Source organism: Vulcanococcus limneticus LL (assembly GCF_002252705.1).
Taxonomy (GTDB): domain Bacteria; phylum Cyanobacteriota; class Cyanobacteriia; order PCC-6307; family Cyanobiaceae; genus Vulcanococcus; species Vulcanococcus limneticus.
The window spans coordinates 1-45,961 of sequence record NZ_NQLA01000025.1 but is presented as its reverse complement, the minus strand read 5'-3'; the positions used below and the strand labels follow the sequence as shown (position 1 = coordinate 45,961).

At 67.9% G+C, this 45,961-nt stretch carries 43 protein-coding genes; 15 read left to right on the top strand and 28 right to left on the bottom strand.

The window, feature by feature from the left end; translation table 11 throughout:
- The first annotated feature begins 41 nt into the window (after positions 1–41).
- Positions 42–1,115, top strand: coding sequence for an acetate/propionate family kinase (locus CJZ98_RS10965; RefSeq protein ID WP_094591169.1), 1,074 nt, complete (start codon positions 42–44; stop codon positions 1,113–1,115).
- 44 nt (positions 1,116–1,159) lie between these two features.
- Here the strand turns inward: CJZ98_RS10965 and CJZ98_RS10960 are convergent, their stop codons facing one another.
- The 9 genes from CJZ98_RS10960 to CJZ98_RS10920 all read right to left on the bottom strand — a co-directional run bounded on the left by CJZ98_RS10960 (position 1,160) and on the right by CJZ98_RS10920 (position 12,207).
- Positions 1,160–1,579 carry a tellurite resistance TerB family protein gene (locus CJZ98_RS10960; RefSeq protein WP_094591168.1) on the bottom strand — a complete coding sequence of 140 codons (420 nt, stop codon included), beginning with the start codon at positions 1,577–1,579 and terminating at the stop codon, positions 1,160–1,162.
- Positions 1,580–1,632: 53 nt separating this feature from the next.
- Positions 1,633–1,770, bottom strand: a complete 138-nt coding sequence (locus tag CJZ98_RS19100) for a hypothetical protein (protein ID WP_232756399.1) — start codon at positions 1,768–1,770, stop codon at positions 1,633–1,635.
- A 513-nt stretch (positions 1,771–2,283) separates the two neighbouring features.
- The gene (locus CJZ98_RS10950) at positions 2,284–3,246 is read right to left on the bottom strand and encodes an IS5 family transposase (RefSeq protein ID WP_094591167.1); all 963 of its coding nucleotides are present in this window, start codon (positions 3,244–3,246) and stop codon (positions 2,284–2,286) included.
- 175 nt (positions 3,247–3,421) lie between these two features.
- Positions 3,422–5,371 (bottom strand): NAD-binding protein, encoded by a 1,950-nt coding sequence (locus CJZ98_RS10945; RefSeq protein WP_094591166.1) that lies wholly within the window; start codon positions 5,369–5,371, stop codon positions 3,422–3,424.
- Positions 5,372–5,889: 518 nt separating this feature from the next.
- Positions 5,890–6,510, bottom strand: coding sequence for a Mo-dependent nitrogenase C-terminal domain-containing protein (locus CJZ98_RS10940; RefSeq protein ID WP_094591165.1), 621 nt, complete (start codon positions 6,508–6,510; stop codon positions 5,890–5,892).
- Positions 6,511–6,659: 149 nt separating this feature from the next.
- Positions 6,660–8,831: a PhoX family protein gene (locus tag CJZ98_RS10935; protein ID WP_094591164.1), complete on the bottom strand. Its 2,172-nt coding sequence runs from the start codon at positions 8,829–8,831 to the stop codon at positions 6,660–6,662.
- On the bottom strand, positions 8,831–9,883 hold the full coding sequence (locus CJZ98_RS10930; RefSeq protein ID WP_232756398.1) for an esterase-like activity of phytase family protein: 1,053 nt from the start codon (positions 9,881–9,883) through the stop codon (positions 8,831–8,833). The genes CJZ98_RS10935 and CJZ98_RS10930 overlap by 1 nt, the downstream gene beginning before the upstream one ends.
- A 29-nt stretch (positions 9,884–9,912) precedes the next feature.
- Positions 9,913–11,775, bottom strand: coding sequence for a pyruvate kinase (locus CJZ98_RS10925; protein ID WP_157910959.1), 1,863 nt, complete (start codon positions 11,773–11,775; stop codon positions 9,913–9,915).
- A gap of 177 nt (positions 11,776–11,952) precedes the next feature.
- Positions 11,953–12,207, bottom strand: coding sequence for a hypothetical protein (locus CJZ98_RS10920; protein ID WP_094591161.1), 255 nt, complete (start codon positions 12,205–12,207; stop codon positions 11,953–11,955).
- A gap of 165 nt (positions 12,208–12,372) precedes the next feature.
- Here CJZ98_RS10920 and CJZ98_RS10915 point away from each other — a divergent pair, with 165 nt between their 5' ends.
- From CJZ98_RS10915 to CJZ98_RS10905, 3 genes are all read left to right on the top strand, one after another.
- Positions 12,373–12,945, top strand: coding sequence for a PspA/IM30 family protein (locus CJZ98_RS10915; protein WP_198537702.1), 573 nt, complete (start codon positions 12,373–12,375; stop codon positions 12,943–12,945).
- 148 nt (positions 12,946–13,093) lie between these two features.
- On the top strand, positions 13,094–14,053 hold the full coding sequence (locus CJZ98_RS10910) for a phosphate ABC transporter substrate-binding protein (protein WP_094591160.1): 960 nt from the start codon (positions 13,094–13,096) through the stop codon (positions 14,051–14,053).
- 90 nt (positions 14,054–14,143) lie between these two features.
- The gene (locus CJZ98_RS10905) at positions 14,144–15,409 is read left to right on the top strand and encodes a saccharopine dehydrogenase family protein (protein ID WP_198537700.1); all 1,266 of its coding nucleotides are present in this window, start codon (positions 14,144–14,146) and stop codon (positions 15,407–15,409) included.
- Positions 15,410–15,445: 36 nt separating this feature from the next.
- On the opposite strand, the gene speD is transcribed toward CJZ98_RS10905, so the two are convergent.
- From speD to CJZ98_RS10885, 4 genes are all read right to left on the bottom strand, one after another.
- A complete protein-coding gene (speD, locus tag CJZ98_RS10900; protein WP_094591158.1) occupies positions 15,446–15,925 on the bottom strand; it encodes an adenosylmethionine decarboxylase in 480 nt (159 codons plus the stop codon).
- Positions 15,926–15,980: 55 nt separating this feature from the next.
- On the bottom strand, positions 15,981–17,120 hold the full coding sequence (locus tag CJZ98_RS10895; RefSeq protein WP_094591157.1) for a PP2C family protein-serine/threonine phosphatase: 1,140 nt from the start codon (positions 17,118–17,120) through the stop codon (positions 15,981–15,983).
- A 74-nt stretch (positions 17,121–17,194) separates the two neighbouring features.
- Entirely contained in the window at positions 17,195–17,695 is a 501-nt protein-coding gene (locus tag CJZ98_RS10890) for an ATP-binding protein (RefSeq protein WP_094591156.1), read from the bottom strand.
- Complete coding sequence (locus CJZ98_RS10885) at positions 17,652–18,014, bottom strand: STAS domain-containing protein (RefSeq protein ID WP_157910956.1); 363 nt, start codon at positions 18,012–18,014, stop codon at positions 17,652–17,654. Before CJZ98_RS10885 ends, CJZ98_RS10890 begins: the two co-directional genes overlap by 44 nt.
- Positions 18,015–18,412: 398 nt before the next feature.
- Between CJZ98_RS10885 and CJZ98_RS10880 the strand changes: the two genes are divergently transcribed.
- The gene (locus CJZ98_RS10880; protein ID WP_094591154.1) at positions 18,413–18,937 is read left to right on the top strand and encodes a tellurite resistance TerB family protein; all 525 of its coding nucleotides are present in this window, start codon (positions 18,413–18,415) and stop codon (positions 18,935–18,937) included.
- Between the two features lie 36 nt (positions 18,938–18,973).
- On the opposite strand, the gene recG is transcribed toward CJZ98_RS10880, so the two are convergent.
- The 10 genes from recG to CJZ98_RS10830 form a co-directional block, all read right to left on the bottom strand.
- The gene (gene recG / locus CJZ98_RS10875) at positions 18,974–21,520 is read right to left on the bottom strand and encodes an ATP-dependent DNA helicase RecG (protein WP_094591153.1); all 2,547 of its coding nucleotides are present in this window, start codon (positions 21,518–21,520) and stop codon (positions 18,974–18,976) included.
- Entirely contained in the window at positions 21,484–22,887 is a 1,404-nt protein-coding gene (locus tag CJZ98_RS10870; RefSeq protein ID WP_094591152.1) for a hypothetical protein, read from the bottom strand. Before CJZ98_RS10870 ends, recG begins: the two co-directional genes overlap by 37 nt.
- 2 nt (positions 22,888–22,889) lie before the next feature.
- On the bottom strand, positions 22,890–23,549 hold the full coding sequence (gene tsf, locus CJZ98_RS10865) for a translation elongation factor Ts (RefSeq protein WP_094591151.1): 660 nt from the start codon (positions 23,547–23,549) through the stop codon (positions 22,890–22,892).
- 150 nt (positions 23,550–23,699) lie between these two features.
- On the bottom strand, positions 23,700–24,422 hold the full coding sequence (gene rpsB, locus CJZ98_RS10860) for a 30S ribosomal protein S2 (protein WP_094591150.1): 723 nt from the start codon (positions 24,420–24,422) through the stop codon (positions 23,700–23,702).
- 180 nt (positions 24,423–24,602) lie between these two features.
- Entirely contained in the window at positions 24,603–25,550 is a 948-nt protein-coding gene (locus tag CJZ98_RS10855; protein WP_094591149.1) for a glycosyltransferase family 2 protein, read from the bottom strand.
- A 147-nt stretch (positions 25,551–25,697) separates the two neighbouring features.
- Positions 25,698–25,853, bottom strand: a complete 156-nt coding sequence (locus tag CJZ98_RS10850) for a hypothetical protein (protein WP_006171625.1) — start codon at positions 25,851–25,853, stop codon at positions 25,698–25,700.
- Positions 25,854–25,886: 33 nt separating this feature from the next.
- Positions 25,887–26,666 carry a DevA family ABC transporter ATP-binding protein gene (locus CJZ98_RS10845; RefSeq protein WP_094591148.1) on the bottom strand — a complete coding sequence of 260 codons (780 nt, stop codon included), beginning with the start codon at positions 26,664–26,666 and terminating at the stop codon, positions 25,887–25,889.
- On the bottom strand, positions 26,666–27,853 hold the full coding sequence (devC, locus tag CJZ98_RS10840) for an ABC transporter permease DevC (RefSeq protein WP_390625519.1): 1,188 nt from the start codon (positions 27,851–27,853) through the stop codon (positions 26,666–26,668). The genes CJZ98_RS10845 and devC overlap by 1 nt, the downstream gene beginning before the upstream one ends.
- Complete coding sequence (locus CJZ98_RS10835) at positions 27,850–28,764, bottom strand: HlyD family efflux transporter periplasmic adaptor subunit (RefSeq protein ID WP_094591147.1); 915 nt, start codon at positions 28,762–28,764, stop codon at positions 27,850–27,852. The genes devC and CJZ98_RS10835 overlap by 4 nt, the downstream gene beginning before the upstream one ends.
- A complete protein-coding gene (locus CJZ98_RS10830) occupies positions 28,761–29,504 on the bottom strand; it encodes a phycocyanobilin:ferredoxin oxidoreductase (RefSeq protein WP_094591146.1) in 744 nt (247 codons plus the stop codon). Before CJZ98_RS10830 ends, CJZ98_RS10835 begins: the two co-directional genes overlap by 4 nt.
- Before the next feature lie 67 nt (positions 29,505–29,571).
- Between CJZ98_RS10830 and CJZ98_RS10825 the strand changes: the two genes are divergently transcribed.
- Together CJZ98_RS10825 and CJZ98_RS10820 are read left to right on the top strand one after the other, a co-directional pair.
- Positions 29,572–30,951, top strand: coding sequence for a M16 family metallopeptidase (locus tag CJZ98_RS10825; RefSeq protein WP_315855803.1), 1,380 nt, complete (start codon positions 29,572–29,574; stop codon positions 30,949–30,951).
- Entirely contained in the window at positions 30,948–32,270 is a 1,323-nt protein-coding gene (locus CJZ98_RS10820) for a M16 family metallopeptidase (protein WP_198537698.1), read from the top strand. Before CJZ98_RS10825 ends, CJZ98_RS10820 begins: the two co-directional genes overlap by 4 nt.
- Before the next feature lie 43 nt (positions 32,271–32,313).
- Here CJZ98_RS10820 and CJZ98_RS10815 read toward each other — a convergent pair whose 3' ends face one another.
- Positions 32,314–32,523, bottom strand: a complete 210-nt coding sequence (locus CJZ98_RS10815) for a DUF3148 domain-containing protein (protein WP_232756400.1) — start codon at positions 32,521–32,523, stop codon at positions 32,314–32,316.
- Positions 32,524–32,686: 163 nt separating this feature from the next.
- Between CJZ98_RS10815 and CJZ98_RS10810 the strand changes: the two genes are divergently transcribed.
- The 4 genes from CJZ98_RS10810 to CJZ98_RS10795 are packed head-to-tail and all read left to right on the top strand — an operon-like array spanning position 32,687 to position 37,701.
- Positions 32,687–33,262, top strand: coding sequence for a biotin transporter BioY (locus CJZ98_RS10810; RefSeq protein ID WP_094591143.1), 576 nt, complete (start codon positions 32,687–32,689; stop codon positions 33,260–33,262).
- 40 nt (positions 33,263–33,302) lie between these two features.
- On the top strand, positions 33,303–33,788 hold the full coding sequence (gene lspA / locus CJZ98_RS10805) for a signal peptidase II (protein WP_094591142.1): 486 nt from the start codon (positions 33,303–33,305) through the stop codon (positions 33,786–33,788).
- Positions 33,778–36,015 (top strand): transglycosylase domain-containing protein, encoded by a 2,238-nt coding sequence (locus CJZ98_RS10800; RefSeq protein ID WP_094591173.1) that lies wholly within the window; start codon positions 33,778–33,780, stop codon positions 36,013–36,015. The genes lspA and CJZ98_RS10800 overlap by 11 nt, the downstream gene beginning before the upstream one ends.
- 36 nt (positions 36,016–36,051) lie before the next feature.
- A complete protein-coding gene (locus tag CJZ98_RS10795; protein ID WP_094591141.1) occupies positions 36,052–37,701 on the top strand; it encodes a YcjF family protein in 1,650 nt (549 codons plus the stop codon).
- 114 nt (positions 37,702–37,815) lie between these two features.
- On the opposite strand, the gene CJZ98_RS10790 is transcribed toward CJZ98_RS10795, so the two are convergent.
- Complete coding sequence (locus CJZ98_RS10790; protein ID WP_094591172.1) at positions 37,816–39,288, bottom strand: pyridoxal phosphate-dependent decarboxylase family protein; 1,473 nt, start codon at positions 39,286–39,288, stop codon at positions 37,816–37,818.
- A gap of 179 nt (positions 39,289–39,467) precedes the next feature.
- Here CJZ98_RS10790 and CJZ98_RS10785 point away from each other — a divergent pair, with 179 nt between their 5' ends.
- Positions 39,468–39,923 carry a nucleoside deaminase gene (locus tag CJZ98_RS10785; protein WP_094591171.1) on the top strand — a complete coding sequence of 152 codons (456 nt, stop codon included), beginning with the start codon at positions 39,468–39,470 and terminating at the stop codon, positions 39,921–39,923.
- On the opposite strand, the gene CJZ98_RS10780 is transcribed toward CJZ98_RS10785, so the two are convergent.
- Together CJZ98_RS10780 and CJZ98_RS10775 are read right to left on the bottom strand one after the other, a co-directional pair.
- Positions 39,883–41,052: a pyridoxal-phosphate-dependent aminotransferase family protein gene (locus CJZ98_RS10780; RefSeq protein WP_198537696.1), complete on the bottom strand. Its 1,170-nt coding sequence runs from the start codon at positions 41,050–41,052 to the stop codon at positions 39,883–39,885. The genes CJZ98_RS10785 and CJZ98_RS10780 overlap by 41 nt on opposite strands.
- 199 nt (positions 41,053–41,251) lie before the next feature.
- Positions 41,252–41,782: a globin family protein gene (locus CJZ98_RS10775; RefSeq protein ID WP_094591139.1), complete on the bottom strand. Its 531-nt coding sequence runs from the start codon at positions 41,780–41,782 to the stop codon at positions 41,252–41,254.
- A gap of 344 nt (positions 41,783–42,126) precedes the next feature.
- Here CJZ98_RS10775 and glnA point away from each other — a divergent pair, with 344 nt between their 5' ends.
- Both glnA and CJZ98_RS10765 read left to right on the top strand, forming a co-directional pair.
- Positions 42,127–43,545 (top strand): type I glutamate--ammonia ligase, encoded by a 1,419-nt coding sequence (glnA, locus tag CJZ98_RS10770; RefSeq protein ID WP_094591138.1) that lies wholly within the window; start codon positions 42,127–42,129, stop codon positions 43,543–43,545.
- Between the two features lie 195 nt (positions 43,546–43,740).
- Complete coding sequence (locus tag CJZ98_RS10765; protein ID WP_094591137.1) at positions 43,741–44,079, top strand: hypothetical protein; 339 nt, start codon at positions 43,741–43,743, stop codon at positions 44,077–44,079.
- A gap of 496 nt (positions 44,080–44,575) precedes the next feature.
- Here CJZ98_RS10765 and CJZ98_RS10760 read toward each other — a convergent pair whose 3' ends face one another.
- Positions 44,576–45,142 (bottom strand): methyltransferase domain-containing protein, encoded by a 567-nt coding sequence (locus CJZ98_RS10760; RefSeq protein ID WP_198537694.1) that lies wholly within the window; start codon positions 45,140–45,142, stop codon positions 44,576–44,578.
- 533 nt (positions 45,143–45,675) lie between these two features.
- Here CJZ98_RS10760 and CJZ98_RS19095 point away from each other — a divergent pair.
- Positions 45,676–45,951, top strand: a complete 276-nt coding sequence (locus CJZ98_RS19095; RefSeq protein WP_094591136.1) for a hypothetical protein — start codon at positions 45,676–45,678, stop codon at positions 45,949–45,951.
- Positions 45,952–45,961 lie beyond the last annotated feature (10 nt).

Below are 45,961 nucleotides of genomic sequence, written 5' to 3'. Positions count from 1 at the left end.
GCCCTTCCCGATCACCATCACCTGCGACATGCCCTGAGGCCATGGCGCCCCCCGAACTGGTGCTGGTGCTCAACATGGGCAGCTCCAGCGTCAAGGCCGCCCTGATCTGGGCGGGCGGCACCTGCAGACCTTGGCACGGCGAGCAGGCCCTACAAGGTCGCCCCGTGAGCCAGGTGCTGGAGGTCTGGCTGGAGCCCGCACTGGCCGCCTGGTGGCCGAGCATCCGCTTGGCGGGCCACAGGGTGGTGCACGGCGGCGCGGATCTCATCGCCCCCACCCGCCTAGGGCCTGCGGTGCTACAGCAGCTTGAGGCCGTGGTTCCCCTGGCTCCCCTGCACAACGGGCCAGCGCTTGAGGCGATCCACTGGCTCACGGCCCAGCGGCCCCAGCTGCCCCAGTGGGCCTGCTTCGACACAGCCTTTCACTCCAGCCTCACCCCGGCTGCATACAGCTATGCCCTGCCCCGCAGCTGGCGCGAGCAGGGCCTGCGCCGCTTCGGGTTCCACGGGCTCAACCACCAACATGTGGCCGCCAGCGCAGCGGACCAGTGGCGCGCGGCCGGCGGGGAAAAGCTGCCGCGGCTGGTGAGCTGTCACCTGGGGGCCGGCTGTTCGCTGGCCGCCATCCGTGAGGGCCGCAGCGTGGACACCACCATGGGGTACACGCCGCTGGATGGACTGGTGATGGCTAGCCGCAGCGGTGCGGTGGATCCAGGGCTGCTGCTGCACCAACTGCGCCAGGGGATCAGTCCCGGCCTGCTCGATCAGGTGCTCAGCCAAGAGAGCGGTCTGCTGGGCCTCTCGGACCTCAGCGGCGACTGGCGGGAGCTGCGGAGCGCGGCGGCCGCCGGCCACAGCGGTGCCGCCCTGGCCCTGGATGTGTTTCGCCACAACCTGATCAAGGGCATCGGCGCCATGGCCGCCAGCGCTGGCGGGGTGGATGTGGTCGCGCTCAGCGGCGGAATCGGCGCCAACGACCGCCACCTGCTGCGGGAGCTCCAGGAGGCCCTGCACTGGTGGCCGGCCGTCACCTTTCTGCAGATCCCGGCCGACGAGGAGGGGATGATCGCCCGCCTTTGCTGGCAGGGGGAGGCGGAACTGACCAATGGGCGATAGGCATGCCCGCATGAGTCGGGCTATCCCAGCCCTGCGGCCGAGCATCAAAGGCAATCGCGGTGCATCACCTCACAGACCTCGAGAATCTGGCGGGTGCGGCTTGGCTCCAGTGACATCAGATCCGCAAGAGCAAGAAGAAACTCTTGCTCAACTGCTGCGACCTTCCGATCGCAGTGGATCAACTGACAGACAAGAGCAAAAGCCGTTTCCTGCTGATCCAGATTCAGTTGTGGAACAGCGGCTGCAATCAGCTCCTGCCAGCTCTCTTCCCGCAGACGCTTCAGCAGGCCTGAAATCAACATGCCAAAGGCATAGGGTTCCATGGCTCGATACGCAGCACGGCTGAGGAGCTGCTGGCGAATGACCTCAGCCTCCTCTGTTGCAAACGTCTGATCACAGCAGATGGCCGCCAAAGGAATGGCTGCAAAGGCTTGCATAGGGGTCAGGTCGGCGAGAGCGGGCATGGCAACAGAGGCATTCACCACTGCCAACCTGACGCCGGCAGGCTAAGGAAGGGTTAACGAGCGGCCGGATCCCGTAAATCCCTGAGGCGTGATTCAAGCGAGGCCAGCAGCTCAACGGCAAACATGGGCAGGGCTTCCTCGGCGAAGAGAAACAGCTCTTGATTGATCACAATCAGCTTGGTCGGCTCCATGGCAATCGCCGTGCCCTGGTGGGTGTGCCCTTGTTGAACCACGGCTCCCTCGACAAAACAGCGACCCGGACCCAGCAGCTCGCAAGGGGCACAGCCTGCCAGGACAAGCCCACACGGCCTTCCAGTACGCCGTAGAGGCAGTCACCGGTGTCACCGGAGCTGAACATCACATCACCCGTATTGAGGTCTTGAATCCGTGCACGGGGCTTGAGGGCTAGCAAGCTTCGCAGAATCAGCGTGTCACTGGACTGAGTATCCATGGGAGCGACGCCTGGCCAGCAAAGGTACTCGCCAACCTAGGACAGTTAGGATCATTGGTAGTTAGGGAAGCTCTGGGCAACAGGGAGTTGGGCGGCCTCTGAGCAAAGAAAGTGGTGGATTCCGCTTTCTGCTTTGCTTTTCGGCTGTTCTGAGTCTGTTCAAGGTCAATATCTGACCCCTTTTGGGCTTATCAGCCCTGCAGAGTGAGCCCATCTGGGCACATGATATCCCTGTTTACGCTGTTGCCAGCAATTATCGACGGGCCAGGAACAGATTCGTTAGCGCAGCAATCACATTGACCTTGCAGCGGTTCTTGGTCATGCCCCGCAGCCGCGTTTTCTGAAAGCCGAACTGCTGTTTGATCACCCGGAACGGGTGCTCAACCTTGGCGCGGATGTGGGCCTTGGCTGCCTCCACCAATTCCAGTAGCCGGCCTTCCGGGGTGTCGGGTAATACTCTCCGTTTGCCTGGCCGCATCGCGACGCGGAACTCGACTGACTTGCCCGCCATCTCAGCGCGCTTCTCGATTCCCTGGTAGCCCGCATCGCCGTAGGTCACGTCCTCATCACCGTGCAGCAGGTCAGCCGCTGCGGTCAGGTCATGCACATTGGCGGCGCTGGTCACCACCGAATGGATCAGGCCGGTGTCCTTGTCCACGCCGATGTGGACTTTCATGCCGAAGTACCACTGGTTGCCCTTCTTGGTCTGGTGCATCTCCGGATCGCGTTTGCCAGCCTTGTTCTTGGTGGAGCTGGGTGCCGCGATCAAGGTGGCATCCACGATCGTGCCCTGCCGCATCGTCATGCCCCGCTTGCTCAGGTGGTCTTTGACCGTCTCAAAGATCTGCTCACCAAGCCCGTGCTTCTCCAGCAGGTGGCGGAAGGTCAGGATTGTGGTCTCATCAGGGATCCGGTCACTGATCAGGTCGATGCCAGCGAACCGTCGCATGGTGGGCACCTCGATCAGGGCCTCTTCCATGGCGGGATCGCTGAGCGAATACCACTGCTGCAGCAGGTGGATCCGCAGCATGGTGGCCAGCGGATACGGGGGGCGCCCGCCCTTCTTGCTGGTTTTGGGGTAGTGGGGCTCGATCCGCTCGATCAGTGCCTGCCAGGGCACCACCGCCTCCATCTCCGCCAGGAACTTCTCCCGCTTGGTCAGCTTCTTGGCGGTGGTCTGCTCGTAATCAGAGAAGCCGAGCTGTTTGCCGCCCATCAGCCCTTCCCTGTCCTGCACTCACAGGGCCATTGTCTCGCAATCGGGCTTGGTTTTCCAGAGTCTCCTTAGGAAGAGGTCATGATGCCGGTGGGCTGAAAGACGGGCGACAGGAACAGTGCTGGCGCGTCCTCGTCAACAACTGAACGAGATCTGCTCGGTACGGCTCCGATCTTCAGATACCACTACTCGCGAGTGCATCACTCACCAGCTCACAGATGACACCCTGGCGCTGAAGCTCACGACTCAACAGGTCGCAGATTTCCTCATCCAGCGGAGGCGTGAGGCACTCCTCACCATCCAGCAGGCTGAGCACATGGGCTGGTGAGCAACCGATCCAGCGGGCCAGACTGTGCTGAATCTCAAACCGGCGATCAAGGGCACGCCGGTGCGCGAACTTCAGGCGGAGCCGATGACGGGGCGGCACAATCGCAGCGAGCTCGACGCGCCGCAAGGTCTCAGCTGTGGCGAGAACCACGAGCTGATCCCCTGCTGCGACAACCAGTTCGGGGGCTGGCAAAAGGATGGCCTCCGAGTGCTGGGCCCGCTTCAGGGACACAATCGTAAATCCGTAACCGTTCTCCAGGCGAGCCAACCCCAGGCCGCAGAGGCTGTCGTCGCTGTCAATGCGGTAGCGCACAATCAGAAGGTTGAGTCCTCGAACCTGGAGGACGCCTTCCACCCGTTCTCCGAAGGCCGTGGCTACCACGGCATCCGCCACCAGATCGACGGTGGAGATCACGGCCAGCCCGCCAAGCAGCTCTCCCAGCTGCGCTGAAGCACCGAAGGCATGGGCCAACACGGCAACTCTGGCTCTAGGCCAGCGTTGCTGCAAGGCCAGGGCCTCCTGCAGGTTGTGGAGCAGATCGGTGGACAGCAGACCAATGGCGGAGACATCCCGGTCCGCCAGCGCCTGGATGGCACGATCCAGTTGCTCGAAAACCAACGCATGGGGCTCGCCAACATCGGTGGCTTTGCCAACAACACGCACAACGGAATGCCCTTGACGCTTTAACTGAGAGCCGACTTCTCGGGCCAAGTCATTACCCTCGACCAGCAGCACCGGCTGCCTGTCCCGCTCGGTGAGACGGGGACGGCTGTACCCCAATCGTTCGCGCAGTAGACGCTCCAGCATGACTGCCACGATCGCAGATGTAATGAGTGTTCCGACCAGCGAATAAATCAGGGTGATGATCACCAAGCCAGCATTGGGAGCGCCGGCCGACAGGTCACCACCGAGAAGCACGTTGACAGGATCAACGTACTCTCCCTTGAGCAGAGCAAGGGTAATGAATAACCCCCGCGTCCAGCCTTGAAAGCGGGCAAAAATGTGCACCCCAATCCATAGCAACAGCACGAGGACAAGGATGGCCAGCTGCTGGAGTGGCGAGCGCGACCTCCAGGCCACCAGGCTTCGCGTTGGCAGCCAACGCAGGTTTCGAATGCATCGCTTCCAGACGCTCTGCCAACGTCGATCTGGCGTTGCGGTGCGATGCAGAGATCTCGGTTCGAGCAGGACCGGCAGCGGGCTGGCGAGTTCCTGCGGCAGGCGAATCGGTTTCTCCAGTTGGCGGTCTCGCCGAAGGGCCTGCCGCAGCAGATAGGTCTCACCGTCAATCTCCAGGCTGGCCGGGCCGGTTCCTGGACGTAGGGCCGTGGTGACAGCCCCGGCACAGAGCAGAATCGGATCAATGACAGCGATGCCAGGAAGTCTCTGCTCCAGGAGGGTGCCGAGACCGGCCTGCTGACTGGTGGAGCGCACCACAATCTCGGCCGAGGGGTTCAGCAGCCTCACCTGGAGGGCAGCCTCGAAATTGGCCGTGCTGTTGGAACTGAGAAGGAGAACTGCTCGGCAGTGCTGAACGGATGCCTCCTCCAGCACTCGGGGGAAGCGCATATCACCAATCGTGAGGGTGGCATCCAATTGCTGTTGCAGTGATGGATCTCGCCAGATCGGTTGGATGAGATCCAGACAGCGCAGGGGTACCCCAAAGCGCAGCAAACGCTGAAGACAGGCCTGACCGAGGGCCCCGAGACCGCACACCAGCACGGGCCCCTCACCCGGCGTCAGCTGGCTCAGATCCGTCAGAGCAGGAACGCCGGGAACCACCAGCGTTGTAGCCATGCAACCGGCGCTGACCTGTGATGTGGGACACAACGCTCAGGCGATCCCCTGCATAGGCCATGCAACCCGGCTCCGGCGGGATCTGGGCGGGTGGATTGGCTACCCCCTCTGTCAGGCGACATCAAAAAACGGAACCAGTAGCGACCCGACAACGGGAGCATCCGGGGCGCGGCACGCGAGGGCCTCAGGCGGAGCACGGACACCACCCACAGGCCTGGGCCCCTGCCTGCCCCACCGGCGCTCTGTGGATCGGCTTCGCGCAGCCCTCCTCATGGTCCGGGGTGGCCTCAAGGGCTTTGCAAGTCAGCCGGACTGGTGCGTTGACTGCTGATCCGATCGAGCGATGGATCAAGGCCCGCTCCAAGGAGCACGAGCTGGTCTCCCTGGCGGAGGCGATTCCTCAGACGGAGGGGAACCCCACCCTTGGTCGCAGCCCAGAAGGAACTGACCGTGAGGCTAAGGACCTTTCACCACCACGGGCGCGCACACCCAGCGCCTCCCTCCGCCAGTTCTGCCGTTCAGTCATAAGCGGTAGGGTCTGCCGTGGCAGGCGGCACGTCCTCTCCCTCGAGGAAGCAAAGGCAGCGAAACCGCAGGCCCATCAGCTCGTCATAGAGGGGATTGACTTTGCACATCGGTGGGATGTGGCCCACCTTGCGGCCCAGAATCACCACATCCCGCTCAAATGGGCACTGGGCCGGAATCAGCTTCACCAGCAACTCGGCCACCGCCGGGTCGTGGGGATGGATGGCATCGAGCCAGTGGCGTAGCGGGTCGAGTAGGTGGTGATTGGGATTGGGGCTGTCGCCGCAATCGCTCTCCAGCTTGCCCACCAGGTCCTCGCCCACCGCCAGCAGCTGGCTCCAATGGCGCAGCAGCTCCACCTCGCGCTCGCTGAGGTAGCCGTCTGCCAGCGCCAGGATCACCGCGCTACGCAGGAACTCCTCGGCGATCGAGGTGCCAATTCCCAGGCGATGGCAGAGGGCTGCATCGCCGGGCAGGGGCAGCTGCTCCAGGCTCTCGCCAGGGAGTTCAGCCGCCAGCAGCACCTCAAGCTGGCTCTGCTCAGCCGCGTCGATCTGGTCATCCGCCTGGGCCAGTTGCCGCAGGGCACCGAGCCAGGCGTGCCGCCGGGCCATGGAGGCCTGATCGGCACCAGAGGGTGCACACTCATCACCCACGCGGGCTGCTGTCATCTCCGGGTCCACGCAGGCGTGGAACGCATGGGGGCAGGGATCCCTGTGATCAACCTACGCAGCCCGTGCTGGGGCTGCAACGGCTCCGGGGCTCAGACCTCCCTCTTCCGCGCATCGGGGGCGAGCAGCGCCGCACCATCCACCCGGCGGATCGCCACGACACCGGGGCGCGGGTTCCGGCCGGGGATACCGGATGGCCAGTTCGAACCCAGAGGCACCCTGCGCAACTGTTCGAACGGCTGACCATCACGGCTTTTCAAGGTGTGGGCCTGGAACTCTTCCTCGCCCCTGTGGTGGGTGGCGCTGTCTTCCCCGGGGTGCTGGACGGCCAGAAACAGCGTGGTTTCCGTGGTGTCAAAGCACGGCCCGGTGAGTTCACACTCCATCGGCCCGGTTGCAAACAGCCCCGCCCCACCCGCCGCTGGACCGTCGGCCGGCAGCACCCAGCAGCTGTTGTTGCCGAACACATCCAGGGCGCTGCTGCTGCTGGCTCGGTCCGTGACCATCCACACGTTGCCACGGCTGTCGATCGCGAGGTTGTCGGGATTGGAGAAGCCCATGCCCCCCTGCCAGGGGGTGCCGCCGGTGGCCACCATCCGCCAGCGGAAGCTGGTGTCGCCGTCCTGCAGACGCATCACCCAGCCATAGGGCCAGCTGGTCTGACCCTTGGGGCCCTGGAAGATCGCTGGGTCCGCCCGGCCGTCGCCATCGGAGCCGGCGGCGGTGAAGGTGATCAGCAGATCGCCGCTGCTGGGATCGATCTCGGTATCTTCCGGCCTTGCGGCTGCTGTGGCACCGACGGCATTGCCCGCCAGGTGCGCGTCGATCAGGATCGCGCCCAGGCGCTCCTCGCCGGTACCGGGGTAGAGGTCGGCGAGGGTGCGGTAGCGCTGCAGATAGGCGTCGACGGCTTCATCGCTCCCGAGGGCTTCGGCGCCCGGTTGGCGCCGGTCGCTGTGGGGCAGCAGGGTGGCCTGGCTAAGGCCACGACTGGCGTAGTGGCTGGGGCGCATCGGCGCCAGGGGCGTGTCGGGACTGAGCGGGATCCAGCGCCCGCTGCCATCGGGGCTGAACCGGGCCACCTCGAGCCGCCCCTGCTCCAGCAGCCTGGAGTTGGCCTGGTCAGCGGGATCGCGAACGATCCCGGCGCTCACGAAGCGGTACACGTGTCCGCCGTGGCGGTCGCAGCCGGAATACACCCTGAGCGGTTCACCGGCCCGGGCCTGCACCGCCACAGCCTCATGGCGGAAGCGGCCCAGCCCGGTGTGTTTCACGGCCGGCTGCCCGGGGCGCCGCGGATCCAGCTCCACCATCCAGCCGTACTTGTTGCCGGCCAGGCCGAATGGATTGCCCAGCCCCTCCAGGCGCTCGCCATCGAAGCGGAAGCGGCGTTCGCCCGGGGCGGGTGAGGAGCCGTCGGCGAACACCCGGTCCACCACATGGGTCTGGTAGTTCTCCTCGGCCGAGAGCACCGTGCCCCAGGGGGTCTGGCCGCCGGCGCAGTTGGCGAAGGTGCCGATGATCCGATCCCCAAGACCGTCGTCGTAGCCGAGGCGCTGCCGCCGTTTGAATACGGCGGCGGCCGGCCCCGTGCAGCGCAGCTGCTGGCCAGGCTGCTGCCAGCCGCTCAGGCCGGTGATGCGCCGCTCCAGCGGGCCGCTCTGGTGGCGCCACTGGCCGCTCGCATCGCGCACCAGGGCCGCCACGCCGATGCCGAGGTCGTCCATGGCGGCGGTGGCCACCGCCAGCACCAGGGTCCGCAGGGGATCCTGGGCCGCCAGGGTGTGCACATCCACGCTGCCGCCACGGCTGGCCAGCGCCTCCCGCAGGGCCGCGAAGGGCAGCTCGGTGCCCATCACCTCGGCGTAGCCCTCGCACCAGAGCCGGGGGCTGATGTATTCGAAGTTCACCGTCAGCAGGGCCGTGTCCGGATTCAGCGGCGTGAAGGCCAGATAGTCGTTGTTGAACCCGAAGCGCCCCTGGGCGAGCCGATCCCCCCAGCTGAGCAGCAGCTCGCTGCGGTAGCCCTCGGGCACCACAACCCGGTCGTCGAGGTTGATGCGGGCGTAGTGCTGGCGCTGCTGGGCAGCGCTGAGGCCATCGGTGGGCAGGGGGATCGGTCCCCGGATCGGTTTGAAGGGCAGGGGGCCGGCAGCGGCAGCGGTGTTGCGGCGTGGCGAGCCGGCCAGGGCGGGCACCGTGGCCGCTCCGATCCCGGCGGCCCCGAGGCCGAGCAACTGAAGCAACAGGCTGCGGCGGTTCATCACGGGGCGGGGCAGGGACCGGGGCGGTTGGCGGTGAGCAGCGCGAGGCGGTTCGCCTGCAGGGGGTTGAGGTTGTCGTCGCTCGCCAGCAGCAGGCTGGGGCGACCGTCGGGCAGGGGCGGACCCAGGCTCAGCCCTTCCCAGTTGTCGGGGCTGAGGCCCATGGCGATCAGATCCCACTGGGCCAGGGCCTGCACGGGGGCCGTGCTGCCGGCCGGCGGCAGCGGGTAGAGCGCCAGGCGGATCTGCCAGCGATCCGGCGGCTCGAAGCGCCGCAACAGCCCCAGCAGCCGGCCGGGCTCGGGAGCCAGCAGATCGGTGAGGCCCCAGCCCTCCCCGTGGGGCAGCAGCAGCGCGCCCTGGGGCTGCGGCTGGGGATCAACCCGGGCTGGATCGGCGCCGGCCGGCCACTGCCAGCGCAGCAGCCGCACCTGCTGGGGCGGGTCCTGCAGCAGGGGCTGTTCGGCGGCCATCAGCAGGGCCGGCGGCCGCGAGCGCTCCGCGCTGCCCAGCAGCAGCAGGGATTCGGGGCCGGCGTTGCTGGCCAGCCCCTGGCCCTCGCCGGGTTGCCAGGCGTCCGGCAAAGCGATGGCTGAGATCAAGTCGCCGCTGGTGGCGGAGAAGCGCAGCAGCTGGGGCGGACGCTCGCGGCTGCGGCGGCCCTCGCTCGCCACCCACCAATGGTCGCCGAGCACCACCAGGCCCTCCCCGTCCAGCGCGGCCGGAAGGGCCTCGCGGGGGCCACTGCGCAAGGCCGTGATCTGCTGCAGATCCAGCCCCCCGGGCCTGCTCAGCCCGCTCCAGCGCAGCACCGCGCCGCTCGGCAGATCACTGAGCAGCAGCAGGCTGTCTGTGGCGAGGTGGTACCGCACCGCGGAGAAGCCGCCGATCGCTTCGCCAGCAGGGCTGCGCCTGGGGAGGCTGATCTGGCGGTCTACCTGCCAGCCGGCTGTCATTGGGCAGGGAAGGGGCAGGGCGGCAGCGACGTCTGCCCTGGCGAGCCCCGCCAGGGGGAGGGCCAGCAGACCGATGACCGCAGGCGTGAAGCTCACGGCGTGAGCATCCACCAAACAGCCGCCTCTCATGGCTGCCCGGCCAGACCGACCGAGCTGGGAATGCAGTTGCTACGGAAGGAGAGGCAGGAGAGCAGCGGATCGCTCCCCGTCCCGTCTCCATGCTGGCCGCCGTGCGTCCGCTCAACAATGTCCTTCAGAGTGCGGACCGTGGCGGTGATGTTCGGGCCCTTGTTCAGCATCACCACCTCCGCCCGGGCCCCCATGGCGGCATCGGTGATTTCGGCCCGGGTGGGCAGACCGGTCCGGGCCATGGCAGCCAGAACCTGGGTGGCCCAGATGCAGGGCACATGGGCAGCGGCACAGATGCGCAGGATCTCCTCCTGGATCTCCGCCAGGTGTTCCCAGCCGCACTCGATCGCCAGGTCGCCCCGGGCGATCATCACGCCGACGGGCGCGGGCCGTCGCATCGCCGCCAGCAGCAGTCGCGGCAGATCCAGGAAGGCGCGGCGGGTCTCGATCTTCAGCACCACCGGCAGATCTTCCCGACCGAGGCGGCGCAGGGCGATCTCCAGGGCCTCAATGTCGGCCGCGCAGTTGACGAAGGAGTAACTCAGCAGATCGGCATGCTCGGTGGCGAAGGCCAGGTCCTCGAGGTCCTTGCCCGTGAGCGCCGGAAGGCTCAGCGCGCTGTCTGGGAAGTTGATGCCCTTGTCGTCCCGCAGCCGGCTGCCCCGGGGCCGGGCCTGGGTGATCGTCACACCCACCTCCGCAGTGGAGACGCTGTGGATCACACCGCCGATCCTGCCGTCATCGAACAGCACCCGTTCCCCAACCTTCAGCTGGGCGAACACCTCCGGCAGGCTGCAGGCGACCGAGGCGGGTTCGCCTGTGGGGGTTGACGTGAGACGCAGCTTGTCGCCTTGACGCAACAGCAACTGCCCGGGTTCGAGGGCGAGATTCGCCACCTCCAGCGAGGCGAGGCCCCCTTCCTGCTGGAAGCGCAGGCCAGCGATGAAGCGGCAGCGCTGGTTGCAGCTCAGCAGAACCCCATCGGCGCGGGTCTCCACGACCAACAGGTCGCGCCAGCGGCCGGAGGCGTCACGGCCCCGCAGCCGATCCCCAGGTTGGAGCTGTTGCAGCCCTGAGCCAACCACGGGCACCACCACCACGTCGCTCGCTGGGCTGGCCGCGTCAATCGGGGCGTCGATGGATGCGTCGAGCGCCAGCAGCCGGAAGGGGCGGACCAATCGGCCCAGACGGTCGCGCTGCGGACGCCCATCCATCACGCCCTCCTGGTGGGGCAGACCCCAGGTGCGCAGCTTGGGGCCAGCAAGGTCTATCGCGATCCGGCAGGCTTTACCGGTGCAGGCACGGACAGCGTGCACCTGTCGCACGAGATCCCGCCAGGTGTCTGGCCCGTCGTGGGCACAGTTGATCCGGGCCAGACCCATGCCGGCCAGCACCAGCTCCCGGATCAGTTCGGGATGTTGGGTGGCTCCGGAGGGGAGCGTCACCATTATCGCCGTACCGTCGTGGTTGCCATCAGCGCTGTCACCGAGGCCGAAGAGCAGATCGCAGTGGGCCTGCAGCAGCAGCTCCCCCTCATGCTGGTCCGGCCCCGTGCGCTCGGCCGGGTGGCCCTGGCGAGGGCTCAGCCAGCGCAGCACCGCCGAGAGCGACTGCTGGAGGTGGGGATCGCACCCCGTCAGTGAATTCAGGCCCCGCTGCCGCAGCGCCGCTTCCAGACCCGGGTGATGGTGGCGGTGGAAGGCGATGAAGTGGAGCAGGTTGCGGGCGCTGGCGCGGTAGCGGGCATCCACGGCAGCGAGGGTCTTCTGCTCCTCGTCCTCGATCTGACGCATCGCGGACTGGATGCGCTCGAGCTCCTCACGAAGGTTGCAGTCCACATCCCTGGAGGGAGCAGGCACCAAGAAGATTTCACGATCAGGTCCAATCTGATGCACGATCACCGCAAGCCGAGTAAAGACTGGGCTAAGGGCTGACAAAGACGCGACGATTGGCTGGCCAGAACAACGGTGGTCCGCACACCGCAGGCTTGCCTTGCCTTAATCCGGCAAAGTCAGGTCGCCTGGCCTGGATGATTCTCAGAGATCCCCATACTTCTGCTCGATCGAGCGGGGCACCGTGTCCAGCAGGCGCTGTTCAAGTTCTCCGATCCGCTGCCGCAGGTCCTCACGGCTGTCCCATGGCTGCTGAGCGGGGGCAGTGGCCTGCGGTCTAGGCACCTCGTCACCCCGACGGATCAGCAGGACCAGGCCAGTGAGGCAACCGAGGAGCAGCAGCAGGATGGCAGCTCCATCGACGTGGCGCAGCGCCGGCAGATCTCTTTCGCAAGCCAAGGGGGGAGGCGATGGGGAAGGATCGGTCGCCATGGGGTCCAGGCGCGCTGGTTGCCTCCATCCTGACCTGTCTGCTCCACGCCAGGCCGATCGTTGGCTGAGGCCAGACCCCCCGATGACGTCCCAGCAGCTGCCACCTAACCTTCCTGAAGCTGGCGGCAAGGCGTGAAGAGCTTCGTCTATTGGCTGATGGGCGAGCGGGCTGGTCGCGTGATAGTGGGCAGCTGGCGATGGCTCTGGGGCCTGCCTGTGGAGGCCGGTGGCAAGGTGGCTGTCGCTGTGGCTGAGGAATCGCTGCAGTCGATGCAGGAGTCAGTGCAGCAGCTGGCCAGGGCAGTGGCCATGCAAGTGGGTGCCTATGAAAGAGCCAAGAGCAAATACCAGGAGAAGACGAACGAGCTCAAGACCTTTGAAGAGCAAGCGCAACTGGCGCTCAGCTCAGGTCATGAAGATGCTGCCCGCCTGGCGATGACGCGTGCAGTTCAGATCGAGACGCTGCTACCAACGCTTGATCAGCAAGTACAGCAGGCAGAGGTCTTCGTCACTGCATCAAAAGACAAGCTGAATCGAGAGCGAATCAAGCTGGAGCAGTATAAGTCTGATATGCAGAATATGAAAGACCTGGCCGAGGTTAATGCCGCGCTCGAATCCATCGCCAAGGTCAACAGTGATTTCGACATCGGCTCGGCACGCTCCAGTTTTAGGCGGCTAAGCATGCTGTTGAGGGTCGCCACCTGACCAGCAGAGCCCTGGCAGAACTGTCTGAGAATCCCCAGGAGAAGCTGGCGGCTGATCTCGATCAGCTCACTCTGGATGATCAGGTCTCCCAACGGCTCAAGGCCTTGGAGGCGGCGGCAGCACCGCAACGTCCCGAACCCAAGCAGTCATGAGTCAGCAGTCATCCGGAGGCCAGCGAAGTGGTCCGCCGCCGATTGTCTTCATCGCTCTGGCCTTGGCTGATCTGTGGCTGCTCCAGTCCCAGTGGTCGAAGCTGAAGGCTTGGCAACCATCCATCCCCTCGCTTCCCAGTCCGCCGTCCATCCCTGCTGCGGGCGGTGGCCAGGCAACCGATGGTGCCCTCAAGAGCTCGACCCTCTTTCCTCTGCAAGCGAGCGTGCCTGCTGGCACCAAGGTCAGCCTTGATGGGTCCACGAGCATGGTTCTCATCAATGAGGCCCTCAAGGCTGGCTTCCTGAAGACCTACCCCGATAGCCAGGTAGAAACTGCGGCCACTGGTTCTGACAATGGCATTCAGGCTCTCCTGGTTGGGAACATCAACCTGGCGGCCATCTCCCGCCCATTGACGTCAGAGGAGAAAGGGCGTGGACTGCGCGCTGTGCCGGTGGCCAAGGATCGAATCGCCATCGTTGTGGGAGTCGCCAACCCCTTCCGTCGCGGCCTTTCCCGCAGCCAGCTGGTGCAGATCTTCCGTGGCGAGATCACGAACTGGGCTACCTTCGGCGGGCCTGATCGTGCGATCCGGGTCTTGAACAGGCCCAGCGTCAGTGGCACCAACAAGACCTTCCGCACGATCGTTCTAGGCGATGGCAACTTTGGCACGACACCCAACATCACGACCCTTGTGCGGGATGCGACGACGCCCATGCTGCGGATGCTCGGCCCTGATGGGATCGGTTACGCCACCTATGGCCAGGTTGCTGATCAGCAGACGGTGCGAGTGCTGCCCATTGATGGCAATACGCCAGAGGCAGAGGCCTATCCATTCCAGCGCCCGCTCTTCTATGCCTATCGAGAGCCGCCGAATGCTGCCGCCAAGGCGTTTCTTGGCTTTGCGCTCTCCCAGGACGGACAGTCGGGAATTGCAGGGGCCATTCAGGGGCCCTAGGCCCGAGGAGCCATGGCGATGAGCAGACCATCGGAGGCAGTCGATCCCCTCGCCGTCGCCTTTTTCGGGCTCGGAGCCGTGGGCTCTTCCATGTTGATCTGCCTGGCGGAACTGGCCGAGCGCGATGGCGTGCCCATGCACTTTGTTGTGGTGGTACTGGAGCCGGAACTGGCCCGCGATGCCCTGTTCCATGCGGAGTGGCTGTTTGATCGCATCGATTTTGTTCAGGCGTCAGACTTCGACGCCCTCCTTGACGGAACAGATGGCCAGTTGCTCCACCTGGAGGGCGCCCATCTGCTGGTCAATGCGGCCCATCCACGCTTCAACCAGCCGATGTTGAAGCTTGGGCTGGAACTCGGCGCCAACGTGCTCGATCTGGCCTCGGATATGTACGACGCCGAGACCGAGCGCACCCATACCTTTTCCCAGTACTCATTTGACCAGGCCTACCGTGGGCGCGGCCGTGCGGCCCTGATCAACTTCGGCATCTCTCCGGGGGTGACGAACTTCCTGATCGGCCTGCGACTGCATCAGCTGCGTGCAGCACGCCGCCGCGATCTCGAGATCGAGAGTGTTGATCTCTTTCTGCTCGAGGACATCGATGCCGATGAGATCGTTTTCTCCTGGTCTCCCCTCGTTGCTCTGGAAGAGCTTGCGGCTCGGCCCCGATTGCTGCGTGAGGGTCGCCTCCAGATTCTGGAGCCGTTCAGCGCTGCTCGCGATCATACCTTCCCCGGCGAGATATCACCAACGCGTCAGTATCCCCTCTACCAGGAAGAGCTGCTGTCCCTGCACCGTTCATTCCCGGAGATCGAGTCCATTGGCGTCTATACAGGCGGTTCCGAGGTGGAGCTGGTCAAGGCCTTGTTCAAGCTCAATCTGCTGTCCAAGCGCACCTTGCCGCAGCAGGGCGAACTCACCGTGGAGGCGATGGTGCGCGCGATCCTGCCGGGCATGAACAAGCCCCGCTGCATTGAAGAATACCTGCGCAACGGCGTGATCCGTCGAGCCCACTTTGCGGCCGCCGCTGAAATCCGCTACACGGAGCAGGTGCGAAGCGACCGCCAGGAAACGATTGAAACCGTGGGCTTCAGCTACTTGCGCTACAAAGGGCTGCTGCACAGCCCCTATGCCGGGGCCACCTATATCTCCTATCCCACAGCGGTCGGTGCCGCGATTCTGGCCTGGCATGCCATGGCCTTCGTGCGGGAGGATGGTGGAGAACTCCAGGGCGTGATCACGGGCGAAGATCTGGCCCGCCTGCTCCCCAATGCCCGCGTCGAAGCGATCCGCCGTGACCTCGTGGCCTGGGATATCGACCTGTTTGAGAGCGTGCGGGATGCGACAACGGTCTGAGCCGCTGCCGCAGAGCCCACGCCCATCAGACCCTGCTCAGTTCAGCGTGTAGGGTTCGCGCTCCGCTCCGGCGATCTGGCAGGGCGTTTCCCTGCGGAAGCTCTTGAGCAGATGACTCTGAGCCTGTAATTCCTCCACCAGCACCTGGCAGGCGTTCTCCGGCATAGTGTGGTCTCCGCAGGTGAAGACATCCACGGCTGCATAGCCCGACTCCGGCCATGTGTGGATGGAGATATGGGATTCGGCCAGCAAGGCCAGACCCGTCACCCCCTGCGGTTCAAAGCTGTGGGTGATCAGATTGAGAAGCGTCGCGCCTGCACGCAGTGCTGCGTTCGTGATGGCGGACCGGAGGAAGAGTTCGTCGTCGAGCCTGGCACCGTTGCAGCCGTAGAGCTCGAGGATGCAGTGTTTGCCGACGGTATCGGTGACTGGAGCTTGGGCTTGGGTGGTCTGGGATTGGGTCTGCTGGGCGGTCCATCCAGGGTTGGGGTGGAAGCGCGCAAAGGCTTCGCTCATCAAGGGTGCTGTAGGTAGCCCTTCCACCTAAGCACGGCTACCGCTGGGCTGCAGCTCAGGGCCGCCGCAACAGCAGCAGGGTGCAGTCATCCTCCAGGGCTTCACTGCCGCTGAAGGCGGTGAGCGCCTCGCGCACGTCATCCAGGATCGTCGGGAGCGCAGCCTCCCTCCGCGGGATCAGCAGGTCGCGGCAGGGCTCGATGCCGAAGGGCTGGCCCTCGCCGTTCTCCGCCTCACTGAGCCCGTCGGTGTAGGCGAACAGCAGATCACCGCGGTTCAGCTGCACGGTCTCGGCCCGGTAGCTGGCCCGGGGGGCGACGCCGGCCAGCAAACCGCGGGGCAGGGGGAGCTCTGTGCAGCGATCGTCCTGGATCAGCAGGGGGGGCAGATGACCGGCATTGGAGTAGGTGAAGCGTCCACTGTTCGGCTCCAGGTAACCGCAGAAAAGGGTGGCGAACAGGCAGGTGTCATTGCCCTCGCAGAGGAAGGCGTTCAGCTGCTCCAGCACGGCCTCCGGAGCGGTGGCGGTCATGGCCAGGCTGCGCATCAGCCCGATCGTGCGCGCCATCAGCAGGGCCGCGCCGATCCCATGGCCCGACACGTCGCCGATGCAGACGAACAGCCGGTCGTCGGCGGTGAGGAAGCTGTCAAAAAAGTCGCCACCGACGCTGGCCGCCGGTTCCACCCGGGCGCACACATCCAGGTCGGGGCGGTGGGGGAAGAGGGGATGGCCCAGGGGCAGCATGCTGGCCTGGAGCTGCCGCGCCAGGTCGAGCTCCTTGCGCAGATGCTCCAGTTCGAGCCGCTCGCGCAGGTTGCTCAAGGCCAGCTGGTTGGTGGTGCGGGCCCGTTCCGTGAGCCCCCGCATCATGTTGCGGGCCACCCCCGGCAGGGGCACCAGCCGCTTCCAGAAGAACGGGCCGCTCAGGTGCAGCACCTCCGCCTCCCCCTCGCAGCGCACCAGCGCCGACACCGGCAGCCGATCGATGGCGGAATACTCCCCGATGCAGTGTCCCGGCTGGATCGGAATGCCCTGGCCCGCTGTGATCTCCGCTGACAGATACACCATCAGCTCTCCCTTGAGCAGGATGTAGAGGCTGTCGTTGGGCTCCCCCGGCCGCAGCAGGTCGGTGCCGGCGCTGAGTCGGCGCACCTCGCACCGGCTGAGCAGCCGCAGCAGTAACGCTTCATCCACCTCCCGGAAGAGGGGAATCCAGCCATAGCCTTGGGGGTGCCTGGGGCCGGCGTGGGGTGCGGCAGCGTCGGGGCTCAGGATCCTGGCGTCCAGTGCATCGCGACTCTGAGTTCGTTGCGCCCGTCCACGACCTGGTAAGCTAGGCCATCGCTGAAAGCCTTCACCAGGCGCAGCCCCAGGCCGCCAGGGGAGGCCTCGTCCAGGCTGCCCGGGATGGCCTTGACGCCGGCCTGGCCCGAGTCGAAGGGCTCTCCCCGATCGGAGACCACAAGCTGCGCGCCGCAGCCACCGGCCGGCGGAACGGCCTCCAGCAGCAGCTGGATCGGATGCTGCGCCGTCGCCGCACCGCCATGCTCCACGAGATTCGCCAGGACCTCGTTGAGGCAGAGCTCGAGCCGGTCGATCTGCGCATCGGGAACGGCCAGGGCCGCCCCGCTCTCCCGCAGCCAGGAGGAGGCGCGACGGAACTCCAGCGGATCCGCGTGGATCTCCAGGGACAGGCTGCCGGGCGCGGGAGGAGCGGTCATCACCTCAGTGGTCGCCACGCCCCAGAGCGTCCAGAGCCGCAGCTTCATCGGAGAACACCGGGATGATGTCGGCGATGCCGACGGTTTCCAGCGTGCTCTGCACCAGGGCGTTGTCCCCCACCAGCAGGACCATGCGGCCACCCTTCAGATCCAGCGCCTTGGCACTGTGGATGATGCAGCGCAGGCCCACGGAGGCCAGGAACGTCACCCCGGTCAGATCAACAAGCACGCCAACCGGCTTGCTCGCCGCCAGGGAGGTGAAGCGCATCTCGACTTCGCCGACCCCCACCATGTCCAGTCGGCCGCCCAGGCGGATCCGGCGCAGATCCTCCGCCAGATCCTCGTGCTCAAGGGAAACGCTGCTCATGGTGATCGAGGGATGGGCCAACGGTGGCCTGCAGACCGTAGACATCACCTGGAGAGGTGCCAAGCGCTGGGTCGGCCGTGGTATCCGGCAGCACATCGGGGCCATCGGGCTGGACGATCTGGCCCTGATTCGAGCCTGATCAGGAGCCGCAGCTGCTGATGGCTGAGGCGCTGCCGAGAAGGACGGTGGCAGGGTCAATAACGGAGAGGAGCAGGACGCAGGCGTTCCACGGTTATCGCGCGCTGATCCGTTACTCCCCGCGGCGGTGGGTGAGGCACAACGCCATCGCGCTGCATCGCGGAGGCCTCAGGTCTGACTCCTGGACGGATGGGTTTTGAGTGAACCCCTCGGGATTGGCTGACTCCGCCCAGAATGGGCCCGTTGCCCCCTCAGCCCCCATGGCCCCCAGCAGCGATCCCGGCGCCGACCGCCAGCTCACCCTGCTGAAGATCGCCTGCAGCGTGGCCTGGGCCGATGGCGAGGTGTCGCCGGAGGAACGCAGCCTGCTGCTGAAACTGGTGGCCCGCTACTTCCCTGCGGAGCCGGGTCAGGAGTCCCTGGAGTCCGCGGCCGAACAGCTCACGGCCTGGGCCCAGGATTCCGCCCTGCTGGACGGGCTGATCGCCCGGCTGGAGAGCGAGGAAGACCGGCTGCTCGCCCTCAAGCTCGGATACCTGATGGCCCGGGTCGGCCAGCGCCCAGGGGACAGCTCCCCGATCAACAGCCAGGAGAAGGCGGCCTACCGACGGCTCGTGGAGGGTCTGGGCCTGGGTGAGGCCCAGATCCAGGAGGTCGAATGGGCTTCCGAGCAGGAGCTGACCGCCCGCAAGGGCCCCTGGGGCGTGCTGGGTTCCCTGTTCGGCGACCTGGGGAACTGGCCAACGCGGGAGATGCTGGAGAGTCCTGGGGTGCAGTGGCTGTGATCTCTTGGTTCGCATCGACGGCCTCCAGTGGGGCGCTCAGTTCAGCCGCGCCCCCTGGCTGAGCCGCTGGCGCTGATCCGCCAGCACCTGGGCCAGGTCCGGATGGCGGCGCAGCTCGGGGTCGCTGGCCATCAGCCGCTGGGCCACGCTGCGGGCCTGCTCCAGCACCTCGCCGTCGTCGGTGAGGCTGGCCAGGGCCAGATCCGGCAGGCCGCTCTGGCGGGTGCCCAGTACCGCCCCTGGCCCCCGCAGCCGCAGGTCCATCTCGGCGATCTCGAAGCCATCGCTGGAGTGCACGAGTACCTCCAGCCGCTGGCGGGCCAGGGCGTTGCGGCTGTCGTTGATCAGCAGGCAGTGGCTGGCCGCCGCTCCCCGCCCCACCCGGCCCCGCAGCTGGTGCAGCTGGGCGAGGCCGAAGCGATCGGCGTGCTCGATCACCATCACGCTGGCCTGCGGTACATCCACGCCCACCTCCACCACGGTCGTGCTCACCAGCACATGGCTCTCGCCGCTGGCGAAGGCGCGAATGGCGGCCTGCTTGTCTGCGCTGGCCATGCGGCCATGCAGCAGGCCAACCGAGAGCTCGGGGAACACCTCCTCGCTGAGCTGGCGATGCACCTCCACCGCTGAGCGGAGGTCCAGCTTCTCCGACTCCTCCACCAGCGGCAGCACCACGTAGGCCCGCTGGCCGGCGGCCACCTCCTGGCGGATCAGGCCGTAGGCCTCCTGCCGCTCGCTTGCCCTCAGCATCGCCGTGCGGATGGGGGTGCGGCCTGGCGGCAGCTCGTCGATCTGGCTCACCTCCAGGTCGCCGTGAAGCGACAGGGCCAGGGTGCGCGGAATCGGCGTGGCCGTCATCGTCAGCAGGTGGGGCTGCAGGCCCTTGTCCAGCAGGCGGTTGCGCTGGGCCACCCCGAAGCGGTGCTGCTCGTCCACCACCACCAGGCCAAGGCGCGCGAACTGCACCGGGTCCTCCAACAGGGCGTGGGTGCCCACGAGCAACTGGAGGTTGCCGTTGGCCAGATCCGCCAGCAGCTCGCGCCTGCGCCGGGCCGGGGTGGAGCCCGTGAGCAGCGCGCAGCTCACGTGCAGCTGGGGCAGCCATTCGCAGAGCTTGTTGTAGTGCTGCTCCGCCAGCACCTCGGTGGGGGCCATCAGCGCGCCCTGGCAGTCCGCGTCGATGGCGGTGAGCAAGGCGGCAATGGCCACCACGGTCTTGCCGCTGCCCACATCGCCCTGCACGAGCCGGGCCATGGGCTGCTCCCGGGCCAGATCGGCCCGAATCTCCGCCAGCACCCGCTGTTGGGCGCCGGTGAGGGGGAAGGGCAGCAGCTCAAGGAACGCCTGCATCAGGCTGCCACAGGCCAGGGTTCCTGCCAGCGCCTGTGCGGGCGGGGCCAGGGCGGGCGCTGGCCGGCTGGTGAGTTCCCGGCGGCGCTGCAGCAGCCCCAGCTGCAGCAGCAGAAACTCGTCGAACACCAGCCGACGCCGCGCGGCGCTGAGGCTCTCCTGGTTGGCGGGCTGGTGGATCTGGATCAGGGCGGTGGGCAGAGCCACCAACCCCTGCTGCTCCAGCAGCGCCGCCGGCAGCGGATCGCCCCAGGCGGCGGCCGCCGCCAGCACGGGCTGGATCGCCGCCCGCACCCGCTCGGCCGTGAGCCCCTCGGTGAGCCCGTAGACCGGCAGCAGCCGGCCGATCTGCTGGTTCTGCAGCGGCGCATTGGGGCTCTCCAGCACCTCCATGAGCGGGTCCTGGACAACCGGGCCATAGGGCGTTTCCTTCACCAGACCGCTCACCGCCACGGTGGCCCCCAGCGGGTACTGGCGCTGCTGGGCCTTGAGCCAGCCGGGGGAGGAGAAGCGCTTGCCCGCGAAGAACTTGGTGACCCGCAGTCGCCCGGTGATGTCCTGCAGCTGCAGCTCCAGGATCGAGAGGTTGGGGTTCCGGGGGCTGGTGAAGCTGTTGGTGCGCCGCACCGTGGCCACGATCGTGGCGGTGCGGCCAGGTTCCAGGGCGGCGATGCGCACCAGGTTGGCGTAGTCGAGGTAGTCGCGCGGGTAGTAGCGCAGCAGATCGCGGGCCACGAACAGGCCGAGGGCCGCCAGCTTCTGGGCGGTCCTCGGCCCGACGCCGCGAATGTCCGCCAGGGGCGTGTCGGGGTGCAGGGCCGGGGTTGCGCCGGGGCGGAGCGGTTCAGGGCGGGGCTGATCCGGTTCCGCCGCCAGCCGCAGCCGGGGTGGCGCCACGGGGGAGGGGGGCTCCAGGGCCCGCTGCAGCTCGTGCAGGGCCTGGCGGGTGCGGCGCACCAGGGCCTGGCGGCGGGCCATGCTCAGGCCGCCGTAGCCGGTGTAGGCGGCGGCGAGCTCTTGCAAGACCTGCCGCTGGGGTGGGTTCAGGCCGGCTGGAGCCTCCTGGCACTGGCGGGCCAGGAAGGCGCTGAAGCGCTCGCGGCGGCCCTGCAGGTCGTCGAAGCCGCGCTCGGCCTCCAACTGCAGGGCCTGCTGCAGCGGCCGGAACCAGGCCTGCCCCGCCGCAGCGGGCCCGCCTAGGGGTTCGGTGTCGGGACGCTGTCCTGCAACCACTGCTGTTCTGCCTGGAGGGCCAGCGCCCGCTGCTGCCAGTAGCGGTGCCGCTTGGCCATTGTGCGCAATTCGCTGCGCCGCTGCTCCAGTCGGCGGCGGCAGCGACGCAGCCTGGGCTGCTCGTATTCCAGATCGCTGGACCGCACCAGCACCGCCAGCACCTGCGGCGGCGCCCCCTGCGGGCCGTTGCCATCCGGGAACGGCAACGGAAGGCGCAGCAGGTTGGCGGGAGCGGACTGGGCCTCCACCTGCCCGGCGAGCACCGCATCCAGCAGGTTGGGGGGCAGCAGGCTGCGACTGAGCCGCAGCCGCATCAGCTCCAGGTTGAGCGCGTGCGAGAGGTTGCGCAGGCGCCGCTCCATGGCCCGATCCAGCTGCTGCCACCAGCGCAGCAACGCCGCCGGATCGCGGGGCAGCAGGCCGTCACTGCTGTCGCTGGCCTCGGGTGCGGACGACCGCTCCAGCACGGTGGCTGCACTCGGATCCGGCTCCTGCCCGTCGTCGTCTCCTTCCCCGTTCCCTTGCTCCTCGCCGTCCCGTTGGTGATCTGCCCTTTCGCCGTCGAGTCGCACGGGGACCCCTGGCAGTCCAGGCCCGCCTGTCGGGCGCAGGCCGGCGCTGCCCGGCTGGCCCAGGCCTTCGGCCGCCATGGCAAACAGGGCCTGGAACACAGACTGCCGTTGAGCGTCCTGAACTCCAGACTCTTCAGGGTTGGGGCTGCATGCCGGCGTCCGTGGGGCCTGGGGTGGGGTGTCGGGTGAGGCCGCAGCGGTGTCCGCTGCAGCGGCCTCAGGCGCTTCCTCCCCGCGTAGCTTCTGCTCGCTTGGCCCGTCAAGGTCCTGCGCTGACTCGGCGTTCTCCGTCAGTCCCAGAAGATCGGCCAGGCCCGGCATGCCCTCCAGGAAGAGGTCGGCGGAGAGGGGCAGGTCCAGCCCCAGGCTGATCGATCCCTCAGGTAGTGCGGTCCCATCGCCTGCGCCATCGGCTTCGCCGGCATCGGCGGCCAGGGCCTCCAGCAGGCGGCGCTGCTCGGCCCGCTCGCGGCGCTGGCGTTGCCGCTCCAGCTGGTTGGCAAGGCTCAACAGCTGCTCCACAGTGAGTAGGCAGCAGCAGCGCTGGCACAGCTCCCGCAGCCGCTCCTGCAGGGCCCGGCGCTGCTCGGCGTCCAGGCGGGCGTAGCGCTCAGGGTGGACCTGGGTGGCCAGATGAAAACAGGCCTGCTGCACAGCGGGCAGCAGGCCTTCACGCAGGACCTGGAGGTAGAGGGCCAGGTCGCGGTACAGAGCGGGCGCCAGCTGGTCCTGCTGGCGCTGCAGCAGTTGCAACTGGCGCTGGGCCTCCGCCAGGGGCCGGGCGTTGGGGTGCAAGGTCAGGCGGCCTTGCCCATGGCGGCCACTTCAGCGGCGAAGTCGGCCTTCTCCACCTCGATGCCCTCGCCCAGGTTGAAGCGCACGAAGCGGCGCACCTGGATGTTCTCGCCCACCTTGCCGGCCACCTGCTTCACCACTTCGGCCACGGTGAAGGCACTGTCCTTGATGAAGGGTTGGTCCAGCAGGGCCAGCTCCTTGAGGCGCTTGCCGATGCGGCCCTCGACGATCTTGACCTTCATCTCCTCCTTCTTACCGGCCAGGTCGTCGCGACCCATCTCGATGGCCTTCTCGCGCTCGGCGATTTCGGCGGGGATCTCGTCGGTGCTCACGTACTCCACGCCGGGGCAGGCGGCGATCTGCATCGCCACGTTGCGCAGCAGCTCCTGGAACACGTCACCACGGGCGACGAAGTCGGTCTCGCAGTTCACTTCCACCAGCACGCCCACGCGGGCACCGGTGTGGATGTAGCTGCCGATGGCGCCTTCAGCGGCCGTGCGGCCTGACTTCTTCTCGGCGGTGGCGATGCCCTTCTGGCGCAGCCATTCGGTGGCCTTGGTGGTGTCGCCGTTGTTCTCGGCCAGGGCCTTCTTGCAGTCCATCATGCCTGCGCCGGTCTTGTCGCGCAGTTCCTTGACGAGCTTGGCGGAAATCTCAGCCATGGGAGGAAAGGGGGAGGGGGTATGGGTTGGGTCGTGGAGCCACCGCGGGCCAGGCTTCCGGCAGCGGGTGCAAACAGAGATGGAGCTCCCACCAGGGAGCTCCAGGGAAGGCCTAGGAGGGGGCGCCGGAGCGGCCAGCCCCCACACGGTTCAGCCCTCTTCGTCCTCGTAGCCGCCGCGCTGGTCGTTTGCGCCGTGGCGACCCTCATTGATGGCATCGGCCAGGCGACCCAGCACCAGCTGCACTGAGCGCACGGCGTCGTCGTTGCAGGGGATGGGAACGTCGCAGAGGTCGGGATCGCAGTTGGTGTCGAGCATCGACACCAGGGGGATATCGAGCTTGCGGGCCTCGAGCACGGCGTTGGTCTCGCGGCGCTGGTCCACGAGTACCACCACGTCGGGCAGGCGGCGCATGTTCTTCAGACCACCGAGGTACTTCTGCAGGCGCTCCAGCTCGCGGCGCAGCACGGCACCTTCCTTCTTGGGACGCATGGCGATGGCGCCGGAGGCCTCCATGCGCTCCAGGTCCTTGAGGCGGTCGATGCGGGCGCGCATCGTGGTCCAGTTGGTGAGCATGCCGCCCAGCCAGCGCTGGTTCACGTAGGCGGCGCCGCAGCGGGTCGCCTCCTGGGCGATCACCTCAGAGGCCTGCTTCTTGGTGCCTACGAACAGGAAACGCTTGCCGCTGCGGGCGGCACTGCGGGTCCACTTGTAGGCGTTGTTCATGCAGACGGCGGTCTGCACGAGGTCGATGATGTGAACACCGTTGCGCGCGCAATAGATGTAGCGCGACATCTTGGGGTTCCAGCGGCGGGTTTGGTGCCCGAAGTGGGCACCCGCCTCCATCATTTCGGAGAGGGTAACGACAGCCATTGGTGTTGGGGTTTCGGGTTCGCCTCCACCTGCCTAGGGATCCGGGAGGCCACCGGCCCGGGATTGGGCTGGGGCTGGTCTCAGATCACCCGAAACACGCAGGTGTGCGGAGTGAAGTTGGACCCCCGAACCCTATCAAATGGCCGTCAGGCCAGGGCTCTGGTGCCGGCGGGCGCCAGCTCAGGCGAGGCCCTCGGCCCGCGCCTCGGCGAACAGGGCCCGCACGCCGATGCGGTTCAGCGGCAGCCGCAGCAGCTCCATCGCCAGCCCCGGCTTGCCGCGGCGGATCAGCCAGGCCAGCAGCGGCCGCAGGCTGCGCTCGTTGAGCAGCCCCCCCAGCGTCAGCAGTTCCCACAGCAGCCGGTGCAGCAGGGTGAACTGGATGATGAAGCGCACGCGCCGGGTGGGGTGCTTGCGGTAGAAAACCAGCCCCATCTTGGCCCGCTCCCGCTCCACCTGGATCAGGCGCGGGATCTGCTCCAGGCTCAGGGCTGGGTGCCAGTGGTAGCCCACCGCCTCGGGGCAGCGCACGAGTACCACACCCAGCTGGCGCAGCCGCTCGCCCAGCTCCAGGTCCTCCCAGCCGTAGAGCCGGAAGCGGGTGTCGAACAGGCCGCTGGTCTCCAGAACCTGGCGGTCGATCGCCACGTTGCCGGTGGCGAAGTAGGCCCAGGAGAGATCCCGCAGCTTGTGGGGTTCGCTGCTGGGGCTCTCGAAGTTGGCGGTGTTGATCACCGCGCCGTAGGTGAAGCAGAGCCGGTTGCCACTGTGCCGCCAGTGGGCGGCCAGGGCGGTGGCGTGGGCCGCCAGGAAGCCCTCAGTCACCACCAGATCGCTGTCGATGAACACGATCACATCGCCGCGGGCCTGCTCCACGCCGCGGTTGCGACCCTCGGCCGGGCCGCCGTGGTCCTGCTGGATCAGACGCACGTGGGGGAACTGCGCCGCCTCGCGCTGAAGCCAGGCCACGGTGTCATCGGTGGAGCCGTCGTCCACCAGCACCACCTCATAGCCCTCGATCGCCTCGCCCTCCAGGCGGGTCTTCAGCTGCTGCTGCTCCAGGGCCCGCAGGCACTTCTCGAGGATTGGCCGGCGGTTGTAGGTGGGGATGACGACGCTGAAGAACATGGCCCGGGCCCTTGAGGTGTGAACGGGTCAACGTGAACGGGTCAAAAAAAGGGGACCCCGCAGGATCCCCGAGCCAGCTCCGTGATCGGCAGATGCGCGCGATCGGAAATGGTTCCGTCGGCGACGGCGATCAGTCGGCGCTGCCGATCAATCAGCGGCGCCACCGTTGTTGGCGGTTCCGGTTACACCGTTGCCGGCACCTTCACCGCGGCCGTCGTTGCGCAGCTTGCGCTTCTTGAACTTGCGGGCGTAGGCGCGGTTGCGTTCCTGCTTTTCCTTCTTGAGGTTGCGGCGCTTGGCCATGGCGGCGGCGGATCGGGTGGAAGAACCTCCACCCTACTGAACAGGGACATCCGCCAGCTGATCACGGCCCCACAGGCGCTGGCCCGAGCCCGGCTCCACGAGGCGGCCGTCCTCCATCCGCAGCACCCGATCGGCCAGGTCGAGGATGCGGGGGTCGTGGGTCACCATCAGCACGGCGCAGCCCTGCTCCCGTGCCAGCCGCTGCAGCAGCTCCACCACCTCGCGACCGGTGCGGCTGTCGAGGGCGGCCGTGGGCTCATCGGCCAGCAGCAGCCGCGGCTGAGCCGCCAGGGCGCGGGCGATCGCCACCCGCTGCTTCTGGCCGCCCGAGAGGTCATGGGGCAGCTTGTGCAGCTCATCGCCCAGGCCCACCGCCCGCAACCACTCCCGCGCCTGGTCGCGGCGGACCCGATAGCTGAGCCCCGGCAGCAGATCGGCACCCATCTGCACGTTCTGCTCGGCCGAGAGGCAGCGGAGCAGGTTGTGGCCCTGGAAGATCATGCCGATCGAGCGGCGCAGCTGCTGGCGGGTCCGCCGGCCAGAGCCGTTCAGCTCCTGGCCCAGCACCCGCACCTGCCCCTGCTGCACCGAGCGCAGGGCCCCCACCAGGGAGAGGATGGTGGTCTTGCCGCAGCCCGAGGGGCCCGTGAGCAGCACGACCTCGCCGGCGGCGACGCGGAAGTTGAGCCCATCGATCACCTGGCGGCGCATGCTGCCGTGGCCATACCAGTGGCTCAGGCCCTCCACCGCAATGGCGATCGGGGCGCCGCTGGGTGGGGCCTGGGGGGCGAGCGTGAGCAGGCTGTCGGCCATCAGAAGATCTCCGCCGGATCGGCATCGCCCAGCCGCCGCATCGCCAGAGCCGCCGAGCCCATGCACATCACCAGGATCAGGCTGAACACCAGCGTGGCCCGGCTGGTGTCCATCGCCACCGGCAGGTTGGTGGCGTTGCGAACCACCAGATAGAGCCCCTGGCCGGCGGCGAAGGCGGGGATGTAGCCAAGGATCGCCAGCAGCAGACCCTCCCGCGCCACCACCCCCAGCAGATGGGTGAGCCGGTAGCCCATGGCCATCAAGGTGGCGTATTCGGGCAGGTGGTCACTCACATCTGAATAGAGGATCTGATACACGATCACGCAGCCCACCACGAAGCCCATGGCGGCTCCGAGGCTGAAGATGAAGCCGATCGAGGTGCTGCTGCGCCAGTAGTCCTGCTCGAAGGCGATGAAGCCCGCCTTGGTCAGCACCTGCACATCGGATGGCAACTCGCGGCGCAGGCGGGCCTGAACCGCCGCCACATCGGCCCCGCGCCGCAGCCGCACCAGCCCCACCTCGATGCTGCCGGGGGGCGTGTTCGGCATCAGTTGCAGGAAGGTCTCGCTGCTGGTGAGCAGGTTGCCGTCCGCGCCGAAGGAGGTGCCCAGGCTCACCAGGCCGCCGACACGGATTCGCTTGCCTGAGATCTCGCTCTCCACCGTGCGGCCCTGCTTGAACCACTGGGCCACCGGGCCGAACTCCGGCCGCGACAGCTCATCAAACAGCACCCGTCCGCGCTCGCTCAGCACCCGCGCCTTGGCGGCCAGGCCCGGATCGGTGAACAGGGGATCGGTGGGCTCGAAGCCCAGGGTCAGGATCGAGCGGGTCGCCCGGGTCTGGGGGTTGCGCCAGAGCAGCAGACTCCAGTGCACCGGCGTCACGCCCGTCACTTCGGGGTCGGCCAGGGTCTGCACCAGGCGCCGTCGCGGGAAGCCGGCCATGCTCACCGAGCTGCTGGAGCGGGGGCTGATCAGCACCAGATCGGCGTCGAACAGCTTGTGGATGGTCACGCTGGCGTCGAACAGTCCGTCGCGGAAGCCGAACTGCATGAACATCAGGATCCCGGCGAAGCTGATGCCCGCCAGGGCCACCGCCAGGCGCACCGGCTGGCGGGTGAGCAGCAGCCAGGCCAGGGGGATGCGCCGCGATCCCCACCAGCCGCGCAGCAAGGCCAGGGGGTTCACGGCTGGAAGCGGGCGATGATCTTCAGCCCCGCCAGCCGCGCCACGCGCCCGGCGTCGGCCGGATCGATCGCCAGCCGCACCTCCACCACCCGGGCATCGGCGTCGCCAGTGGGGTCGGTGGAGAGTACCTGGCGCTGGCGCACCTGGGGGGTGATCCGGATCACCCGGGCCCTGAGCTGGCCGCTGAAGCCGCCGTTCTCGCTGGTGAGTGTCACGGCCTGGCCGGGTCGCACACGGCCGATGTCGCTCTCGTAGACCTCGGCCACGGCCTCCATGGCCGTGCCAGCACCCAGCTCGAGGATGCCATCGTCGCCGGGGCGCTCGCCGGTACGGGCGTGCAGCCGCAGCACGGTGCCGTCGATCGGGGCCCGCAGCTCGCTCTGGATCAGGTCGGTTTCGACCTTGGCCAGGGAGGCGCGGGCCTCGTCGCGCTGGCCCCGCAGCTCCAGCAGCCTGATCTCGCGGTTTTCCAGGTCGCCGGCGGCGGTGGCGCCGCGGCGGGCCAGCTGGCGGTAGCGAGCGGTGTCGCGCTCCAGAAGCACCAGCTGGCGATCCAGGCTGGCGATGCGGGTGCGCAGCACCTGGCGATCGGCCTGCAGGCCGGGGCGGTTGTCGAAGCTGGCCAGCAACTGCCCCTGGCTGACGCGGTCGCCCTCCTGCACCAGCAGCGCGCTAAGTCGGGGGCTGCCGCCCATGCCGCTGATCGGCGCCGCCAGCTTGCGCACATCCCCGGCCGGCTCCAGCCGGCCCAGGGCGGACACCGCCTCGATGCGGGTCGCCGGGGGCTGGGCGGGCGCCGCCGCGGGCCTGGCCGGCGGCCGGCTGCGCAGCAGCAGCGCCCCAGTGAGCACTGCCAGCACGGCGACGCCGCCGATCAGGGCCGGTTTGGGCCAGCCGCCCTCGGGGTTCATGCCGCGAAGGAGGTTAGGGACGCCGGGTCGTCGAAGAGCAGCTCCTCGATGTAGCGGTCCGCCCACTGGGGGTTGAACGCCTTCTCCAGCACGCGGCGGGTCTTGTCGTTGCGTTTCTGCTGCTGGCAATAGGAGAGCTGGCCCTGATGGCGTACAACGCTAGAGGGATGGTCCACTGATTGCGGTTCGCAACGACGGCTTGCCTCGGCAAGCACCTGCAGGTAGTCGGCCACCAGATCCACGAACAGCTGCTCCTCGGCCGGGTCGGCCGGACGGATGAAGCGCACGTAGGGGGAGAAGATCGTGCCCCAGGCCGGCAGCTCCCGCTCCTGGCTGAAGCTGCGCTTCGGCAGGGCCTCCAGCGCCGCTTCCACCGGCTGGGGCAGGTTGCCGGTCACCGGTGAGAGGTCCACGATCGCGGCGGACACCACGCCACGGCCGGCCACGATGTCGGCCCCGAACACCGGCAGGTCGTAGCGGGGGTTGGGGAAGAACACGCAGTGCAGGATCTGCAGGCCGGCCCCGAGCCGGGCGGTTTCCAGGTGCAGTTTGCGCAGGCCACGGCTGCGCCACAGCTCGTTGCGGATGTAGAGGTCCTCGCCGTCCAGGCTGCCGCTGATCGCCTCCAGGGCCGGATCCACCGCCAGGGGCTCCAATTCCGGCAGCTCAGCCCAGCACTGGCGGATCCGCTCGGCCAGCGCGTCCACCAGTGGGTGTACCCCCAGGGCGGGTGAGGTCATGGCGGCAGCGGCGGCAGTGCCGCGATCCTGCCAGCAGAATGCGGGCTCCGACACGGCCCCACCGGCTTTGCCTCCAGCCCCCACGGCCCCGGCCCCTGGCCCCCAGGCCCAACCCCCAGGCCCCACGGCCAACCCTTCCGGCCCCTCCACTTCGGCCCGGACCGGCCCAAGCGGGGCCGGCAACGGCCTGCCGGACCCCCAGCGCGAGCAGCTCGCCAACGGGGTGGAGCTGGTGGCCCTGGATCTGCCCGAGGCTCCGGTGCTGTGTCTCGACTTCTGGTGCCGTGCAGGCAGCGCCAGTGAGACCCAGGCGGAATCGGGCCTGGCCCACTTCCTGGAACACATGGTGTTCAAGGGCAGCGAGCACCTGGCGGCCGGTGAGTTCGACCTGCAGGTGGAGGCCCTCGGTGGCACCAGCAATGCCGCCACCGGCTTCGACGACGTGCATTACCACGTGCTGATCCCGCCGGCGGCCGCCGCTGGGGCTCTGGAGCTGCTGCTGGATCTGGTGCTGCACCCCCGCCTCGACGCGGACGACTTCGCCATGGAGCGCCAAGTGGTGCTCGAGGAGCTGGCCCAGAGCGAGGACCAGCCCGAGGAGGTGGCCTTCCAGGAGCTGCTGCGCCGGGCCTGCCCCGACCATCCCTATGGCCGGCCGATCCTGGGGCGCCGCGAGGCCCTGGAGGGGCATGACCCCGCGGCCATGGCGGCCTTCCAGCGGCGCCACTACCGCTCCGATCGGGTCTGCCTGGCCCTGGCCGGGCCCCTGGGGGATGCATCAGGTCAGAGTTTGCTGGAGGGGGTGCGCCACTCCGCCCTGGCCGGCCTGCAGACCGCCGCGGATCTGGGGCCCGAGGCTCCGTTGGCCGGTCCCCAGCCCTTGAACCTGCAACCCGGCGAGCACACGCTGGAGCTGCCCCGGCTGGAGGCGGCCCGGCTGCTGATGGCCTGGCAGCTGGCCCCCGCCCATGATCAGGAGGCTGTGGTGGGCGCCGACCTGCTCACCACCCTGCTGGCGGAAGGGCGCCGCAGCCGGCTGGTGGAGCGGCTGCGGGAGCAGCGCCGGCTAGTGGAGAGCGTGGATCTGGATCTGAACGTGCTGGAGGCCGGCAGCCTGGTCCTGCTGGAGGCCGTGGCCGACCCCGAACACCTGGACGCGGTGCAGCGGGAGGTGCAGCAGGTGTGGCAGGAGCTGGCGGAGACGCCACCTCCCGAGGCGGAGCTGGAGCGGGCCCAGCGGCTGGTGGGCAACGGCTACCGCTTTGGCCTTGAGGCCGCGGGCTCGGTGGCCGGGCTTCTTGGGAACAACAGCGTCTGGGGCCGCCGCCAGGGGCTGGCGGCGCCGCTGGAGCTGATGCAGCGCTGGAGCGCCGAGCGGCTCTGGCGGGAGCTGGTGCCGCAGCTGGATCCCCGCCGCGCCTTCACCCTGCGGGCCCTGCCGGCATGACCAGTACCCGTCCCAGCTCCACTCTCCCCGAACCTGGCGTGGCGGTCTCCGGCCTGCGCCGTTTCAATCTGCCTGGCGGGCTGCCGGTGTGGGTGATCGAGCGCAGCGGCCCGGCAATTCTCTCGGCCAAACTCTGGATTCGTGGTGGCAGCAGCGCCGACCCCGCCGGCGAGCGCGGCGTGCACCAGCTGCTTGCCGGCGTTCTCAGCCGCGGCTGCGGTCCCTGGAGCGGCGAGGCCCTGGCGGATCTGGTGGAGGGCCGCGGGGCCGGCCTGCGCTGTGAGGCGGCCGAGGATGGCCTGCTGGTGAGCCTCAAATGCGCCTCGGCGGATGCCCCGGCCCTGCTGCCGTTGCTGCTCAGCCTGGTGCAGCAGCCCTGGCTGGTGCCCGATCAGATCGATCTGGAGCGCCAGCTCAACCTCCAGACCCTGCAGCGCCAGCGGGAGGATCCCTTCCAGGTGGCCCATGACGGCCTGCGGGAGCTGCTCTACGGCACCGGTCCCTACGGCCATGATCCGCTGGGGGTGGAGGCGGAGCTGGAGACCCTCGGTCGCGAGGCGTTGCTGAGCCAGGCGGGCGCCCTGGGCCAGGCGGGGGCCGTACTGGTGCTGGCCGGTCAGGCCCCCGCGGATCTGGAGCCGCTGCTGCTGCAGGGCCAGGGCGATGGTCTTTGGGCGGTGCAGGCTCCGGCGCGGCGGCCCGGGCCCGCGGGGCACAGCGCCGATCGCCTCACCAGCGCCAGCGATGAGACCGAGCAGCTGGTGCTGATGCTTGGGGCCACCACCACGGCCCTGGGCGAACCCCAGGCCCTGGCCCTGCGGCTGTTGCACTGCCATCTGGGCATCGGCATGTCCAGCCGCCTGTTCGTCGCCCTGCGCGAGGAGCATGGCCTGGCCTACGACGTGGGTGTGCACCACCCGGCTCGCCTTGGGGCGGCCCCGTTCGTGTTCCATCTCTCCAGCTCCGCCGATCGGGCCGGCCTGGCCACCCGGGAGCTGCTCAACGAGTGGCAGCGGCTGCTGGAGCAGCCCCTCAGCGCCGCGGAGCTGGCGCTGGCCAAGGCCAAGTTCCGCGGCCAGGAGGCCCTGGGCCGCCAGACCTGCAGCCAGGTGGCCGACCGCCACGCCCTGGTGCTGGGCCACGGCCTCCCCTTCGATTTCGCCGACCGCTCCCTGGCCGCCGCTGAGGCGCTCACGGCGGCGGATCTCCAGGCAGCGGCGCGGCAGCTGCTGGCGCGGCCCTGCCTCAGCCTTTGCGGGCCCCAGCAGGCCCTGGTGGAGGCGGAGCGGGCCTGGAGCCGCCACGCCGCTGGTGGCTGAAGGGGAAGGACTTGCACGCTGAGGGGCACTGCCCCTACCCGCCTCAGTTCGCCACCAGCTCCAGCTGGCTGCGCTCCAGCAGGAAGGTGCCGCGCCGGAAGCGCACGGCCAGCTGCTCCAGGGCCCGCAGGCCCACCACCTGGCCCACCTCCTCCGCATCCACCAGATCGGGTGGCCGCAGCATCGGCATCGGATCGGCCGTCTTGAGGTAGGCCGGAGCTGCGATCAGGCGCACCGCCGCCCCCACCTCCAGGGCCGCTGCCGGGGCGGGCGGCGGCGTGTCGCTGGCCGTGGGGGAGGTTTCGTCCGCGGCAGACGTTGGCGTGGGCTGCGGCTCGGGGGCGGTGCCGTCCATGGAATCCGGGGTTGCAGCCGCCCCACTCTCCTGCAGGATGGGCCCAGCCTTCGGCCCCCCTTTGCGAGCGCTTGCCAACTGGACTGGTGCCGTCGCCGGCCTGCTGCTGATCCTCACAGGTGGACTGATCCAGGCGGCCCTGCCCCTGCCAGGCGCGGGTGGGGTCCAGCTGGTGAGCCTGCCGATCACCCTGCAGGTGCCTGCCCTGCTGCTGACGGCGCTGGTCTGCGGCCCGCGGCCGGCCCTGCTGGCCGGGGTGGCCTACATCAGCCTCGGCCTGTTCCAGCTGCCCGTGTTCCACACCGGTGGCGGCCTGGCCTACCTCTTGGATCCCGGCTTCGGCTACCTGGCAGGTTTCCTGCCGGCGGCCTGGGTCACGGGCCGGCTGTCCAAGCAACAGGGCATGGACAACGTGCTCAGCCTGGCGATGGCGGCACTGGTGGGTCTGGCGGTGCTGCAGCTCTGTGGCATCGCCAACCTGCTGATCGGGGGCCTGGCGGGCCGCTGGGGCGGCGGCCTGCCCCAGCTTCTGCTGAGCTACAGCGTGGGCCCGCTGCTGCCCCAGGTGCTGCTCTGCTGCGCGGTGGCGGTGCTGGCCCGGGCCCTGCGGCGCCTGCTGCTGATCGAGGCCCGATGAGGCAGACCCGATGAGCCAACCCGGTCTCCCGCGCAGCGCCATGGCTGGCCGTCGGCGCCTGGCCGCCTACGGCATCGCCCTGGGGGTGGTGCTTGCGGATCAGCTCAGCAAGGCCTGGGTGGTCGAGCACCTGGCCGTGCGCGGCAGCGCCCCCCTGCTGCCGGGTGTGCTGCGGCTGCAGCTGGCCTACAACACGGGCGCCGCCTTCAGCCTCTTGCGGGATTCCACCCTGGCCCTGGCCCTGGTGAGCCTGGCGGTGAGCCTGGCCCTGGTGGTGTGGATCCAGGGCAGCGGGCCGCTGCGGCGCTGGCAGCTCCCGGCGGCCGGCCTGCTGCTCGGGGGTGCCTTGGGCAACGGCATCGACCGCTGGCGCCTCGGCACCGTGGTCGACTTCCTGGAGTTCGTGCCCGTCCGCTTCCCGATCTTCAACGGCGCGGATGTGGCCATCAATCTGGCGGTGCTCTGCCTGCTGATCGACCTGCTGCGACGTGATGGCCCCGGCGACCAAGCCCCCCATGACCGCTGAGGGCCTGCGCCGCTGGCTGCTGCCAGCCCGTCCGGACGCCGCGGCCCAGCTGGAGCTGCACTGTCCGGGCCAGGAGCCGCGGCAGCTCGTGCTGCATGGCGGCACCTACCGGATCGGCCGCGACCCGCGCCAGGAGATCTGCCTGCCCCACGGGGCCGTGAGCAAGCAGCACGCCCTGCTGGAGCAGCTGGGCCGCCACTGGCTGCTGCGGGATGCCGGCTCCACCAACGGCCTCTGGTGGCGCGGCCGGCGTGTGGGCGAGCTGCTGCTGGCCGATGGCGATCGGGTGCGCTTCGGTCCCGCCTCTGAGCCCGACCTGCCGGAACTGGTGTTCCACGGCCGTCAGGCTTCGCCGCTGGTGCCCCTGGCCCGCGTTGCCAGCCTGGGTCTGGCGGCGGCGGCCGCTGCCGGCCTGGCCCTGCTGGGCCTCTCGCTGCTGGGCCAGCCGCTGCGGGGCAATCTGGCCAGTGTGCGAGGCCCCTTGTCCCTGTTCGATGGCGCCAACCGGCCGATCCCCTCGGCCGACACGAGCCAGCACCGCGAGAACCGCAGTCTTGATGGCTATCCCTCGGTGCTGGTGGACGCCCTGCTGGCCAGCGAGGACAGCCGCTTCTGGTGGCATCCGGGCGTGGATCCGATCGGCACCGGCCGCGCCTTGGTGACCAATGTGCTCGGAGGCCGGGTACTGGAGGGGGGGAGCACCCTCACCCAGCAGCTGGCCCGCAGCCTCTATCCCGAGCAGGTGGGCGAGGGTGAGACCCTGGCGCGCAAGTGGCGCGAACTGTTGGTGGCCCTGCAGCTGGAGGCACGCTTCAGCAAGCAAGACCTGCTGCTCAGCTATCTCAACCGGGTGTACCTGGGGGTGGGCTGGGGCTTTGAGGATGCCGCCCGCAGCTTCTTCGCCAAACCGGCCCGAGAGCTGCGGCTGGAGGAGGCGGCCCTGCTGGTGGCTCTGCTGCCCTCCCCCAACGGCCATGACCCCTGCGTCAACCCCCAGGTGGCCCTGGAAGTCCGCAACACCGTGATCAACAAGATGGCGGACACGGGCCGGCTCGATTCCGGTGCCGCCCGCAGGGCCCGGCGGCAGCCGATCACCCTCGCACCCACGGCCTGCAGTGGGGGTGGAGCCTCTGCAGGTGCCACAGCTGGCCCAGCTGGCGGCGGCTCCGGCAGCGCCGTCCGCCGGCCCATGCCGTTTTACACCGATCAGGTACGCCGTGACCTCGATGCCCTGCTGGGGCCAGACGTGGCCGCCGAGGGCAACTTCCTGGTGGAGACGCACCTCGATCCGCTGCTGCAGGAGGTGGTGGAGCGGCGCCTGCGGGAGCTGCTGGCCAGCACCGCCCCGGCGGTCAGCGAGGGCGCCGTCGTGGTGCTCGATTCCCGCAGCGGCGGCGTGCTGGCCATCGCCGGCGGCCGCGACTACCGGCGCAGCCAGTTCAACCGGGCCTCGATGGCCCTGCGCCAGCCGGGCAGCACCTTCAAGCTGTTTACCTATCTCGCGGCCCTGGAGAAGGGCCTCCGCCCGGGCGACACGGTGAGCTGTGCCCCCCTGGACTGGGGCGGCCAGGCCTTTGCCAGCGCTTGCGGCGGCCGCCTGTCCCTCAGCTCCGCCTTCGCCGCCAGCAGCAACACCGCCGCCCTGCGCCTGGCCAAGCGGGTGGGGCTCGATGCGGTGGTCCAGAAGGCCCGCGACCTGGGCATCAGCACCCCCCTGGATCCCGTGCCGGGCCTGGCCCTTGGCCAGAGCGAAGTGCGCCTGATCGAACTCACGGCCGCCTACGCCGCCATTGCCAACAACGGCGTCTGGCATGCACCGCGCACGGTGAGGCGCCTCACCGACGCCGAGACCTGCGGCGGCCTCGAGAGCAGCCGCTGCCGCAGCCGCAAGGGAGCCAGCGAGCGGCCGATCAGCCCGGCACGGCGCGTGACAGCGGCGGCCACGGCCCAGCAGATGCAGGGCCTGCTGCGGGGGGTGGTACGGGCCGGCACCGGGGGCGCCGCCAGCCTCGGCGGCGAGGAGGGCGGCAAAACCGGCACCACCAACGAGGGCCGCGACCTGCTGTTCGTGGGCTACGAGCCACGCCGCCACTGGGTGATCGGCATCTGGCTCGGCAACGACGACAACCGCCCCACCGGCAGCAGCAGTGCCCTGGCGGCCGGCCTATGGAGCACCATCATCCGCTCCGCTGGCAGCGGCAGCCTCCCGGCCAGCGCCAAGCTGTGAGACCCGGTCCCGTGACCCCGTGACCCCGCCATTCCCGTGAAGACCCCGCCGCGCCTGTGGATCTGGCTTGGGGTGGCGCTGGCTGCCCTGGTGGCGATCACGGCCGCGCTGCAGGCTCTGAACAATCTGCTGTGGCAGCTCAGCTACCTGCTGCCGGGCTGGTTGGTGGGGCCGGTTGCCCTGCTGCTGTTCGGCGGCGGGGCCCTGCTGCTGGCGCGGCTGGCCTGGCCCTGGCTGGTGGACTTGCGCCGCCAGAGCTGGAAGGGCTCGGCGTCGGCCACTGGCCGTCCGTTGCCGTCGGCTCCCGGCAGCCGCCAGGAGGCGGCCCAGCAGAACCTCGAAGCCATCGATCAGTTGCTCAACCGCATCCGTGACGACGTGGGTCGCCAGGCCCTGCAGCAGGAGCGCGCGCGGGTGGCGGCGGAACTCCAGCGCGGCGACCTGGTGCTGGTGCTGTTCGGCAGCGGATCCGCCGGCAAGACCTCCCTGATCCGAGCCCTGCTCCAGGAGGTGGTGGGCCAGGTGGGGGCCCCCATGGGCTCCACCGGGGTGTGCAGCACCTACCGGCTGCGGCTTCGGGATCTGCCGAGGGGTCTGCAGCTGGTGGACACCCCCGGCATCCTCGAGGCCGGCAGCGCGGGCCGGGATCGGGAGCAGGTCGCCCGCCAGCAGGCCGCCAACGCCGACCTGCTGCTGCTGGTGGTGGATGGGGATCTGCGGGCCGCCGAGCAGGAGGTGTTTGATGCCCTGGCCAGCCTGGGCAAACGGCTGATCCTGGTGCTCAACAAGGCTGACCTGCGCGGCGAGGAGGAGGAGCGCCGCCTGCTGGCCCTGCTGCGCCAGCGCTGCCTCGGCCGCATCGCCCCGGAGGACGTGGTGGCCGCCAGCGCCGCCCCCCAGAGCGTGCCCATGCCCGGTGGCCGGCCTGTGCAGCCGCCGCCGGAACTCGATGCCTTGCTGCGTCGCCTCGCCCAGGTGCTGCACAGCGATGGCGAGGAGCTGATCGCCGACAACATCCTGCTGCAGAGCCGCCGCCTCAGCGAGGCAGGCCGCCAGCTGCTCGGCCAGCAGCGCCAGGGCGACGCCGAGGCGATCGTGGACCGCTACGCCTGGATCAGCGCCGGTGTGCTGGCCGCCACGCCCCTGCCGGTGGTGGATCTGCTTGGTGCCGCGGCGGTGAACGCCCAGATGGTGGTGGAGATTGGCCGGGTCTACGGCGTGACGCTCAGCAAGGCCACGGCCCAGGAGCTGGCGGTGTCAGTGGGGCGCACCCTGGCCAGCCTGGGGGTGATCAAGGGGGGCCTGAGCCTGATCGGGGCCGCGCTCACCCTCAATCTGCCGGCCCTGCTGCTGAGCCGCGCGGTACAGGCCGTGGGGGCTGCCTGGCTGACGCGGGTCGCTGGCCGCAGCTTCATCACCTACTTCCAGCAGGACCAGGACTGGGGCGACGGCGGCGTTCAGGAGGTGGTGCAGCGCCAGTACGACCTCAACCGGCGCGACTCGGCCCTGCGCCTGTTCCTCGATGCCGCCCTCAGGCGGGTGGTGGAGCCGTTGCAACGGCGGAAGGATCCCCAGTTGCCGCCCCGGCCGGTCGCTCGGCCACCGGGCCCGCCGCCGGCTGGACCGCGATCCCCAGGGCCTCAGGCGGAGGGGGGAGCAGGGGGCCCCGGGAATCGAGCACCGTGATCAGCACCAGATAGAGCACTCCGATCAGCACCGACAGGGCACCGGTCACGATCGCAACCCAGCGGCCGCGGGGGTTTGGGCTCAACGGAGCGGTCTGGGGGCGGGGATCGTCGTTCATGCCAGAGGCTCCTGGAGGGAGGCGGCTACCACTCGGGCGATGGCCTGCAGTTGGCTCTCGCCCGTGTGGGGGTTGCCCAGCACCGCCTTGAGGTGGTGGCGGCCGTTATGCAGCGGCCTAGAGAGCATCAGCTGCTGTTCCAGAAGCCGCTGCCGCGTCAGCGCCGACCACAGTTCTGCCTGGCGCGGCGTCGAGCCCCGTGGCGTGAAGGCCAGCAGGTGCAATGGGCCGCCTAGCAGCTCAAGATCCAGGGGTTCCAGCAACTGTCGCAGCCGGCGGCGGCGGGCGATCGCCCCATCCAGCACCGCCTCGATCCCTTCGAGGCCCAGCTGGCGCAGGCCGAGCCAGAGCTTGAGCGCCTCCGCGGGCCGGGTGCCCTGCAGGCCGCACTCGCCGCCGTGGGCCTCGCCCCAGCTGGGCTCCATGTAGGGCAGGCCCGTGGCGAAGCAGGAGGCCAGTCGCTGTGGGTCCGCCAGCAGCAGCAGCGAGGAGGTCTTGGCAACGCCGAGCAGCTTCTGGGGATTCACCGTGAGCGAATCGGCCAGGCCCAGCCCCGCCACGCGCTGTGCATGGCGCCCCGTGAGCCCGCAGACGGCACCGATCGCTCCATCCACATGCAGCCAGGCGCCGTGGCTCCGGCACAGTTCCGCCAGGGGGCCGAGCGGATCCACGGCCCCGCGCACGGTGGTGCCGGCCGTGGCCACCACCGCCAGGGTGGGCTCACCGCGGCGGGTCTGCTGCTCCAGTGCCTCGGCCAGCAGCGGCACCTGCAGGCGGCCTTCCGCGTCCACGGGGATTGGCTGTAGGGCCTTGGGCGGCAGCCCCATCACCGCCAGGGCCTTGCCGATCGACACGTGGGCATCGGCGCTGCAGAACACCACCGCATCGCTGCGGCCCTGCAGGCCGCCGTGGTGGCGGGCCACCACCAGGGCCATCAGGTTGCTGAGGCTGCCGCCACTGGCACACACCCCGCCGGCCCGCTCCCCCAGGCCCAGGGTCTGGGCCATCCAGCTGCAGAGGGCCCGCTCCAGCCGGCTGAGGCTGGGGGAGAGCTCTTCGGCCAGCAGGTTGTTGTTGAGCCCGGCTGCCACCAGGTCGGCCACCACCGAGGCGGTCAACGGCGGAGGGTCCAGGTGGGCCAGGGCACCGGGGTGGCAGGGGTTGTAGGCCCCGTCCATCACCAGCTGCAGATCCTCCAGCAGGGCTGCGGCCTCCAGGCCCCGGGCCTGGGGAGCCACCTCCGGCAGCACGCTCAGTGCAGGAAGCGGTGGTCGTTCGGCGGCAGTGGCCCACCAGCGGCCCAGTTGTTCGCTGGCCTGGTTGAGGAAGGCGCCCAGGGCCGGATCGAGGGTCGCGGGGTCTGGAAAGGCCACCAGGGGCCTAGCTGCCACAGGCGGGACCGACAGGGCGGGGCCGGGCGCCTGCAATCCCGCGCCTGCGCGGCTCGGGGCTGACCTCAGGCCCGGCATGGAGTCCGCTGGCTCGGGCTGGGGGGCTGGAGCCAACGACCTGGCATCAAGGCTCCCCATTCTCCGCTGTCGGGGTCCCGGAGCTCGTGGCTGCCGGTGCCAATCTGCCCGCAGCACCCGAGCCGGCCCTGAGCAGCCCCAGTTCCAGTCCAGACCCCACCCCCGCCGAGGCGCTGTGGATGGAGCGGCTGTTGCGCCGGGCCGCCCGGGTGGGCGAGCGCGGCGAGGTGCCCGTAGCGGCGGTGCTGCTCGATGGTGCTGGTCGGGCGATCGGCTGGGGAAGTAACCGGCGCGAGCGGGATCAGGATCCCCTCGGCCACGCCGAGCTGGCTGCCCTGGCCCAGGCGGCACGCCTGCGTCAGGACTGGCGCTTCAACGACTGCACCCTGCTGGTGACCCTGGAGCCCTGCCCGATGTGTGCCGGCGCCCTGGTGCAGGCCCGCATGGGCCGCGTGGTCTTCGGTGCTGGCGACCCCAAGCGCGGCGCCATGGGCGGCTGCCTGGATCTCGTCCATGACCCCAGCGCCCACCACGCCATGCAGGTAGTGGGCGGTCTGCGCTCAGTGGAGTGCCAGGAGCAACTGCAGCAGTGGTTCAGGCAGCGACGGCGGCAACAGCGGGGGAAGCGGGCTTGAAGGCGGGCAGCTCCTCCTCCAGCAGGTTGAGCAACAGGTCCACGTTCTCGGCCCGGCTGTTGTAGCCCATCAGGCCGATGCGCCACACCTTGCCGGCAAGGGCGCCGAGGCCGCCGCCCACCTCGATGCCGTGTTTGTTGAGCAGGTGGAGGCTGAAGGCCTTGCCGTCCACGCCATCGGGGATCCGCACGGTGGTGAGGGTCGGCAGGCGCAGTTCCAGGGGCACGTGGGGTTCCAGGCCCAGCCGCTCGAGGCCGGTCCAGAGCCGCTCGGCGTTGCTCCGGTGGCGCGCCCAGACGTTCTCCAGTCCCTCCTCGGCGATCAGGCGCAGGGCTTCGCGCATGCCGAAGTTCATGTTCACGGGCGCCGTGTGGTGATACACGCGGTCACTGCCCCAGTACTGGTTGAGCAGGCTCACATCCAGGTACCAGTTGGGCACCTTGCTCTGACGATTGGCCAGCTTCTCCTCGGCGCGCAGCCCCATCGAGAAGGGACCCAGGCCCGGCGGGCAGCTCAGCCCCTTCTGGCTGCAGCTGTAGGCGAGGTCCACCTTCCACTCATCCAGATACAGCGGTACCGCCCCGAGGGAGGTGACCGTGTCGAGCAGCAGCAGGCAGTCGTACTGGCGGCAGAGATCGCCGATGCCCTGCATCGGCTGGCAGACGCCGGTGGAGGTCTCGGCGTGGACCATGGCCAGGATCTTGGGCCGGTATTGCTTCAGGCCGGCCTCGATCTCCTCCAGACTGAAGGCCTCACCCCAGGGCTTCTGGATCGTGTGCACATCGGCCCGGTAGCGGCCGGCCATGTCCTGCAGGCGCAGGCCGAAGTAGCCCTTCACCGCCACCAGCACCGCATCGCCCGGCTCCACCATGTTGGCGAGGGTGGCCTCCATCGCCGCGCTGCCCGTGCCGCTCATCGGCAGGGTGAGGCGATTGTCGGTCTGCCACACGTAGCGCAACAGCTCCTGCACCTCGCCCATCAGGGCCACGTACAGCGGGTCGAGGTGGCCGATCGGTGTGCGGCTGAGGGCCTGCAGCACCGTGGGGTGGGCGTTTGAGGGTCCTGGTCCCAGCAGCAGCCGATCTGGCGTGGCGATCGGCCCGAGGCTCAGGCGATGGCGATCGGACACGGGAGCAGGGATGGGGGAAGCCAAGACCTGGGGGCAAACAGGGTGGGGGAAGCCTAAGCAGCGGCCGGGGGGTGCCCCGGACAGCGGCCGCTTCGGCGGGCAGCCGCTCCAGACAGAGCCCAGGCCTGGGCTCTGTCTGGCCTGGAACAGTGTCCGCCTGGACACGATGTTCAGGGATGGGCAAGATCCAGCGTGCGGTTCAGCGGGCGCGCACGTTGGTGTCGCCCAGGCCGCGGGCCAGATGGGTGAAGGGGGCGCGAACCACGGCCTCGAGGCTGGCGCCATCGGCCACGCCGGCATCGGCCAGCTTCTCCACCAGCACATCCGCCAGCAGGGCGATGCTGCGCACGGTGGGGCCAGTGGGGACGCCGAGGCTCTTGTAGGTGTCGTCTAGACCGTTGAGCACCCGCTCGTTGAGAATCGTGCTGTCGTCGGCCACCAACGCGTAGCTGGCGTAGCGCAGGAAGTAGTCCATGTCGCGCAGGCAGGCAGCCCAGCGACGGGTGGTGTAGGCGTTGCCGCCGGGCAGCAGCAGCTCGGGATCGGCCTGCCAGAGGCGCTGGCTGGCCTCGCGCACGATTTCGGCGGCCTCGCGGTTGATCGTCTCCACGGCGGCAAGGCGCAGCTCGGCCTCGCCGTAGTAGGTGGCGATGCGATCGATCGCGTTGCGATCGAGGTAGCGCCCCAGTTGGTCGTAGCGACCAATCAGACCGGTGATGGCATCGCGCATGGCGTGAAGAATCGACGCACCTGAGCCGGAACGTAGCACCTGTGAAGGGGCAGATCCCTTGCCCTGCCCCGGTTCTGGTGAAGTTGACAGAAACGGTTACGCAAACGCCGATCGCAGCTAGGGGCGGGTTTTGGTTACAGGCGCTACACAGGGCTGCGCGGGTCGCTCCGTACCGTCCGGCGGCGTCATTTCAGATCGGCGGCGGCGGCGTCGCGGAATCCTCAGGCGGCCCGGGCGATCCCTTCGGGATCCGGCCCCACCTCCCGTCGAGATCTGCCTCCCCACCGCCTTCGTTTCCAGCTTCGCCCGTTCATCCCTTTCGCACCCACCCCGTACCCACCGTCATGGCCAAGACCGCCCAGGACGTGCTCCGTCAGATCAAGGACGAGGGCATCGAACTGATCGATCTGAAGTTCACCGATCTGCACGGCAAGTGGCAGCACCTCACGGTCTGTGCCGACCTGGTCGATGGGGCCGCCTTCACGGAGGGCCTGGCCTTCGATGGCTCTTCGATCCGCGGCTGGAAGGCGATCAACGAGTCGGACATGGCCATGGTGCCGGATCCCGCCACCGCCTGGATCGACCCCTTCTATCGCCACAAGACCCTCAGCCTGATCTGTTCGATCCAGGAGCCCCGCAGCGGCCAGCCCTACGGCCGCTGCCCCCGGGCCCTGGCCCAGAAGGCCCTCGCCTACCTGGCCTCTACGGGCCTGGCGGACACCGCCTACTTCGGCCCGGAGCCCGAGTTCTTCATCTTCGATGACGTCCGCTACAACTCCAGCCCCGGCAGCAGCTTCTACGCCGTGGATTCGATCGAGGCGCCCTGGAACACCGCCCGCCTGGAGGAGGGCGGCAACCTGGCCTACAAGATCCAGCTGAAGGAGGGCTATTTCCCCGTGGCCCCCAACGACACCCTCCAGGACATGCGGAGCGAGATGATCCTCACCATGGGGTCCCTGGGGGTACCGATCGAAAAGCATCACCACGAAGTGGCCACGGCCCAGCATGAATTGGGCATGAAGTTCGCCGAGCTGATCAGTGCGGCCGACAACGTGATGATCTACAAGTACGTGGTGCGCAACGTCGCCAAGAAATACGGCAGGACGGCCACCTTCATGCCCAAGCCCGTGTTCTCCGACAACGGCAGCGGCATGCACGTGCACCAGAGCCTCTGGAAAGGCGGCCAGCCCCTGTTCTTCGGCGAGGGCACCTACGCCAACCTCTCCCAGACGGCCCGCTGGTACATCGGCGGCCTGCTCAGGCACGCCCCCAGCTTCCTGGCCTTCACCAACCCCACCACCAACAGCTACAAGCGTCTGGTGCCTGGCTTCGAGGCGCCAGTGAACCTGGTGTATTCCCAGGGCAACCGCTCGGCCGCCGTGCGCATTCCGCTCACCGGCCCCAGCCCCAAGGCCAAGCGCCTGGAGTTCCGCTCCGGCGACGCCCTGGCCAATCCCTATCTGGCCTTCTCGGCGATGCTGCTGGCGGGTCTGGACGGAATCCGCAACCAGATCGACCCCGGTGACGGCACCGATGTGGATCTGTTCGAGCTGTCGGCGGAGGAACTGGCCCGGATCTCCACCGTGCCCGCCTCGCTCAATGGCGCCCTGGAGGCCCTCGATGCCGATAAGGACTACCTGCTGGCCGGTGGCGTGTTCAGCGAGGACTTCATCAACAACTGGATCGGTATGAAGTACGAGGAGGTGCAGCAGCTGCGCCAGCGGCCCCACCCCCACGAGTTCACCATGTATTACGACGCGTGATTATCACGCTTTCCCGCCTAAAGCCTCCTCTGAGAAGGGGGCTCTTATCTGGCCTCCTCAACCCTACGAGGCTACTTGTGGGGGCTAGAAAGCGGGCTGGATTGGGCGGCTAGACGAGGGTCGAATCCCCTGGAGGGGTGGCTCGTGGCCGCTCCATCTGCGTAGGCCCGTGGGGCTCTTGCTGCCGTCAGTGGCATGGGCGGTATGGGGCTCTGGTTTGGGAAGAACGTGGCGCAGTACCAACACCGTCTGTGGCCGGCCGCCTTCCCTGTCGCTTGCATCGGGGAGTGCTGTCTCGATGTCCTCGGCAGGCCGGCTAAGGACAAGCTGAACGCCCTGGCCAACTGCACGGCCATGGTTCTTCGCCATGATGTGCCCCTTCAGGGGCTGCCAGTCGACCCCCTCAAATCGCTTCGCCAGTCCCTGCCCCTCTGGCAGGAGCATGTCAGCAAACCTGCAGTGGACCGCATGCTCGAAGCGGTCGAGCGCCGTTGGGAGATGGCCGGCGGCTTGAACGGAACCTATTCCGTTTAGGCCAGTGGAGAGCTGGACGACCTGGATTCGCAGACCATGGATACTGTGGCAAAGAGCTTGGACAGCGCCTTGGGCGACGAGGGCACCCTAGTCAAGCCCCAGACCAGACAAGCCGTTGAGGTGGCTTACTCCATGGAGCTGGTGCGATGGGCCTCATTGACGGATGTAGCCAAGGCCAAAGGGGCGAGCAAAGTGTCCAATCCCTAGAGCGTCGCTAACACCGTCACGACTCACAGCCTCTGCGAGTGATCACTAGCCTCAGGGGTAGCGTGTTGAGTTAAGCCAAGCTGGCCATCAATGCAGCCCCAAGGGAGCCGAATTTGAAAAGTAGTAGAAACGACTTACTGATCGTAGGCGTAGGCCAGTATCGGCACTATCCGCGCGCAGCAGCGGACCAGAACCTGAATGCTCAAAGGTTCATCAAGAAGCATCTTTGCAAGACTCTGCTCTCTTCATGCTTCTCGCGAATGCCAAGGCCGGCTCAGTGAAATTTCAGTCATATCTTTTGCAGGATAGTAAGCAGATAAAAGCCATGCCAGCCTTGAAATACTAGCTTGAAGCCCCCATTGAAGCCATACAATGCTCCCACGGGATTGTCCCCACAGAAATAAGTTGGCCAAGTCTTATCCGTAATAATGTTGACGTGGGTTGGATCCTGGAACGCCTCGGCGTGAGGGTAGGCCGGCGTTCTGCTGTAGAAGTAGCCACCGGTTCTGAGAACCCTCAAGATCTCATTCATTAGCTCTACAAAGGGAAACCGAGTCGTCTCGCCTATTGACACCCGGGGCACATGCTCTACAAAGTCAAATGCGGTTATTGCTGAGAAATCACCGGTCTCGAATGGAAGCTTTTCTCGAAATAAGTCACATTCGACAACCAGGGGATGACCGCTATTGATGTCGCACCCAACAGTTGTGTTGCACTTAAATGGATTGCGCGGCACCTGGCCGCACCCGAGGTCCAGGGTTTTGCTCTTGACTGAGGCATCTATCTCTATTGCTCGTCTTTGAAAGAGTGACTGAAATAGCATCTCCTCTGCTGAGGCAATGTTGATGATTGACATGCAATGAGTCCTCGTGACTATGATGTAGCGCGCAGGTGCCCAAGCGCCGAGGCGGGCGCATCCCCGAGGGGCTGAACTGGGCACATCATGCAGCTGCTTCATTGCCCTTGAGCTTAGGGCAAGCAGCCATGTCAGCTCATTCGCTAAGGAAAAGAAGGGGAGTTAGCCTGCCCGCTCAACTGGGGTGACAGCGCTAAAGACAGCAGCCTACAACCAGCCTAGGTATTCACTGGCGTTGGTCGAATGTCGCCTTACCGTGGCCAGCGGCAATGGCTGACCGAAGAGTTGGTGGCCCATCTGTCTCTGGTTGACGCGTATTCAATCGCCCAGAGAGAAGGTAAACGTCAAATGGTCATCACTAGAATGATTAGGATAGGAGCAGAGGCAATCCCTGCGCAGCATTGGCCATGACAGCCAATGGCTCTTTGGGTCGCTACTTTATAGCAGATATTGCTAACGGCACGTCTCGGCGTGGGCCAGGCTACACGCCTCTGCCCGAGTCGGAATAAAGATTTATTCCCTCATGGAAAGACATGGCTCACGTCTCCACGTTCGAAATTCTTCTCAAGCCACAGCTGCCAAAGTCGATCACCGAAGCTCGACCTGAACTCGCTCCTCTCGCCCGAACCATCCTCCAGGGCTACTTCCTGACGATCTCGAACCTCTCCAATAAGCTTGTGTTCCTCTCTCTGGTGGTGACCACTCGAAGCCCGGGGTTAGAGACTGAGGTGGATGGCTTTTATTGGACAGATTCGGCCCCTGACATCGTTAACCCCGAGCGGGAAGAACAGGGTTTGGTCTCAGTGTAGACCTCATGGG

Bases quoted from the DNA above. Each gene is read 5' to 3' on its own strand.
- CJZ98_RS10965 (WP_094591169.1), top strand. From the start codon at position 42: ATGGCGCCCCCCGAACTGGTGCTGGTGCTCAACATGGGCAGCTCCAGC.
- CJZ98_RS10960 (WP_094591168.1), bottom strand. From the start codon at position 1,579: ATGCCCGCTCTCGCCGACCTGACCCCTATGCAAGCCTTTGCAGCCATT.
- CJZ98_RS19100 (WP_232756399.1), bottom strand. From the start codon at position 1,770: ATGGAGCCGACCAAGCTGATTGTGATCAATCAAGAGCTGTTTCTCTTC.
- CJZ98_RS10950 (WP_094591167.1), bottom strand. From the start codon at position 3,246: ATGGGCGGCAAACAGCTCGGCTTCTCTGATTACGAGCAGACCACCGCC.
- CJZ98_RS10945 (WP_094591166.1), bottom strand. From the start codon at position 5,371: ATGGCTACAACGCTGGTGGTTCCCGGCGTTCCTGCTCTGACGGATCTG.
- CJZ98_RS10940 (WP_094591165.1), bottom strand. From the start codon at position 6,510: ATGGCCCGGCGGCACGCCTGGCTCGGTGCCCTGCGGCAACTGGCCCAG.
- CJZ98_RS10935 (WP_094591164.1), bottom strand. From the start codon at position 8,831: ATGAACCGCCGCAGCCTGTTGCTTCAGTTGCTCGGCCTCGGGGCCGCC.
- CJZ98_RS10910 (WP_094591160.1), top strand. From the start codon at position 13,094: ATGAGTCAGCAGTCATCCGGAGGCCAGCGAAGTGGTCCGCCGCCGATT.
- CJZ98_RS10905 (WP_198537700.1), top strand. From the start codon at position 14,144: ATGTTGATCTGCCTGGCGGAACTGGCCGAGCGCGATGGCGTGCCCATG.
- speD (WP_094591158.1), bottom strand. From the start codon at position 15,925: ATGAGCGAAGCCTTTGCGCGCTTCCACCCCAACCCTGGATGGACCGCC.
- CJZ98_RS10890 (WP_094591156.1), bottom strand. From the start codon at position 17,695: ATGAAGCTGCGGCTCTGGACGCTCTGGGGCGTGGCGACCACTGAGGTG.
- CJZ98_RS10885 (WP_157910956.1), bottom strand. From the start codon at position 18,014: ATGAGCAGCGTTTCCCTTGAGCACGAGGATCTGGCGGAGGATCTGCGC.
- CJZ98_RS10880 (WP_094591154.1), top strand. From the start codon at position 18,413: ATGGCCCCCAGCAGCGATCCCGGCGCCGACCGCCAGCTCACCCTGCTG.
- tsf (WP_094591151.1), bottom strand. From the start codon at position 23,549: ATGGCTGAGATTTCCGCCAAGCTCGTCAAGGAACTGCGCGACAAGACC.
- rpsB (WP_094591150.1), bottom strand. From the start codon at position 24,422: ATGGCTGTCGTTACCCTCTCCGAAATGATGGAGGCGGGTGCCCACTTC.
- CJZ98_RS10855 (WP_094591149.1), bottom strand. From the start codon at position 25,550: ATGTTCTTCAGCGTCGTCATCCCCACCTACAACCGCCGGCCAATCCTC.
- CJZ98_RS10850 (WP_006171625.1), bottom strand. From the start codon at position 25,853: ATGGCCAAGCGCCGCAACCTCAAGAAGGAAAAGCAGGAACGCAACCGC.
- CJZ98_RS10845 (WP_094591148.1), bottom strand. From the start codon at position 26,666: ATGGCCGACAGCCTGCTCACGCTCGCCCCCCAGGCCCCACCCAGCGGC.
- CJZ98_RS10835 (WP_094591147.1), bottom strand. From the start codon at position 28,764: ATGAACCCCGAGGGCGGCTGGCCCAAACCGGCCCTGATCGGCGGCGTC.
- CJZ98_RS10830 (WP_094591146.1), bottom strand. From the start codon at position 29,504: ATGACCTCACCCGCCCTGGGGGTACACCCACTGGTGGACGCGCTGGCC.
- CJZ98_RS10820 (WP_198537698.1), top strand. From the start codon at position 30,948: ATGACCAGTACCCGTCCCAGCTCCACTCTCCCCGAACCTGGCGTGGCG.
- lspA (WP_094591142.1), top strand. From the start codon at position 33,303: ATGGCTGGCCGTCGGCGCCTGGCCGCCTACGGCATCGCCCTGGGGGTG.
- CJZ98_RS10800 (WP_094591173.1), top strand. From the start codon at position 33,778: ATGACCGCTGAGGGCCTGCGCCGCTGGCTGCTGCCAGCCCGTCCGGAC.
- CJZ98_RS10790 (WP_094591172.1), bottom strand. From the start codon at position 39,288: ATGCCGGGCCTGAGGTCAGCCCCGAGCCGCGCAGGCGCGGGATTGCAG.
- CJZ98_RS10785 (WP_094591171.1), top strand. From the start codon at position 39,468: ATGGAGCGGCTGTTGCGCCGGGCCGCCCGGGTGGGCGAGCGCGGCGAG.
- CJZ98_RS10775 (WP_094591139.1), bottom strand. From the start codon at position 41,782: ATGCGCGATGCCATCACCGGTCTGATTGGTCGCTACGACCAACTGGGG.
- glnA (WP_094591138.1), top strand. From the start codon at position 42,127: ATGGCCAAGACCGCCCAGGACGTGCTCCGTCAGATCAAGGACGAGGGC.
- CJZ98_RS10765 (WP_094591137.1), top strand. From the start codon at position 43,741: ATGGGCGGTATGGGGCTCTGGTTTGGGAAGAACGTGGCGCAGTACCAA.
- CJZ98_RS10760 (WP_198537694.1), bottom strand. From the start codon at position 45,142: ATGTCAATCATCAACATTGCCTCAGCAGAGGAGATGCTATTTCAGTCA.
- CJZ98_RS19095 (WP_094591136.1), top strand. From the start codon at position 45,676: ATGGCTCACGTCTCCACGTTCGAAATTCTTCTCAAGCCACAGCTGCCA.